At 66.1% G+C, this 53280-nt stretch carries 62 protein-coding genes and 2 tRNA genes (1 of these 64 only partly in view); 30 read left to right on the forward strand and 34 right to left on the reverse strand.

Annotated features, from left to right (window positions below; genetic code table 11):
• The coding region (locus ACK4HL_RS13905) for a sodium/proton-translocating pyrophosphatase (protein ID WP_409761318.1) at positions 1-578 on the forward strand (578 nt) is incomplete at its 5' end.
• A 58-nt stretch (positions 579-636) separates the two neighbouring features.
• Here ACK4HL_RS13905 and ACK4HL_RS13910 read toward each other — a convergent pair.
• From ACK4HL_RS13910 to ACK4HL_RS13925, 4 genes are all read right to left on the reverse strand, one after another.
• Entirely contained in the window at positions 637-972 is a 336-nt protein-coding gene (locus tag ACK4HL_RS13910) for a c-type cytochrome (protein WP_409761320.1), read from the reverse strand.
• 11 nt (positions 973-983) lie between these two features.
• Complete coding sequence (locus ACK4HL_RS13915) at positions 984-2219, reverse strand: hypothetical protein (protein ID WP_409761322.1); 1236 nt, start codon at positions 2217-2219, stop codon at positions 984-986.
• 74 nt (positions 2220-2293) lie between these two features.
• Positions 2294-3424 carry an amidohydrolase/deacetylase family metallohydrolase gene (locus tag ACK4HL_RS13920; protein WP_409761324.1) on the reverse strand — a complete coding sequence of 377 codons (1131 nt, stop codon included), beginning with the start codon at positions 3422-3424 and terminating at the stop codon, positions 2294-2296.
• A gap of 18 nt (positions 3425-3442) precedes the next feature.
• The gene (locus ACK4HL_RS13925; RefSeq protein ID WP_409761326.1) at positions 3443-3913 is read right to left on the reverse strand and encodes an outer membrane protein assembly factor BamE; all 471 of its coding nucleotides are present in this window, start codon (positions 3911-3913) and stop codon (positions 3443-3445) included.
• Between the two features lie 141 nt (positions 3914-4054).
• Between ACK4HL_RS13925 and ACK4HL_RS13930 the strand changes: the two genes are divergently transcribed.
• The 7 genes from ACK4HL_RS13930 (at position 4055) to ACK4HL_RS13960 (ending at position 8300) form a co-directional block, all read left to right on the forward strand.
• Positions 4055-4513, forward strand: a complete 459-nt coding sequence (locus ACK4HL_RS13930; RefSeq protein ID WP_409761328.1) for a ubiquinol-cytochrome C chaperone family protein — start codon at positions 4055-4057, stop codon at positions 4511-4513.
• Positions 4510-5025, forward strand: coding sequence for a YceD family protein (locus ACK4HL_RS13935; protein ID WP_409761330.1), 516 nt, complete (start codon positions 4510-4512; stop codon positions 5023-5025). Before ACK4HL_RS13930 ends, ACK4HL_RS13935 begins: the two co-directional genes overlap by 4 nt.
• A gap of 163 nt (positions 5026-5188) precedes the next feature.
• Positions 5189-6226 carry a phosphate acyltransferase PlsX gene (plsX, locus tag ACK4HL_RS13940; protein ID WP_409761436.1) on the forward strand — a complete coding sequence of 346 codons (1038 nt, stop codon included), beginning with the start codon at positions 5189-5191 and terminating at the stop codon, positions 6224-6226.
• Between the two features lie 17 nt (positions 6227-6243).
• Positions 6244-7215, forward strand: coding sequence for a beta-ketoacyl-ACP synthase III (locus tag ACK4HL_RS13945; RefSeq protein WP_409761438.1), 972 nt, complete (start codon positions 6244-6246; stop codon positions 7213-7215).
• A gap of 92 nt (positions 7216-7307) precedes the next feature.
• Complete coding sequence (locus tag ACK4HL_RS13950; protein ID WP_409761332.1) at positions 7308-7622, forward strand: integration host factor subunit alpha; 315 nt, start codon at positions 7308-7310, stop codon at positions 7620-7622.
• 11 nt (positions 7623-7633) lie between these two features.
• Positions 7634-8146 carry a MerR family transcriptional regulator gene (locus ACK4HL_RS13955; RefSeq protein WP_409761334.1) on the forward strand — a complete coding sequence of 171 codons (513 nt, stop codon included), beginning with the start codon at positions 7634-7636 and terminating at the stop codon, positions 8144-8146.
• A gap of 77 nt (positions 8147-8223) precedes the next feature.
• Positions 8224-8300 (forward strand) — tRNA-Pro (locus ACK4HL_RS13960).
• A gap of 32 nt (positions 8301-8332) precedes the next feature.
• On the opposite strand, the gene ACK4HL_RS13965 is transcribed toward ACK4HL_RS13960, so the two are convergent.
• Entirely contained in the window at positions 8333-8488 is a 156-nt protein-coding gene (locus tag ACK4HL_RS13965; RefSeq protein WP_409761336.1) for a Flp family type IVb pilin, read from the reverse strand.
• Positions 8489-8871: 383 nt separating this feature from the next.
• Between ACK4HL_RS13965 and ACK4HL_RS13970 the strand changes: the two genes are divergently transcribed.
• On the forward strand, positions 8872-9207 hold the full coding sequence (locus ACK4HL_RS13970) for a hypothetical protein (RefSeq protein WP_409761338.1): 336 nt from the start codon (positions 8872-8874) through the stop codon (positions 9205-9207).
• 44 nt (positions 9208-9251) lie between these two features.
• On the opposite strand, the gene ACK4HL_RS13975 is transcribed toward ACK4HL_RS13970, so the two are convergent.
• Complete coding sequence (locus ACK4HL_RS13975; RefSeq protein WP_409761340.1) at positions 9252-9959, reverse strand: SH3 domain-containing protein; 708 nt, start codon at positions 9957-9959, stop codon at positions 9252-9254.
• A 118-nt stretch (positions 9960-10077) separates the two neighbouring features.
• On the opposite strand from ACK4HL_RS13975, the gene ACK4HL_RS13980 reads away from it, so the two are divergent.
• Positions 10078-10482 (forward strand): response regulator, encoded by a 405-nt coding sequence (locus ACK4HL_RS13980; protein ID WP_409761342.1) that lies wholly within the window; start codon positions 10078-10080, stop codon positions 10480-10482.
• Here ACK4HL_RS13980 and ACK4HL_RS13985 read toward each other — a convergent pair.
• The 4 genes from ACK4HL_RS13985 to ACK4HL_RS14000 form a co-directional block, all read right to left on the reverse strand.
• Positions 10440-11684 carry an O-antigen ligase family protein gene (locus ACK4HL_RS13985; RefSeq protein ID WP_409761344.1) on the reverse strand — a complete coding sequence of 415 codons (1245 nt, stop codon included), beginning with the start codon at positions 11682-11684 and terminating at the stop codon, positions 10440-10442. The two genes, ACK4HL_RS13980 and ACK4HL_RS13985, sit on opposite strands and share 43 nt — an antisense overlap.
• On the reverse strand, positions 11681-13183 hold the full coding sequence (locus tag ACK4HL_RS13990) for an undecaprenyl-phosphate glucose phosphotransferase (protein ID WP_409761346.1): 1503 nt from the start codon (positions 13181-13183) through the stop codon (positions 11681-11683). The genes ACK4HL_RS13985 and ACK4HL_RS13990 overlap by 4 nt, the downstream gene beginning before the upstream one ends.
• Positions 13184-13267: 84 nt before the next feature.
• Positions 13268-14344, reverse strand: a complete 1077-nt coding sequence (locus ACK4HL_RS13995; RefSeq protein WP_409761348.1) for a glycosyltransferase family 4 protein — start codon at positions 14342-14344, stop codon at positions 13268-13270.
• A 28-nt stretch (positions 14345-14372) separates the two neighbouring features.
• Positions 14373-15119, reverse strand: coding sequence for a polysaccharide biosynthesis/export family protein (locus ACK4HL_RS14000; protein ID WP_409761350.1), 747 nt, complete (start codon positions 15117-15119; stop codon positions 14373-14375).
• Between the two features lie 123 nt (positions 15120-15242).
• On the opposite strand from ACK4HL_RS14000, the gene ACK4HL_RS14005 reads away from it, so the two are divergent.
• The gene (locus ACK4HL_RS14005) at positions 15243-17459 is read left to right on the forward strand and encodes a GumC family protein (RefSeq protein WP_409761352.1); all 2217 of its coding nucleotides are present in this window, start codon (positions 15243-15245) and stop codon (positions 17457-17459) included.
• On the opposite strand, the gene ACK4HL_RS14010 is transcribed toward ACK4HL_RS14005, so the two are convergent.
• On the reverse strand, positions 17392-18675 hold the full coding sequence (locus ACK4HL_RS14010) for a GNAT family N-acetyltransferase (RefSeq protein WP_409761354.1): 1284 nt from the start codon (positions 18673-18675) through the stop codon (positions 17392-17394). The two genes, ACK4HL_RS14005 and ACK4HL_RS14010, sit on opposite strands and share 68 nt — an antisense overlap.
• On the opposite strand from ACK4HL_RS14010, the gene ACK4HL_RS14015 reads away from it, so the two are divergent.
• Positions 18653-19708, forward strand: a complete 1056-nt coding sequence (locus tag ACK4HL_RS14015) for a polysaccharide deacetylase family protein (protein ID WP_409761356.1) — start codon at positions 18653-18655, stop codon at positions 19706-19708. The two genes, ACK4HL_RS14010 and ACK4HL_RS14015, sit on opposite strands and share 23 nt — an antisense overlap.
• Here ACK4HL_RS14015 and ACK4HL_RS14020 read toward each other — a convergent pair.
• On the reverse strand, positions 19705-19815 hold the full coding sequence (locus ACK4HL_RS14020; RefSeq protein ID WP_409761358.1) for a DUF2842 domain-containing protein: 111 nt from the start codon (positions 19813-19815) through the stop codon (positions 19705-19707). The two genes, ACK4HL_RS14015 and ACK4HL_RS14020, sit on opposite strands and share 4 nt — an antisense overlap.
• Before the next feature lie 197 nt (positions 19816-20012).
• Between ACK4HL_RS14020 and ACK4HL_RS14025 the strand changes: the two genes are divergently transcribed.
• Positions 20013-21056 (forward strand): COX15/CtaA family protein, encoded by a 1044-nt coding sequence (locus tag ACK4HL_RS14025; protein ID WP_409761360.1) that lies wholly within the window; start codon positions 20013-20015, stop codon positions 21054-21056.
• A 65-nt stretch (positions 21057-21121) separates the two neighbouring features.
• Here ACK4HL_RS14025 and ACK4HL_RS14030 read toward each other — a convergent pair whose 3' ends face one another.
• The 6 genes from ACK4HL_RS14030 to ACK4HL_RS14055 form a co-directional block, all read right to left on the reverse strand.
• A complete protein-coding gene (locus ACK4HL_RS14030; protein ID WP_409761362.1) occupies positions 21122-22399 on the reverse strand; it encodes an O-acetylhomoserine aminocarboxypropyltransferase in 1278 nt (425 codons plus the stop codon).
• Positions 22400-22469: 70 nt separating this feature from the next.
• The gene (locus tag ACK4HL_RS14035; protein WP_409761364.1) at positions 22470-23036 is read right to left on the reverse strand and encodes a cytochrome b; all 567 of its coding nucleotides are present in this window, start codon (positions 23034-23036) and stop codon (positions 22470-22472) included.
• A 63-nt stretch (positions 23037-23099) separates the two neighbouring features.
• Positions 23100-23636 (reverse strand): CoA-binding protein, encoded by a 537-nt coding sequence (locus ACK4HL_RS14040; RefSeq protein ID WP_409761440.1) that lies wholly within the window; start codon positions 23634-23636, stop codon positions 23100-23102.
• A gap of 8 nt (positions 23637-23644) precedes the next feature.
• Positions 23645-24070, reverse strand: a complete 426-nt coding sequence (locus ACK4HL_RS14045) for a VOC family protein (protein WP_409761366.1) — start codon at positions 24068-24070, stop codon at positions 23645-23647.
• Positions 24067-24861, reverse strand: coding sequence for an enoyl-CoA hydratase (locus ACK4HL_RS14050; protein WP_409761368.1), 795 nt, complete (start codon positions 24859-24861; stop codon positions 24067-24069). The genes ACK4HL_RS14045 and ACK4HL_RS14050 overlap by 4 nt, the downstream gene beginning before the upstream one ends.
• A complete protein-coding gene (locus ACK4HL_RS14055) occupies positions 24858-25568 on the reverse strand; it encodes a hypothetical protein (RefSeq protein WP_409761370.1) in 711 nt (236 codons plus the stop codon). Before ACK4HL_RS14055 ends, ACK4HL_RS14050 begins: the two co-directional genes overlap by 4 nt.
• Before the next feature lie 234 nt (positions 25569-25802).
• Here ACK4HL_RS14055 and rplM point away from each other — a divergent pair, with 234 nt between their 5' ends.
• From rplM to ACK4HL_RS14075, 4 genes are all read left to right on the forward strand, one after another.
• Positions 25803-26267 (forward strand): 50S ribosomal protein L13, encoded by a 465-nt coding sequence (rplM, locus tag ACK4HL_RS14060; RefSeq protein WP_409761372.1) that lies wholly within the window; start codon positions 25803-25805, stop codon positions 26265-26267.
• 2 nt (positions 26268-26269) lie between these two features.
• On the forward strand, positions 26270-26767 hold the full coding sequence (gene rpsI, locus ACK4HL_RS14065; protein WP_409761374.1) for a 30S ribosomal protein S9: 498 nt from the start codon (positions 26270-26272) through the stop codon (positions 26765-26767).
• Positions 26768-26921: 154 nt separating this feature from the next.
• Positions 26922-27227 (forward strand): hypothetical protein, encoded by a 306-nt coding sequence (locus ACK4HL_RS14070; RefSeq protein ID WP_409761376.1) that lies wholly within the window; start codon positions 26922-26924, stop codon positions 27225-27227.
• 74 nt (positions 27228-27301) lie between these two features.
• Entirely contained in the window at positions 27302-28447 is a 1146-nt protein-coding gene (locus tag ACK4HL_RS14075; protein WP_409761378.1) for an acyltransferase family protein, read from the forward strand.
• Here ACK4HL_RS14075 and ACK4HL_RS14080 read toward each other — a convergent pair.
• Both ACK4HL_RS14080 and ACK4HL_RS14085 read right to left on the reverse strand, forming a co-directional pair.
• Positions 28420-29013 carry a c-type cytochrome gene (locus ACK4HL_RS14080; protein WP_409761380.1) on the reverse strand — a complete coding sequence of 198 codons (594 nt, stop codon included), beginning with the start codon at positions 29011-29013 and terminating at the stop codon, positions 28420-28422. The two genes, ACK4HL_RS14075 and ACK4HL_RS14080, sit on opposite strands and share 28 nt — an antisense overlap.
• On the reverse strand, positions 29010-30818 hold the full coding sequence (locus ACK4HL_RS14085; RefSeq protein ID WP_409761382.1) for a PHA/PHB synthase family protein: 1809 nt from the start codon (positions 30816-30818) through the stop codon (positions 29010-29012). The genes ACK4HL_RS14080 and ACK4HL_RS14085 overlap by 4 nt, the downstream gene beginning before the upstream one ends.
• Before the next feature lie 242 nt (positions 30819-31060).
• On the opposite strand from ACK4HL_RS14085, the gene ACK4HL_RS14090 reads away from it, so the two are divergent.
• The 4 genes from ACK4HL_RS14090 to ACK4HL_RS14105 all read left to right on the forward strand — a co-directional run bounded on the left by ACK4HL_RS14090 (position 31061) and on the right by ACK4HL_RS14105 (position 35155).
• Positions 31061-31816 carry a class I SAM-dependent methyltransferase gene (locus ACK4HL_RS14090; RefSeq protein WP_409761384.1) on the forward strand — a complete coding sequence of 252 codons (756 nt, stop codon included), beginning with the start codon at positions 31061-31063 and terminating at the stop codon, positions 31814-31816.
• A 114-nt stretch (positions 31817-31930) separates the two neighbouring features.
• Positions 31931-33235, forward strand: coding sequence for a homoserine dehydrogenase (locus ACK4HL_RS14095; protein WP_409761386.1), 1305 nt, complete (start codon positions 31931-31933; stop codon positions 33233-33235).
• Positions 33232-35028, forward strand: coding sequence for a single-stranded-DNA-specific exonuclease RecJ (gene recJ / locus ACK4HL_RS14100; RefSeq protein WP_409761388.1), 1797 nt, complete (start codon positions 33232-33234; stop codon positions 35026-35028). Before ACK4HL_RS14095 ends, recJ begins: the two co-directional genes overlap by 4 nt.
• Before the next feature lie 52 nt (positions 35029-35080).
• Positions 35081-35155, forward strand: a tRNA-Glu gene (locus tag ACK4HL_RS14105).
• A gap of 160 nt (positions 35156-35315) precedes the next feature.
• On the opposite strand, the gene ACK4HL_RS14110 is transcribed toward ACK4HL_RS14105, so the two are convergent.
• Positions 35316-35939 (reverse strand): FMN-binding negative transcriptional regulator, encoded by a 624-nt coding sequence (locus ACK4HL_RS14110; RefSeq protein WP_409761390.1) that lies wholly within the window; start codon positions 35937-35939, stop codon positions 35316-35318.
• 7 nt (positions 35940-35946) lie between these two features.
• Positions 35947-36570, reverse strand: a complete 624-nt coding sequence (locus ACK4HL_RS14115; RefSeq protein ID WP_409761392.1) for a helix-turn-helix domain-containing protein — start codon at positions 36568-36570, stop codon at positions 35947-35949.
• Between the two features lie 133 nt (positions 36571-36703).
• Between ACK4HL_RS14115 and ACK4HL_RS14120 the strand changes: the two genes are divergently transcribed.
• Positions 36704-37411 carry a B3/4 domain-containing protein gene (locus ACK4HL_RS14120; RefSeq protein ID WP_409761394.1) on the forward strand — a complete coding sequence of 236 codons (708 nt, stop codon included), beginning with the start codon at positions 36704-36706 and terminating at the stop codon, positions 37409-37411.
• A 211-nt stretch (positions 37412-37622) separates the two neighbouring features.
• Here ACK4HL_RS14120 and ACK4HL_RS14125 read toward each other — a convergent pair whose 3' ends face one another.
• Positions 37623-38147 carry a GNAT family N-acetyltransferase gene (locus ACK4HL_RS14125; RefSeq protein WP_409761396.1) on the reverse strand — a complete coding sequence of 175 codons (525 nt, stop codon included), beginning with the start codon at positions 38145-38147 and terminating at the stop codon, positions 37623-37625.
• 192 nt (positions 38148-38339) lie between these two features.
• Here ACK4HL_RS14125 and ACK4HL_RS14130 point away from each other — a divergent pair, with 192 nt between their 5' ends.
• Entirely contained in the window at positions 38340-38942 is a 603-nt protein-coding gene (locus ACK4HL_RS14130; RefSeq protein WP_409761398.1) for a TetR family transcriptional regulator C-terminal domain-containing protein, read from the forward strand.
• A 309-nt stretch (positions 38943-39251) separates the two neighbouring features.
• On the opposite strand, the gene ACK4HL_RS14135 is transcribed toward ACK4HL_RS14130, so the two are convergent.
• Genes ACK4HL_RS14135 through ACK4HL_RS14150 form a run of 4 tightly spaced genes read right to left on the reverse strand, consistent with a single transcriptional unit; the run spans position 39252 to position 41873 of the window.
• Positions 39252-39656: an OsmC family protein gene (locus tag ACK4HL_RS14135; RefSeq protein ID WP_409761400.1), complete on the reverse strand. Its 405-nt coding sequence runs from the start codon at positions 39654-39656 to the stop codon at positions 39252-39254.
• Entirely contained in the window at positions 39649-40677 is a 1029-nt protein-coding gene (gene arsB / locus ACK4HL_RS14140; protein ID WP_409761402.1) for an ACR3 family arsenite efflux transporter, read from the reverse strand. The genes ACK4HL_RS14135 and arsB overlap by 8 nt, the downstream gene beginning before the upstream one ends.
• A gap of 1 nt (position 40678) precedes the next feature.
• On the reverse strand, positions 40679-41518 hold the full coding sequence (gene arsN2, locus ACK4HL_RS14145) for an arsenic resistance N-acetyltransferase ArsN2 (RefSeq protein WP_409761404.1): 840 nt from the start codon (positions 41516-41518) through the stop codon (positions 40679-40681).
• Positions 41511-41873, reverse strand: a complete 363-nt coding sequence (locus ACK4HL_RS14150; protein WP_409761442.1) for an ArsR/SmtB family transcription factor — start codon at positions 41871-41873, stop codon at positions 41511-41513. The genes arsN2 and ACK4HL_RS14150 overlap by 8 nt, the downstream gene beginning before the upstream one ends.
• 46 nt (positions 41874-41919) lie before the next feature.
• On the opposite strand from ACK4HL_RS14150, the gene ACK4HL_RS14155 reads away from it, so the two are divergent.
• On the forward strand, positions 41920-42444 hold the full coding sequence (locus ACK4HL_RS14155) for a DUF6428 family protein (protein WP_409761406.1): 525 nt from the start codon (positions 41920-41922) through the stop codon (positions 42442-42444).
• A gap of 145 nt (positions 42445-42589) precedes the next feature.
• Here the strand turns inward: ACK4HL_RS14155 and ACK4HL_RS14160 are convergent, their stop codons facing one another.
• The gene (locus tag ACK4HL_RS14160; protein WP_409761408.1) at positions 42590-42952 is read right to left on the reverse strand and encodes a YMGG-like glycine zipper-containing protein; all 363 of its coding nucleotides are present in this window, start codon (positions 42950-42952) and stop codon (positions 42590-42592) included.
• 171 nt (positions 42953-43123) lie between these two features.
• Between ACK4HL_RS14160 and ACK4HL_RS14165 the strand changes: the two genes are divergently transcribed.
• The 5 genes from ACK4HL_RS14165 (at position 43124) to ACK4HL_RS14185 (ending at position 46868) form a co-directional block, all read left to right on the forward strand.
• A complete protein-coding gene (locus ACK4HL_RS14165; protein ID WP_409761410.1) occupies positions 43124-43813 on the forward strand; it encodes a Crp/Fnr family transcriptional regulator in 690 nt (229 codons plus the stop codon).
• A gap of 112 nt (positions 43814-43925) precedes the next feature.
• Positions 43926-44219, forward strand: coding sequence for a ribbon-helix-helix domain-containing protein (locus ACK4HL_RS14170; RefSeq protein ID WP_409761412.1), 294 nt, complete (start codon positions 43926-43928; stop codon positions 44217-44219).
• Positions 44220-44322: 103 nt separating this feature from the next.
• Positions 44323-44718 carry a VOC family protein gene (locus tag ACK4HL_RS14175; RefSeq protein WP_409761414.1) on the forward strand — a complete coding sequence of 132 codons (396 nt, stop codon included), beginning with the start codon at positions 44323-44325 and terminating at the stop codon, positions 44716-44718.
• 43 nt (positions 44719-44761) lie between these two features.
• Positions 44762-45283, forward strand: coding sequence for a Twin-arginine translocation pathway signal (locus ACK4HL_RS14180; protein ID WP_409761416.1), 522 nt, complete (start codon positions 44762-44764; stop codon positions 45281-45283).
• A gap of 16 nt (positions 45284-45299) precedes the next feature.
• Positions 45300-46868: a GMC family oxidoreductase gene (locus tag ACK4HL_RS14185; RefSeq protein ID WP_409761418.1), complete on the forward strand. Its 1569-nt coding sequence runs from the start codon at positions 45300-45302 to the stop codon at positions 46866-46868.
• A 74-nt stretch (positions 46869-46942) separates the two neighbouring features.
• On the opposite strand, the gene ACK4HL_RS14190 is transcribed toward ACK4HL_RS14185, so the two are convergent.
• Positions 46943-47989 (reverse strand): ABC transporter substrate-binding protein, encoded by a 1047-nt coding sequence (locus ACK4HL_RS14190; RefSeq protein WP_409761420.1) that lies wholly within the window; start codon positions 47987-47989, stop codon positions 46943-46945.
• Positions 47990-48274: 285 nt separating this feature from the next.
• On the opposite strand from ACK4HL_RS14190, the gene ACK4HL_RS14195 reads away from it, so the two are divergent.
• Positions 48275-49849: a sensor histidine kinase gene (locus ACK4HL_RS14195; RefSeq protein WP_409761422.1), complete on the forward strand. Its 1575-nt coding sequence runs from the start codon at positions 48275-48277 to the stop codon at positions 49847-49849.
• A 6-nt stretch (positions 49850-49855) separates the two neighbouring features.
• On the opposite strand, the gene rpsU is transcribed toward ACK4HL_RS14195, so the two are convergent.
• The 5 genes from rpsU to ACK4HL_RS14220 all read right to left on the reverse strand — a co-directional run.
• Positions 49856-50128 (reverse strand): 30S ribosomal protein S21, encoded by a 273-nt coding sequence (gene rpsU / locus ACK4HL_RS14200; RefSeq protein ID WP_409761424.1) that lies wholly within the window; start codon positions 50126-50128, stop codon positions 49856-49858.
• Between the two features lie 7 nt (positions 50129-50135).
• Positions 50136-50396, reverse strand: coding sequence for a hypothetical protein (locus ACK4HL_RS14205; protein WP_409761426.1), 261 nt, complete (start codon positions 50394-50396; stop codon positions 50136-50138).
• A gap of 142 nt (positions 50397-50538) precedes the next feature.
• Entirely contained in the window at positions 50539-50748 is a 210-nt protein-coding gene (locus tag ACK4HL_RS14210) for a cold-shock protein (RefSeq protein WP_409761428.1), read from the reverse strand.
• Between the two features lie 230 nt (positions 50749-50978).
• Positions 50979-52055 (reverse strand): HD domain-containing phosphohydrolase, encoded by a 1077-nt coding sequence (locus ACK4HL_RS14215; protein ID WP_409761430.1) that lies wholly within the window; start codon positions 52053-52055, stop codon positions 50979-50981.
• Positions 52052-53280, reverse strand: partial view of an ATP-binding protein gene (locus tag ACK4HL_RS14220; RefSeq protein ID WP_409761432.1) — the 3' portion only. It continues 955 nt past the right edge of the window; only the last 1229 of its 2184 coding nucleotides appear in the window; its start codon lies off the right edge, out of view — the gene reads right to left on this strand; the stop codon is at positions 52052-52054. Before ACK4HL_RS14220 ends, ACK4HL_RS14215 begins: the two co-directional genes overlap by 4 nt.

Below are 53280 nucleotides of genomic sequence, written 5' to 3' on the forward strand. Positions count from 1 at the left end.
GGGTGTTGGTCTTTCTTTTTGGCTGCTTTCTCCCTTATCTTTTTGGGGGCGGGTGGGTGGTGGTGGTTTGCCGCTCCCCCCAGGCCGTGGTGGTCGAGGTGCGCCGCCAGTTCAAGGAGAAGCCCGGCATCATGCAGGGCACGGAGAAGCCCGACTACGGCCGCGCGGTGGACATGCTGACAAAGGCCGCGATCAAGGAAATGATCGTGCCGTCGCTGCTGCCGGTGCTCTCGCCCATCGTGGTGTACATCGTGATCAACCTCATCGCCGGCCAGGCCGCGGCGTTCTCCGCCGTGGGTGCCATGCTGATGGGCGTGATCGTGACCGGCCTCTTCGTCGCCATCTCCATGACGGCGGGCGGCGGCGCCTGGGACAACGCGAAGAAGTCCTTCGAGGACGGCTTCGTGGATTCCAAGGGCGTGAAGCACTTCAAGGGCTCTGACGCGCACAAGGCCTCGGTCACGGGCGACACCGTGGGCGATCCCTACAAGGACACGGCCGGCCCCGCCGTGAACCCGATGATCAAGATCACCAACATCGTGGCGCTCCTGCTGCTGGCGGTCCTCGCCACGCACTGAGACGCTCAGTGATCTGACGATCTCGCCCCGCCCGGCGCACTCCGGGCGGGGCTTCGTTTTACTGCGGCAGGCTCACCGGCGTGTCGAGCGAGAGGATGTAGGCCAGCACGTCCTGCACCTGTTCCGAGGTCAGCGTCCAGGTCATGTCCGGCATCGCGGCGTGGGGCGAGGGCGCGATGATGCGGGCCCAGATGTCCGGCTTGGTGCGGTAGATGGCGATGGACTGGAACGAGGGCGGCATCTTCTTGAAGGCGCCGCCCTTCGTCACGTCGTGGCAGCGCGCGCATTGCGCCTGGGCGATCTCCTGTCCCTTCGCGGCATCGCCCTCCTGGGCGAGTGCCGCGCCCGGAAGGCAGAGAATGAGGGAAAGTGCAATCAGGTAGCGCCGTCGCATGATGTACTCCGTCAGTTGAACCAGAGGGCGTAGTTGAGGAAATTGCCGCTGAACATTTCCATGATGCGGTTCCAGGTCTGGGCGTCGGTCATCGGCCCGTCCTCGAGATAGGGTAGCGCGGCGGACCCTTGCGCCCACAGGATGGGGTCGAAGGGCCGGGGCTCGAGGAAGACGCGCCTGAGATTGATGCCCTTCGCCAGCCGCCAGTGAGGAACCAGCTTCTCGCCCTTCAGCAGCGCCTCGAACTCGGAGAGGAAAACCATCCAGCCGTCGAGCGTCTCCTCAGTCACGGGAACGCCGGTGACGCCCTTCGTCTGCCGCGGCGAGGGGATCCACTCCGCCTCGTCGTCCGTCTCGGCGAGGATGAAGCGCCAGCTCTCGCGGCTGAGGCTCGCCGTCTGCTCGAGATGGGCGAGGGCGGAGGCCATGCGCTTGGGCTCCGTCACCGGCCAGTGCATGAGATGGACGGCGGCGAGAAGATCCGCCGCCGCCGCCATGCCATACTGGTCGGCGGGCGCTCCGGGCTGCCTGTCCAGCACCGCGTTGGGGAGCCCGGCATCGGGGAAAAGCATGTGGGCGCTTGCCTCGAAGCTCAGCTTTCCGTCATGTGCCAGCATGAACTCGATCAGTGCACTGAGAAGATTGGCATAGCCCCTGAGCCACGCCGCATCGCCCCGGTCGAAACTGATGATGAAGCGCTCCGCGGCCTCGGGCGGCAGGTTGCCGCCGCCCAGCGTGGCGTTGAATACCGCGAAAAGGCTTTCCTGCTCGTCGGCCTTGCCATTTCCGTCGAGGTCGAGCCGGGCGAGGCCGACGGCGACGGGAAGCTTCACCTCCGCGTTCCCGAGCCCGGCGAGCGTGGCATCCGCCTTGCCGAGGCCCTCGAGCGCCCGCTTGAACACCGCGCGCATCTTCTCGTAGTCGAGCGGCTCGGCCCTGGGGTTGGGCGGCAGGGGGAAGCGGAAGAAGGGAAGCAGCATCGCGGCGTCGCGCGGCGGCTGGAGGCCGTGGCGGTACATGTCCTGCGCCAGGCCCTCGACCGCGCGGATGAACTGCGTGGCGCCCAGGGCGAAGCGCGCCTGATCGTCTCCCGGAGATTCGGCGAGGCGGGCGGCAAGCTCGCCCTCGAGCAGGCGGAGCTCGCCCGCCCGCAGGCGGTCTCCCATCTGCTGCGGCACCGGCTGCTGGGCCGGGGCGGCGGTGGCCGTCAGTAGGAGAAGCACGGCGGCGGCGAGGGAGCGCAGCATCGGAAACCTCCGTTGGCGGAAGTCCATCATGCGCCATATGGGGCGCGAAATCTTGACCTCGGTCAAGCCCCGCCTCAGGCGGGGTGCCACCACTTGCCGCCGATGACCACGCCCCGCGAAAGGATCCGCTGCCGGCCTGCCAGGTGCTCGCCCACCACGTCGACGTAGTCGAACTGGCCCTCCTCGACGGAGAGCAGCGTGGCGTCCCCCACGCTCCCCGGCTTCAGGCTGCCGAGCTCCGGCCGCTTCAGCGCGAAGGCGGCGTTCTCGGTGGAGGCCCGGATCACCTCGGGGAGGCTCATGCCGAGGCACAGGAATTTCGACATGGTCGTGACCTGGTCGAAGGCGGGGCCGTTGATGCACAGCGCATGAACGTCGGAGGAGATGGTGTCGGGCTCGAAGCCGTTGGCCAGCATGGCGCGCGCCGTCCTGAAGGCGAAGGAGCCCATGCCGTGGCCGATGTCGAAGAGCACGCCACGCTTGCGCGCCGCCAGAACGGCGGGCTTCACCGTGCCCTGCGCGGTCGCGGGCGAATTGGGGAAGGGGCGGAAGGCGTGGGTCAGCACATCCCCCGGGCGGAGCCTCGCGATCACCTCCTCGTAGGAGGGCGGCGGCTCGTCGATGTGGGCCATCAGCGACAGGCCGGTTTCCTCCGCCACCTGAAGCGCGATGTCGAGCGGCGCGACACCCTGGTCGCCCGAGGCATGGCGCCCGACCCGCACCTTGATGCCCACGATCACGTCCCGGTTTGCATCCGCCACTTCGGCCGCCGTCACCGGGTCCATCAGGCGGATGTCCTCGCTCTCGCCCACCATCACGGTGTTCGAGAAGCCGTAGATGCCGGCATGGCTCACATGCAGATAGGCGAGGATGCGCACCGCCGAGCGCTCGATCACGTGCTTGCGGAAGCCCATGAAATTGCCGGGCCCGGCGGAGCCCGTGTCCACCGCCGTGGTGACGCCCGAGGTGCGGCAGAACGCTTCCGCGTCGATGCCGAGCGAGGTGCCGCCCCAATAGACATGGGTGTGGAGGTCGATCAGCCCCGGCGCCACGATCAGCCCCGAAACGTCGCGCACCTCCGCGCCCTGGCCTTCGAGCTTCCCGGCGATGGCCGCGACCTTGCCGTTCTTGAAGCCCACGTCCCTGACGCCGTCGAGCCCCTGCGAGGGATCGATGACGCGCCCGCCCCTGAGAATCAGATCCATGCCGTGAGCTTACGCCAGCTAGATCTTGCCGCCGAGCATCGGCCCCGGCTTCGTGCCCTTGGCGCCGCGCAGCAGGTTGGTGATGAGCGAGTTGTCCTCGCCCACGACGACGCTCTGCCTCGTGTTCACGTCGATGACGCGGCCGTCCTCGAGGCCGTACTGGGCGAAGCTCCGCACCTGGCCTTCCTCGTCGAAGCGGATGGCGATCACCTCACGGTCGGTCTCTTCCCGGAGGAAGGCGCGGCCCGTGGTGACGGAGGTGATGTAGTAATAGCTGTCGCCCTTGTACTGCACCGATGCGGTTGTCGAGGGAGAGCCGAGGATGCCCTCGACCTCCAGCTTTGACATGCCGGTGGTGATCTGGTTGAAGGCGCCGGGCTTGGCGACGTAGCCGCGATGTTCGACGGTGGGGCTGCAGCCGGCGAGAACGATGGCGAGGCCGGCGGCGGCCAACCACGGGGAGGTGAGCAATCTGGTCGTTTTCTGCATCGGCGGCAATCTGTGTCCCATTCTCGGCGTAACCGTTTAAGAAACCGTTCACCCTAATATTCCGTTAGCGGCAATGCGATGATCCTGAAGCGACTTTTCCACCGGTCCCCATCACCCGAACGCAGCTGTTATGAGGCAATTGTGGCTGCCGCGCGGCACCCCGTCTTCTATGCCGACTGGGGCGTTCCGGACACGCTCGACGGGCGTTTCGACATGATCTCCCTTCACACCTTCCTTGTGCTGGACCGGCTGAAGGGTGCGGAGGCGGAGTTCCGCCAGGACCTGGTGGACGAACTCTTCCGCGACATGGACCGTTCGCTGCGGGAGATGGGTGTGGGCGATCTCTCGGTTGGCAAGAAGGTGCGCAAGATGGCGGAGGTCTTCTATGGCCGCGTCGCCGCCTATGACCGGGCGCTGGCCGGGGGGGAGGAGGGCGCGCTTGACGCCGCCATCGCACGCAACATATTTCCCGATGGCGCGCCCGGCGCCGGGCCCCGGCTTCTCGCCGCGCACGTGCTGGCGCAGCGCGCCCATCTCGCGGCCCAGGAGGCCGCCGCCATCGCCCGGGGCAGCATCGGTTTCAAGGAGCCCACGCCATGAAGCAGCATACGCCCGTTCCGGAATTCTCCCGGCCCCTCCAGGTCGACCGGGTGCCCAAGGCCGGCTCCGTCGAGAAGCTCAGCGCCGAACCGCAGGAATTGAAGGCCCTGGCGAAGCGCATGAAGATCCCCGCGCTCCATTCCCTCTCCGCAGAAATCCGGGCAACGCCCTGGCGCGGCGGCGGATTGAAGCTAGAGGGACACTTGACGGCGGAGGTGGAGCAGATCTCGGTCATCAGCCTCGAGGCTTTCCGCGAGACGGTCTCGGTTCCGGTCTCGCGCTATTTCCTTCCCGCCGGTGCGGTGGCCGAGAACGAGGAGGAGGACGACGCCGACCCGATCGAGAATGGCTGGGTGGACCTCGGCGAGGTCGCGGCGGAGACGCTGGCCCTCGACCTCGATCCTTATCCGAGGAAGCCCGGGGAGACTTTCGCCGAGCACATCGAGGACGATGGCCGGGAGGCCGAACGCCAGTCTCCCTTCGCCGTGCTCAGCCGCCGGACCAAGGAATAGCGGGGGGCGAAACCCTCACCTTTTTGCCATGACTTTTTCCGGCCAATCTCCTATGGCTTCCGGTGACGTTTCGACGGGCTCCCCGGGGCCGGCCGGGGCGGGTGGGGCGATTAGCGGCAAGAGCTTGAATACGAAGAAACATTTGACCATCGTTCTGGATGCGATGGGAGGCGACTTGGGCCCCGAGATGGTGATTCCGGGAGCAGCTCTCGCCTCCACGCGCCACCCTGAGGTGCGATTCCTGCTGGTGGGCGACCGCAGCCGCATCGCGCCCTTGCTCGAGCGCCACGCCAGGCTCAGGGACCGCGCCGAGATCCTCCACACCGAGGTGTTCGTCACCATGGACGCGAAGCCGAGCCAGGCGCTGCGCCAGGGCCGCGGCAAGAGCAGCATGTGGCTGGCGATCGACGCCGTGCGGACGGGCGAGGCGGATGCCGCCGTTTCCGCCGGCAACACCGGCGCCCTGATGGCCATGGCCCGCTTCATCCTGAAGACGCTGCCCGGCATTTCCCGGCCCGCCATCGCCGCGGTCTGGCCGACGCTCCGCAGCGAGAGCGTGGTGCTCGACGTCGGCGCCACGATCGGCGCCGACGCCTCCCAGCTCGTCGAGTTCGCCGTGATGGGCGAGGCGATGGCGCGCTGCCTCTTCGGCCTCGAGAAGCCGAGCGTCGGCCTGCTCAACGTCGGCGTCGAGGAGATCAAGGGCGCGGAGCAGGTGAAGGAGGCGGGGCGCATCCTGCGCGATTCGAAGCTGCCGATCGAATATGCGGGCTTCGTCGAGGGCGACGACATCGGCAAGGGCACGGTGGACGTGGTCGTCACCGAGGGCTTCACCGGCAACATCGCGCTCAAGGCCGCGGAGGGCACGGCCAAGCAGCTCTCGACCTATCTGCGGCTCTGCCTCTCGCGCACCTGGGTGTCGAAGCTGGGCGCGCTGCTGGCCTCCGGCGCCTTCGCCGCCCTGAAGGACCGGATGGATCCCCGCAAGCACAATGGCGGCCTGTTCCTCGGCCTGAACGGCGTCGTGGTGAAGAGCCACGGCGGCACCGACGCCCTGGGCTTCGCCACCGCCATCGACGTTGCCGTCGAGATGGCGCGGAACGATCTCGTCAGCAAGATCAAGGCCGACGTCGAGATCATGACGGCGCTCCTCAGACAGCCGGGCAACGCGCCGGACAAGCAACCGGAACCCAGCCTATGACCGAACCGAGCAAGGGCATCGTGAGATCCGTCATCAAGGGATGCGGGTCGGCCCTCCCGCACCGGGTGATGACCAACGCCGACATGAGCAAGGTCGTCGACACCAGCGACGAGTGGATCGTCGAGCGGACCGGCATCAAGGCCCGGCACATCGCGGGCGAAGGCGAGACGACGCGCACGCTCGGCACCGAGGCCGCCCGGCGGGCACTCGATCACGCGGGGATCGCAGCTTCCGAGGTGGATCTCCTCATCGTCGCCACCGCCACGCCGGACCAGACCTTCCCGGCGACGGCGACGCTGATCCAGGCCGATCTCGGCATCACGAAAGGCGCCGCCTTCGACGTTCAGGCCGTCTGCTCCGGCTTCGTCTATGGCCTCGGCTTGGCCGACGCCATGATCAAGGCAGGCCAGTCCCGCTGTGCCCTGGTGATCGGCTCCGAGACCTTCTCGCGCATCCTCGACTGGACCGACCGCACCACCTGCGTTCTCTTCGGCGACGGGGCAGGGGCCGTGGTGCTGAGGGGCGAGACCGTTCCTGATTCGCCCGACAGCCCCGGCATCCTCGTCTCCAGGCTGCGCTCCGACGGTCGCTATCACGACAAGCTCTATGTCGACGGCGGGCCCTCGACGACGAAGACCGTGGGCCACCTGCGCATGGAAGGCCGCGAGGTGTTCAAGCACGCCGTGGTCAACATCGCCTCGGTGATGGAGGAGGCGATGGCCGAGGCGGGGGTGAAGGCCGGCGCGGTCGACTGGTTCGTGCCCCACCAGGCCAACCGCCGCATTCTCGAGGGCACGGCGCGCAAGCTCGGCATCCCGGAGGAGCGGATCGTGATGACGCTCGACCGCCACGGCAACACCTCGGCGGCCTCCATACCGCTCGCCTTTGACGTCGCGGTGAAGGACGGCCGGATCAGGAAGGGCGATCTCGTGCTGTTCGAGGCGATGGGTGGCGGCTTCACCTGGGGCGCGGTCCTCGCGCGCTATTGAAAATTCTGCCCTAAGCCCTTGAGTTCCCCAAGATTTCGGTTGACCGCCCGGCGGATGCCCCGTAGTTTCTTGACGATTGCAGGGGGCTCAGAATGGCTGGCAAGACCCTTACCCGCGCCGATCTCAGCGAGGCAGTCCACCGCCAGATCGGACTGTCGCGCAGCGAATCGGCTGATCTCGTGAAGAGCATGCTCGACATGATGGCCGACCACCTCGTCCACGGCGAGACGGTCAAGCTCTCGTCCTTCGGCACCTTCATGGTCCGCAGCAAGAATGGCCGGATCGGCCGCAATCCCAAGACCGGCGAAGAGGTGCCGATCACCCCCCGCCGCGTGCTCGTCTTCCGGCCCAGCCAGGTGATGAAGAACGTGATCAACGGCCTGGAACGCGGCACCGAGGAAGACTGAGGAATTTGCCGATGGCCGAGAAATCCCCCGACGCCTTCCGCACCATCAGCGAGGCAGCCGAGGAACTCGACGTTCCCCAGCACGTGCTGCGATTCTGGGAAACGCGCTTTACCCAAATAAAGCCGATGAAGCGGGCGGGAGGGAGGCGCTACTATCGCCCGGCCGACGTCGAGCTGCTGAAGGGCATCAGGGGCCTCCTCTACAAGGAAGGCTACACGATCCGGGGCGTGCAGAAGATCCTCAAGGAGGATGGCGCAGGCTATGTTGCGGCCGTCGGGCGTGGCGAGATCGAGCCAAGGAAGCGCGAGGGCGAAATGGCCTCGGCGCCGCCGCCGGGCCTCGCCCGCGCCGCACCGCGACTCGGCCGCGGGAGGCCAGCCGACCAGCCCGCTCCCGTGGCGCCGCCCACGGCCGATGTGCGGGTGGTGAACCGCCTTTCGGACAGCCAGGCAGACATGCTGCGCGCCGCGCTGCGCGACCTCGGGGACGCCCGCAAGATCCTGGATCCGACGCTGCCGCGCTGAGCTTTGGAGCGTTGCCCGAATCGCGGTGGAAAGGGCTTTCGCTTCCCGGAGAAGAGTGCTACAGGCTGCCCCCGTGTCGGAGCGTAGCGCAGCCCGGTAGCGCACTATTCTGGGGGGATAGGGGTCGCTGGTTCGAATCCAGTCGCTCCGACCATTTCCTTCCCCCTGCAGCCCGCGGCCCGGGCTCTAAAAGGTGCTGATCGCCGAAAATTTCTGCTGAATGGAACTCGCGAGCTGCGGCAGGGTGGCGGCGATGGCAATGAACATTGCGCCAGCGATCAGGCTGTATTCGATTGCAGTGGCGCCGCTGTCCTCGCGGGCAAATCGAACCAGAGCTTTCACGCCGCATACTCCCGAGGCATCCTTCCTCCGAGGATTACCGGCGTCCAATGTAGAATTGCCAAACACGACGGTTCGAATTGGACTGGTACGGGTAACACCCGGTTAATCTTGCCGGATGTAGCCATGGCGGCCATAGGGGCGGCGCAGTGTTCCAAGCTGTTGAAAACGTTTGTGAATAAGGTGTTCGAACCGCCCGGCCGGGGGCGACATTGTCGTTGCCGTCACGGAAAGATGAGCGAGATTAACGACTTGCGCTTACCAGAAGATGCAGATTTTGCGGTTATGGTGCACGAATTCAGGTGATTTCGGAGAACTACTTAGGTAAAATTTCTCCAAATGCGAGTGGAGAGGGGCTCATGCCCGGAGAAGTCGAACCACGCTTGATGAACGTGCTTCAGGGCTCCATGGGGCTTGCCGATGCTCTCCGGGACGTCGGCGCCACGGGAGACTTGATCGTCCGTCTCGGTCGGCAGGATGGCCTGCTGCTTCTGGAAATCGTCACCGGCCTGCGCGATCCCAGCGCCGAAGTCTGGTCGCAGCGCGGCCGGGCGTTGAAGCCAGGCGTCCACAGCCTGAAGGTGGCCGGAATCACCTTCGAGTGGCCGGCCGAAGCTGAGGCAGGAATCCCTGCCGGAGACGAGGCAGCGAACGACAACAGCCCAAGGCCCTTGCGCGTGGGAATGCGCGGAAGCGACGGGGAAACCCCCGCCCTGCGGTGAAGGAACACCGCCGGGCCGTGCCCGGCGGTGTCTAGCGTCATGAGTTAGTTGTTGTCGCCATCGTTGTCGCCGGGACCCGTGTTGTTGTCGTTCTCGCGGTCCGGGCCGCCACCGGCGCAGTTCGGGTCGGGGTTCGGCCCGTCGCAGCGTCCGGCCACCGAGCCACGGCGGATCTCGTCGTCATCGCCGTCGCGGTCGCGGTCGCCCATGCGGACGCGGTTGCGGTCCCGATCGCCATCGCGGTCGCCGTCACGCTCCCAGTCGCGGTCGCCATCGCGGTCCCGGTCGCCGTCGCGATCCCAGTCGCGGTCACGGTCGCGGTCACGGTCCCAGTCGCGATCGCGGTCGCGGTCACCCAGGCGCACGTGCCAGTGATCCCAGTCGTCGAACCAGGGCCGGTTGCGATAGTAGCGGTCCCAGTAGCCGAAGCCGAACGACACGACCGGGAGATCGACATAGCCGCGGTAGTCGTAAAAGCCCACACGGCGGTTGCGGTAGATGCCCTCGAGATAATCGCTGAACACCCAGCCGCGGTTGCGCCGCCAGCTCACGTCGCACCAGTCCCAGTTGGCAAGGCAGCCATGGATGAACACTTCCCGGTCCTCGGGGATGGTGGTCACCACGGGATAGCGCGAGCCCGGGCCCGCGCGCATGTTGACGTCACTGGTTGTGAAAGCTTCCTGGGCTGACGCCCAGGTGGAAGATGCCATCATCGCGGTGGCAGCGAGGGCCAGAACGCGCAGTGTCTTCATCGCTATTTACTCCTCTGTCTTGCCGCACCCCCCGAAATTCCCGGATCAGGCAAGCTGTTCCTCATCCTCGTCATTTTCTGCGGCCAGAAGAGGCATTCGCCGCCGTCAGAGGAAAACCGTGCCGACACCGATCCTGAAACTGCCGACCCACATCCTCGGGCGCTCCGTGCTGCTGGTCGAAGACGAACTTCTCGTGGCGCTGGACATCCAGCAGGTGCTTATGGCGGCTGGGCTTCATGTGCTGGGCCCCGCGGCAACGGTGGCCGGCGCACTGGCGCTGCTCGAGCGCGCCAGACCCGATGCCGCGATACTGGACCTCAACCTGCGCGGCGAACTGGTGACGCCGGTGGCGCGCCGGCTGCGCGAGATCAACGTGCCCTTCGTGCTCGCAACCGCCTACAATCACCTGCGCAGCGAAGGGGGAGAGACGTTCTCGGGCGTCGCCAACCTCGGCAAGCCGCTGGTGTCCGAACGCTGCGTTCAGATGCTCGCCGAGATTCTGCCCGAACGTCCGGCGGCGTAAGCCGCGGGGGCGGCGGCAAGACCCCACACCAGCCCGAGGATCCAGTAGAAATGGCGCCAGTGATCGGTGTCGATCTGGAGGCCCTGCAGGGCCGTGGCGGCGAACACCGCGAAGAGCGCGATGGCCTGCGGCCGCCACGGAACGGAGCGCAGCACGCTCCTGAAGCCCACGGCGAGCGTCGCCGCGATGAGCGCCGCGTAGGAGATGCCGCCGAGCCAGCCATAAGCGGAGAAGGCATTGAGATAGACGTTGTGCAGGTCGAGGCCGAAGATGGCGCCGTACTGCAGCGGGCCGAAGCCCAGCGGCCTCTCGAGCAGCAGGGGAATTGCGTTGAGCTGGTTTCCGAAGCGGCCGAACTCGCCGTCGTCATAGGTCTGGAGCAGCGTCGCGCGGTCGGCGAACATCTGCCCCACGCCGTCAATGCTGATCAGGGCCGTGAGCCCCGCCGCGAGCAGCGCGAAGCCCGAGAGCGCCAGCATCAGGATGCGCATGCGCATCGCCGGCGAGGTGGCGAGCAGGAAGGTGAGCGACGCCATGAGTGAAGCCGAGACGGCGAAGTTCATCCACGCTCCGCGCGAGAATGCGAGGAAGAGGCAGGCGAGCAGCAGGCCGAGCCCAGCGAGCCGCAGCAGCAGAAAGCGCCGCGCGCCCGCGATCACGTCCTGCATCAGCAGGATTGCCGGCAGCACGAGGTAGCTTGCGAGCACGTTGGGATCCTTGAAGGTGCCCTGCGCACGCCACGTCTGCGGAACCCAGGCGGAGAAACCCTCGAGCCCTGCATAGGCCCCGATCGCGATGGCGGCGCCCAGCACCGCGCCGACGATGTAGCCGTTCTTCAGCACCGCGAAACGGCGCTCGGTGTCCTGCTGCAGATAGAGGCAGAAGAACACCGCCGTAACGGCGACATAGCAGGAGACGAGCACGAACAGCCCCGTCTCCGGCTCGTGCCTCACCGGCAGGTAGCTCAGGAAGCCGCCGAAATTGTAGAGAGCGAGGAGAAGGATGAGCGGGGCGGCAAGAGCGGTGACGGCGAGCCCCCGCGCCACGAAGGCAAGGGCGGCGACGCTGAAGATGAGATCGACCGGCGCCGGCTCGCGCGTGACGAAGAAGGAGGACGCCATCATCAGCCAGACTGCGGCGAGCTGCAATCCATCGAGGCTGATGCGGCGCGGGGAGGGTGCGGCGATCCCGGCGGCGCTCAATAGGAATTCTCCGTCTTGAGGAGCGAGACCGGCGTGCGCAGCAGGATGTAGAGATCGAAGGCGATCGACCAGTTCTCGATGTAGTGAAGATCGTGCTCGACGCGGCGCTGCAGTTTCTCGACCGTGTCGGTCTCGCCGCGCCAGCCGTTGACCTGGGCCCAGCCGGTGATGCCCGGCTTCACCTTGTGGCGCGCGAAATAGCCGTCGATCACCTCGGTGTAGAGCCGGTCCGCGGCCCTGGCGCCGGTCGGGTGGGGCCGGGGGCCCACGAGCGAGAGCTCGCCGCGCAACACGTTGAAGAGCTGCGGCAGCTCGTCGAGCGAGGTCTTGCGGATGAAGCGGCCGACCCGCGTCACGCGCGGATCGCCCCGCGTCACCAGCTTCGTGGCATCGGCGTCCTGCATCTCGTGATACATGGAGCGGAACTTGTAGACGCCGATCAGCTCGTTGTTGAAGCCGAAGCGCTTCTGGCGGAACAGGATCGGCCCCTTGCTGTCGAGCCGCACGGCGAGCGCCACCAGCAGCATGACGGGTGACAGCAGGATCAGCGCCACCAGCGCGATGACCTTGTCCTCCGCCGACTTGAGGATGGCGCCCCATTCGCCGAGCGGCTTGTCGAACACGTCGAGGAAGGGCACGTTGCCGATCCAGGAGTAGCTGCGCGGGCAATAGTGGATCTTCTGCGCATAGGCGCTGAGGCGGATGTCCACCGGCAGCACGGAGAGGCGCTTCAGGATCTGGAGCAGGCGCTCCTCGGCATGGAGCGGCAGCGCCACCAGCACGACGTCGATCCGCGCGCGGCGCACGAAATCGACCAGGGCCGCCACGTCTCCGAGCTTCGGCGTCAGGCCGAGCTGCGAGGGCGAGCGCTCGTCGCCGCGGTCGTCGAAGACGCCGACGAGCCGGATGTCGCTGTGTGCCGCCGCGGCGAGTGCCGAAGCGAGTTCTGCGGCCGGCCCGCCGCCGCCCAGGATCACGGCGTTGCGCGACAGCCGCCCGTCGCGGTTCCAGCGCCGCGTGAGCGCCGCCATGCCGACGCGGAGCACCACGTTGAGGAGGAGTCCCGAGGCGAACCATCCCGCCAGCCACAGGCGCGAATAGGTCTCGCCCGTCTTGCTCATCAGCGCCATGACGGCGATCGCCGCGAAGGCGCCGGTCCAGCTCAGCGCGAGGCGCGGCAGGCTGCGGAGCGGGTTCATCAGCGACTGCATGGAATAGAGCCGCATGGCCTGGGCAAGAGCCGGAACCGCCAGCGCGGCGCCGGTTGCAACGATCGCATAGTGGAAGAAGGCCTCCCCGAGGCCCGGATAGATCCAGGCCGTGATCGCCGCCGTCGCCAGCACCAGCAGGCCTTCGGCGGCGCGGCTCCCGGCTGCGGCGATCCGTGGCGAGATCGAAGGAGCCGCGCTGGCGCGGCGGATCGCCTCCTGGCAGAGGCGGTGGCGGTGGGCCGTTTCGGATGGGGCGGGGGCCAGGGGCCGGTCAACGAGAGAGTGCATCGTCTTCCCAAATGTTCTGGATTGGCACGATCAGGTTCGATGCCGGAAACGGTAGCAATATGCACGCCAGGCGCGTACCGGGCTTCAGGCGAGCCGGCGGTAGAGGGCGAGAACCTGCTCCACCATCCGGGCGGCGGAGAATTCCAGGCGCAGGCGCTGGCGGGCGGCCTCGGCCGCCTCGCGCTGGCGATCCGCCGCCGCAAGGCTCGCGGCGAGCCGCAGAGCCAGCGCTTCCGCATCGCCCGGCGGCACCAGTGCCGGAGGGTCGAGCACTTCGGGAATGCCGCCGACGGCGCTGGCGACGATCGGCACCCCCGCTGCGGCGGCTTCGAGGACCACATAGGGAAAGCTCTCGGCGCGCGATGGCATGACGAGCAGGCGGCCGCGGGTGAAGGCCTCCTGCGCCGGAAGACGGCCGGGAAATGAAACGGCGTCGGCAAGCCCCAGCGCCTCCGCCATGTTGCGGAAGCGCGGGAGGTCGGGCCCGTCGCCGACGAGACAGGCAGTAATCCGGCCAGCCTGGCGGAGCCGGGCGAGGGCGCCGAGCAGCACGTCCACGCCCTTGAGATCGCGCATGTCGCCGATGAACAGGATGTCGGCCGCATCGGCGGCGGGTTTCGCGGGGGCGAAATCCTCCGGCCACAATCCGTTGTGGATCACCGCCTGCGGCCGCCGGACTAGCCCCACCTTGGCGGCGAAGGCATCGCGCTCGAAGCGGCACACGAAGTGAAGCCCGGCACCGGCCCGCGCCAGCGCCGCCTCCGCGGCGAGAAAGGCAGCGCCCGCCGGCGAGGACCAGCGGTAATGCAGGCTGCCGCCGTGCGGGGCGTAGAGCGATGGAACGCCGAGCCGCCGTGCCGCGAGCCTGCCGTAGAGCCCGCCCTTGGCGCCGTGGCAGTGTATGACGTGCGGCCGGAGCGCCGCGCAATGGGTGATCGTCTGGGCGAGGGCGGAGACATCGCCCAAGCCGGGCAGACGCGGAATGGCGATGCGGCGGATCCCCAGCACGCAATGCGCCGCCGCCCCTTCGAGCAGCGCTTCGGCCATGCTGCCCCCGGTCGAGCCGTCGCAGACGAGGCCCACTTCATGTCCGAGGGCGGACTCGCCCCGTGCGAGGTCCCGCACATGCCGGAACAGCCCCCCGACGGGGGTGCGAAACACGTGGAGGATTCGCATGCGGGAGCCTGGCTCAGAACCAGCGTTCGCGGACGTAGACGATGTCGCCCGGATAGAGCTGCGTGGTGACGGGCACCTGGTGGGTGCTCGTGCCGTAGGCGAGCTTGCGGGTGAGCAGCACGGCGCCACGGTCGCCCCGGGGCGAATAGCCGCCGGCGATGGCGATGGCGTTCTGCACCGTCATTCCCGGCTGGTAGGAGAAGCTGCCGGCGCTGTTGACTTCGCCCAGGATGTAGAAGGGGCGCGTGGCCGCCACCTGGACGGATACCTGCGGGTCGACCAGGTAGCCGGCGCGGAGCTTCTGCGCGATGAGGCCCTCGATCTTGGGGGTGGTGAGCCCGGCGACCGCCAGGCTCTGCACATAGGGCATCGAGATGAGGCCCGATCCGTCGACGATGTATTCGCCCGTCAGATCGGCTTCGCCCGCCACGCGGATGGCGAGGCGGTCTCCCGCCCCGACGCGGTAGCCGCCCGCATATTCATAAGCGGCCGCCTTGCCGCGGGAGCCATAGGGTTCGAGGGCGCCGTGCCGGTTCCTGACGGGAAGCCGGGTGACGCTCGCGGCGGCGAGCGTGCCCTCTTCCACCTGTCCGGCGAGCGTGATGCCGGTGCCGCCGGGAGGGGCCGAGACATCTTCCCAGCCCGATGCGCAGCCCGCGAGCAGGAGCGAGGAAATGAGCAGGGAGGCGAAGGGCAGGCGCAATGGGATTTCCTTTCTGCAGCCCGGCTCGACGCGCGCCAGGCGGGCAGAATGTGCCATTTCATGGTTAGCGCTTGCTTAAAACGGTGAATCATGCGCGCACTGCGGGAATGTTAAGGAGATGATTACCATGACCGGAGATGGTGACTTCGTCGGAAAATTCTCTTGAAACGTGCAAACGCGATGTCCCGCACCGGTCTTCATGGCTCTTCCTCGATGCCGCCCGCCATCGAGGTGACGGACGTGTTCCGCAACATGCTGCGGCGGCGGCTGCTGGTGTTCGGCTGCGGCCTGCTTGCCATGGCGGCCGGGCTGGCCATCGTCACCCTGTCGGCGCCGGTCTACACCGCACTCTCGCAGGTGCTGATCCAGGACCAGGAGACCCGCTTCGACCGGGTGCAGGCACAGGACGGCGACGGCGGCGGCGCGGTGGACGACCGGGTGGTGGCGAGCCAGATCAACGTCATGCGCTCGGACGATCTCGGCCGCCGCGTGGTGGCGGCACTCGCGCTGGAGGAGAAGGAAGGCTTCGGCAAGCTGCCGGAAAGACTGTCGCCCGCATCCCGGCTCAAGGTGGCACTGGGCTTCGCCGCGGACCCGTCCCGCAAGACTCCGGCGCAGCGCGCGCTCGAGGCCTTCGGGGCTTCGCTGAACGTCTACCAGTTCCCGCAGTCGAACGTGATCGGCATCGAGGTCCAGGCCGCCGACCCGCGAACCGCCGCATCGATCGCCAACACCCTGGCCGACACCTACGTGACCTGGACGCGCGAGGCGCAGGTGCAGCCGACAGAGCGCGCCCGCCAGTGGCTGTCCGACCAGATCGAACTCCTGCGGCGGAAACTCGCGCAGACGGAGCAGGAGGTCGAAACATTCCGCGCCGCGGCGGGGCTTCTCAAGGGGCAGGGCGCGAGGCTGGGCGAGCAGGAGATCTCCGAGCTCAATTCGCAGATCACCGTGGCCCGGGCGGCAAGCCTCGAGGCGCGTGCCCGGGCAGAGGCGCTTCGCGCCATGCTGGAGCAGCGCGGCGCCATCGACGAGGCCACCGACGTGCTGAACTCCCCCGCCGTGCAGCGCCTCAAGGAACAGCGCAGCGATGCGACCCGCCGCGCCTCGGAACTTTCCGTCACCTATCTTCCGAACCACCCCAAGATGATCGCGGTGCGAAACGAGATCGCCGGTATCGACCGTCAGATCCGCGCCGAGGCGCAGAACATCGCGGCGAGCCTCGACGAGCAGGTGCAGGTGGCCGAGGCCCGGCAGCTCTCGCTCGAGCAAAGGCTCGATTCGCTGAAGCGCGAGGAAACCGACGCCAATCTCGACGACGTGAAGCTGAAGGCGTTGGAGCGCGAGGCCGCCGCCGACCGGGCGCTGCTCGAAGCCATGCTGAGCCGCTATGCCGAGGCAAGCGCCAGGCAGGACCTTACGGCCCAGCCCGGGATGGGCGTCGTCATCCAGAAGGCGAGCCCGCCCGCCGTGCCCTCCTTCCCGCAGCCGGGCCCCATGGTGCTGCTCATGACGCTCGCCGGGTTTACCCTCGGCATCTGCCTCGCCTTCGCGCTTGAACTGATGGCCGCTGCGACGCGCCAGCCGCCCCGCGCGGACCTTGCCGGAGGAACGGGCGCCGAGCCGGTGCTTTTCCGGGAACCGGAGCGCGCGGCCGCGGCTCACGTGCCGGGCAGGCAACCGCCGGCTTCCTTTCCGCGCCTGCCCGCGGAGGCGGCGCTCGAGGGCGTCTTCGAGCTGCCGGAGGTGGCCGCACCGGCAGGCCTCGCCGCCGCATGGGCGGAAGACCTGCGCCGCGACGCAGGCGTGGGCCGCCTCGGCGTGATGCCGCTCGGCAGCGCCGGGCGCGAGAGCGCTGTCGCCGCCCTGGCGATCGCGCGACAGCTGACCCGCAGCGCGCGGCGCGTCATCCTCGTCGACCTGTCGGCGGAGGATGACGTCATCGGGGAGCTGTGCGGCGCCGCCGCGGCGCGCGGCATCAGCGATCTGGTGACGGGAGCCGCCGATTTCACCGGCGTGATCCGGCGCGATGCGAAATCGTCCCTCCATCTCCTGAGCCATGGCGCGGATCACTCTCCGCGCGCCCGCACGCTGCTGTTCGAGAGGCTGGAGGGTGTGTTCTCCTCCCTCACGAAGACCTACGAGCACGTGGTTGTCCATCTCGGCCCGGCCACCGAGGAAAGCCCCTACGCCCTCACCGTCTGCGAAGCGGTGCTGCTGATCGCCGCCCCGGAGCGGGCGCGCGAGGCGGAAGCGGTCGTCGCCACGCTGCGCGAGGGCGGTGTCATCGCAGCGGACCCGGTGATCGTCGGCGCTCCCCCCCGGGCGCTCAAGGGCGCCGGAACAGCCACAGCCGCAGCCGCTGCGCAGCCCGGTACAGAACGGGTGTCCGCTTGATCCGCCGCTTGGCCTGAAGGGCGAGAAGCATCGCCGATGCCCACAGCAGCCCGCGCAGATTGGCAGCGGCGAGGATGGCGAAGCTCTCCGTCGCCTCGTTCGCCCAGCGGCGCTTGTAGGAAAAGTCGCCCGGCGAGAAATCGTACCTGGCGATGCCGCGCTCGCAGCAGGCTTCGATCGTCCGCCGCAGCACCATGTCTCCGGGCGAGAAGCGTCGCATGTGCCCTGGAGCCAGCGACGTCATCAGCGCCCAGAAGGTGCCCGCCTGCACGCCGCCCGCCAACATGGCGACCACCGCTCCGTCGAGCGTCAGCCGATAGAGGTGGAGCAGGGGCGCTGCCTCGTCCTGCAGGTCCAGGATGCGGTGGAAGAAGCGCTTCTCGTCCGGCCCGAAGGCGGGCGGCACGCCGCGCTCGGACAGCCGCTGCGCGTGCTGGGCGAACAGCGTGTCGAGCAGGGTGTGCGCTTCTTCGCGGTTGGCTGGAAGACCGAACGAGGTGTCGACGAGCTGGGCCAGGCGAGCCTCCTTGCGCCGCCTCTGCCTGCTGAGGCTGTTGCCGAACTTGCGGTGCAGCAGCGTTTCGAACTCCGGCTCCAGGGCCAGCGCGAAGGAGGGGTCGGCGCCCGAGAGCGTCCGCCAGCCTGCGAGTGGGTGCGGCCTGCCGAACATCTCTGCCGGGTTGGCGGTGAGGGCGACGGCGTCGAACCCGCCGGCGGCATCGAGGAGGAGGTGCCAATGCGCGGCGAACCATTCGCCCGCCTGGGCAGCGAAGCCGTGCGCGAGAAGAGGGTAGCCGTAATTGTGGTTGGGGCTCCCCAGCCATTCGAGAACGCGCAGGCCCTGCCGCGGCCTGGTCTGCAGCGGCAGGAGGAAGCAGAGCCGGCCTGCCGCCCGGCCCGCCACGATAACCGGCCGCGCCCCGAGCCGGGCGCCCGCCGTCTCGAGCCAGGCCCGGCACCAGAGGCTGTTCTGGAACAGCGTGGCGTGCGCCTCCTGCTCGAAGCCCTGCCAGATGGGAAGGAGCGTCTCCAGATCGCGGTGGATCTCGAGCGTGAGGACGGGGAAGGCCTCGCCATCCGGCACCGCAATGGTTTGCGGCGCCGCAGCCGCACCCCCGCCTTCCGCCGCAACCGTTCGTTTAGGGTGAGCGGCGTAGTCTGCGGCCTTGTCGCCAACTCTTCGGGTGAGCGCCGTGGCGAGCGTAGCGGTTTTCAAGACGGGTCTCGATCTTCTGTACTATTCCGGAACGGCGGCGGCCTTGCGGCCGCTTTACGCCGGCTGCGGAGCAATTTTCATGCTGCATCATGTGCGGCCCTGGAGCCCTCGCCCGGGCGGCTTCACGCCCAATGCCGGGCTCGAGGTGACGCCCGAGTTCCTCGACGCGGCGATCTCCCGGGTGAGGGCGCTCGGCTGGGACCTCGTGAGCCTCGATGAGGCAGCCCGCCGCCTGGAGGAAGGGGAGGAGGGGCGGCCCTTCGCCTGCTTCACGCTGGACGATGGCTACCGCGACAATCTCGAGCACGCGCGGCCGGTCTTCGCGCGACACGGCTGCCCCTTCGCGATCTACGTTGCGCCCGCCATCGCCGACGGCAATTGCGAGCTCTGGTGGCTGGGCCTGGAACAGGCGATCGCGCGCAGCGAGACGGTGGAGGGCGAGATCGCCGGGCAGGGCTTCCGCCTTTCCTGCACCGGGCTTGCGGGAAAGCTGCAGGCCTGGAAGCAGCTCTACTGGCCGGTGCGCGCCATGGAGCATCACGCCCAGCGCCGCTGGATCCGCGCATTCTGCGAGGCTCACGGCGTGGACCTCGACGCCGTCTGCCGCGCGGTGGCCATGGGCTGGGACGAGATCCGCGTCATCGCGGCAGACCCTCTCTGCACCATCGGCGCCCACACCATCCACCACGTCAACCTCAAGTCGCTGCCGGCCGACGAGGCAGTCGACGAGATCGTCGGGTCGGCGGACCGCATCGAGGCCGAGACCGGAAGGAGGCCGCGGCATTTCGCCTTTCCCTACGGCGAGGAGACCTCGGCGGGCCCGCGCGACTTCGAGCTGGCGCGGGCCGCCGGCTTCACCACTGCCGTCACCACCCGAAAGGGCCTGCTGTATCCCGCCCACAGGGAGCACCTGACGGCGCTGCCGCGCTTCTCGCTCGCCGGCGACTACCAGAAGCTCCGCTACCTCGACACGCTGCTGACGGGTGTTCCCTTCGCGCTTTTCAACGGCTTCAGGGCCCTGAACGTGGCCTAGGCGGCGTCCGGCCGCACCATCCAGCGGATGATGGCCATCACCGCGGGGAGCCAGAGCAGGCCCGCCACGGCGTAGAAGCCGAGTTCCACCGCGATGCCGCGGCCCACGGCCAGCTCGCCCCCACCGCCATCATGACGAGGGCATAGGCGATGATGAACGCGATCACGGCCAGGGTGCCGACCGCCTTGCGGGTGCGCTGCCTCATGGGGCCTGATTAGGGTGGCTGGAGGGCCCCCGCAAGGCCCGCCCGCTGCGGCGCTTCATCACTTGAACCGGCAAGGCTCCGGACCGTATTCCGCTGGCCATGACAGCCGAAACCCTGAACCCCCGGCAGGCCTCCACGCTGCCCTATGTGAAGGCGTGGCTCTATGCCGTCGCCGCCCTCGTCTTCCTCATGGTGATCGTCGGCGGCGCCACGCGGCTCACTGACAGCGGCCTTTCGATCACCGAATGGCAGCCGCTGCTCGGCGCCATCCCGCCCTTCACCGAGGCGCACTGGCTCGAGGCCTTCGAGAAGTACCGGCAGATTCCGGAATACCAGCTCGTCAACAAGGGCATGAGCCTCGCGGAGTTCAAGTTCATCTATTGGTGGGAATGGGCGCACCGCTTCCTTGGCCGCCTCATCGGCCTCGCCTTCTTCCTGCCCTTCGCCTATTTCGCCGCGACCGGGGCCCTGACGGTGAAGACGGCACTGCGCTGCGGCGCGCTCTTCGTGCTGGGCGGGCTTCAGGGTGCGCTCGGCTGGTACATGGTGGCCTCCGGCCTCGTCGACCGGGTGGATGTGAGCCAATATCGCCTCGCCGCCCACCTGACGCTCGCCACCGCGATCTTCGGTGCCATACTGTGGGTGGCCTATGGCCTGGGCCGCAGCCGATCCGCGCCCGCCACGGGGCGGCAATGGATGGCGCTGCTCCTCGTGGCGCTGGTCGTGCTCCAGGTGGCGGCGGGCGGCTTCGTCGCGGGCCTCGACGCCGGCTTCGGCTACAACACCTGGCCGCTGATGGATGGCGCGCTGGTGCCGGACGGCCTCCTCGCCGTTGAGCCGTGGTGGCGCAACGCCTTCGAGAACGCCATGACGGTGCAGTTCAACCACCGTCTGCTTGCCTATGTGATCGCCGTGCTCGCGGCCGCCTATGCCTATGTGGTCCAGAGCCGTGCCGGCCTTCGTCTGCTGGCCGCCGTGCTCCTGCAGGTGGCCCTCGGAATCTGGACGCTGCTGTGGGCGGTGCCGCTGTGGCTGGGCCTCGCGCACCAGGCCGGCGCGCTGCTCGTCCTGGCGGCGGCGGTGTGGAACCTCCATGGCGAACTCTTCACCGCGCGGGTCGCGCTGAAGCCCGTCCGCGCCTGACTCTTCAGTGGAAAACAGAAATGGCCGGGATCGCTCCCGGCCATGTCCGATGACGTTGCGGTTCCTCAGGAGATCGCCTGGTCGAGATCGGCGATGATGTCCTCGACGTCCTCGATGCCGATCGACAGGCGCACCACGTCCGGCGTGGCGCCCGCGAGCTTCAACTGGTCCGCCGTGAGCTGGCTGTGCGTGGTCGAGGCCGGGTGGATAATGAGCGAGCGCGTGTCGCCGAGATTGGCGAGATGCGACAGGAGCTTCACCGAGGACACCGCCTTCACGCCCGCGTCGTAGCCCCCCTTGAGGCCGAAGGTGAAGACCGATCCCGCACCCTTCGGGCAGTATTTCTGGTGGAGCGAATGATACTTGTCGTCCGGGAGGCCCGCATAGTTCACCCAGGAGACGTTCGGGTGCTTCTTCAGCCACTGCGCCACCTTGAGCGCATTGTCGCAATGGCGCTGCATGCGAAGCCCCAGCGTTTCCATGCCGGTGAGGATGAGGAAGGCGTTGAGGGGCGCGATGGCGGGACCGAGGTCGCGAAGGCCCAGCACGCGCGCCGCGATGGCGAAGGCGATGTTGCCGAAGGTCTCGTGCAGCCTGAGCCCGTGATAGGAGGCGTTGGGCTCCGAGAGGAGGGGATAGCGGCCGGACTTCGACCAGTCGAAATTGCCAGCATCCACGATCACGCCGCCCATCGAATTGCCGTGACCGCCCATGAACTTGGTCAGCGAGTGGATGACGATGTTGGCGCCGTGCTCGATCGGCCGGCAGAGATAGGGCGTGGCCAGCGTGTTGTCGACGATCAGCGGCACGCCGGCGCTCTGCGCGATCTTGGCGACCGCGGCGAGATCGGTGATGCGGCCGCCGGGGTTGGCGATCGATTCGACGAAGATCGCCTTGGTCTTGGGCGAGAGCGCCTTCTCGATGGTGGATGGCTCATCGGAATCCGCCCACACCACGTGCCAGCCGAAGGACTTGAAGGAGTGGGCGAACTGGTTGATCGAGCCGCCATAGAGCTGGCGCGAGGCCACGAACTCGTCGCCCGGCTGCATGATGGTATGGAAGGCGAGCATCTGTGCCGCATGGCCCGAGGCCACGGCGAGCGACGCGGTTCCGCCCTCGAGCGCGGTGACCTTTCCCTCGAGCGCCCCCTGCGTGGGGTTCATGATGCGTGTGTAGATGTTGCCGAAGGCCCGGAGCGCGAAGAGGTCGGCCGCGTGCTGCACGTCGTTGAAGACATAGGCGGTGGTCTGGTAGATGGGCGTGATCCGCGCCCCGGTGGAGGGGTCGGGCGCAGTCCCCGCGTGCAGCGCCAGCGTATCGAAGCCCGGTGTTCTCTCGGCCATTGTCGTCTCCCGTTTTCTTGCCGGAGCGGGACCTTATCCCGCTCCGCCGGAAACGACAATCGAGCGTTTCTCAGCCGGGCAGCATGCGGCCCATGATGCCGTCGCGGTCGATGAACTGGTGCTTGAGCGCGGCAAGGACATGGAGCCCGATCAGCAGCATGGCGAGGTTGCTGCCGATTTCATGCACCTCCTTCGCCCATTCCCCGGTGGCCGGGGAAGCGGGCAGGGGAACCGCGCCGAACACGCGTATCGCAGCCATCGCGGGCTCCTCCCTCGCGAACTCCCCGAAGGCGAGCCAGCCCGCCAGCGGGACGCCGATCAGCAGCAGGTAGAACAGGCCGTGCACCGCGTGGGACAGGCCCACCTCCCAGCGCTTCATGCCGGCAGGATGGGGCGGCGCCCGATGGCCGAGCCGCCACAGGATGCGGAGAAGCGTGAGGGCGAGGACCGCCGCGCCGAGGCTCACATGCAGCGACGGCCCGAAGGCGCCCGCCAGCGCCTCGCCGGCTTCTTCCGCCTCTTCGCCCGCCTCCATCAATTCCTCGCCGAAGAGGACCATGAAGATCATCAGTGCCGCCGTCACCCAGTGGATGATCATCGCGACACCGTCGTAACGCGAACGTTCATTGGCGCCCATGCCTGACACTCCTGAATGATGCCTCAGCATGTAGCCGGCGTGCGGGCCGCACATTGCGCTGTGTCAATAACCCTTGCGCGGCCCCAGCCCCAGGCTCTGCATCTTGCCGCTTTCGTGCATCGCCTGCTTCCTGGACGAGATGATGCCGGAATTGCCGCCCACCCACGCCCATTCGCCGGAAAGCTTGCCATACTCCATCTTCGGGCAGCGGTTCATCACCACGCGCAGGCCTTGCGCCTCCGCCTTTGCCGCGGCCTCGTCGTTGCGCACCGAGAGCTGCATCCAGATCACCCCGGGCTTCGGATCGAGCGACAGCGCCTCATCCGTGACCGGGCCCGCAGCCTCGGAATTGCGGAAGACGTCCACCATGTCGATGGGTTTCGGAATGTCCTTCAGGGAGGCATAGACCGTCTGCCCCAGGAGCTGCTGGCCGGCGAGCCCGGGGTTGACCGGGATCACCTCGTAGCCCTTGTCGAGCAGGTATTTCATGACGAAGTAGGACGGGCGCACGGAGTTGGCCGAGGCGCCGACGAGCGCAATCGTCTTCACCGATTGCAGGATGTCGCGGATATAGTCGGCGGAATAGGAGTCGTGATTCATGGCAGCAGTCATGGCAGCGCGATGCGGCCCTCCGGGGAGAGCGGAAAGAACGGGTTGAAGGCCACCTCCCAGAGATGGCCGTCGAGGTCGGCGAAGTAGCCCGAATAACCGCCCCAGAACACTTTCTGTGGCGGTTTCACGAGGCTTGCGCCGCAGGCCACCGCATGCGCCATGATCTCGTCGACCTCCACCTCGGAGGCGACGTTCCACGCCAGGCTCACGCCTCGGAAGGAGGGCTGCGCGTGGTGCCCGGCATGCGCGTCCTCCGCCAGCGCGTCATGGCCGAAGATCGCCAGCACGGCGCCATTGGCATCGAAGAAGGCGACTTCATCGCTTCCCGCCGGCGAGGCCACGAAGCCGAGGCGCTGGTAGAAGGCGCGCGAGGCGGCGACGTCAGCAACGCCCAGCGTCACGAGGTTGATGCGCGGCTTCACGGCTCGTCGCTCCACTGTGGCGGGCGCTTGCCGATGAAGGCGGCGATCCCTTCCTCGGCGTCGCGTTGCAGCAGGTTTTCCGTCATCACGCGCGCCGTGTGGGCGTAGGCCTCATCGAGCGGCAGGTCGAGCTGGCGGTAGAAGGCCTCCTTGCCGGTCCTGAGCGTCACCATGGACTTCGATGCGATCTTCGCCGCGAGCTGAGAGACGGTTTCGGAAAGCGCGTTCTCCGCCACCACGCGGTTGACGAGGCCCATGCGCAGCGCTTCCTCCGCACTGAACACGTCGCCGGTGAGCAGCATCTCCATCGCATGCTTGGGTGCCACGTTGCGCGACAGCGCCACCATGGGCGTCGAGCAGAAGAGCCCGATGTTGACGCCCGGCGTGCAGAAGCGCGCGCCCGCGGCGGCGACGGCGAGATCGCAGCTGGCGACGAGCTGGCAGCCCGCCGCGCTGGCGAGCCCCGCCACCTCGGCGATGACGGGCTTCGGGTGCTTCACGATCGACAGCATCAGCCGCGCGCAGCTGTCGAACAGCCCGGCGAAATAGGCTGCTCCCCTGTCGGGATCGGCACGGCGCGCGGAGATCTCCTTGAGGTTATGGCCGGAACAGAAGGCGGGGCCGAGCGCCGCGATGACGATCACCCGCACGGCGCGGTCGCCCGCCGCGCCGTCGAGCGCTTCCTGCAATGCGGCCATCATCGCCTCGGAAAGGCTGTTCCGCGAGCCGGGATCGTTGAGGGTGAGGCGCAATACGCCGCCCTCGAGCGAGGGGAGGAGGGGCGGGCTCATTCTTCCTCGATGTCGAGCTGCTTGAGCTTCTCGCCATAGACCGGATCGGCCATCAGCCCTTCGATGACCGCCTTGTTGTTCTCGGAGGGGATCAGCGCCTTCAGCGCCTTCACCATGCGGTCCTTGATGTCCTGCGCGAGCTCGGTGTCCTCCTCGACCTCCTTGATCTGCTGCTGGAGGTCGGCGGTCTGGTCGTCGATGATGCTGCCATAGGTGAGGCCCAGCGTGGTGACGGCGAGGTTCCAGTCCGACACGTTGGCAAAGCCCGCGGCCCTGACATCGGCCTCGAACGCCTTGCCATCCTCGGTCTGGTCGACGAAGTCCTGCAGGTTCTCGTACTGGTCGAGGTCCGAGTTGGCGTATTTGTCCTTGGCGGCGATGTAGCTGTCGAGCGCGCGCTTGGCGAGGTCGGGCGTCAGCTCGATCGTCTCGATGGCGGGAATTTCGCCCAGGCTCAGTTCCTCGTCGGGGGGAACATCGCCCGGTTCTTCCTGCATCTCGCCGTCCTCGCCGGCGGGTGCCGCGGGCGTGGCGAAGGGTGTGGGTGCCGGGGGCGTGGCCTGCGGCGTGGGGCTCGCAGCACCGGGCGCCGCCGGGATCTCGAGCGGCGTGGCCCCCTGCGCCAGGCGCTGGGAGGCCTCGGCACCGGCGGGCGCCCAAAGCGCTGCCGAAAGTGCCAGGAAGGTCAGTGTGCTGCGAGCTGTCATGGCTGTTCCCTGCTCAGGCGAGTCTAGGCCATGGCATGGTGCGGGAAAAGGACCAATTGATGCCCACCGTCCGGGCTGCGGTATCATGTTACCACGGCGAAGAACGCCGCGATTCAGGCGGGTTTCTCTTGACATGCGGTGGCCCGGCACGTAAACGGCCCGACATTGAGCGGGGTGCGGGGCATGAGCTTCTGCACCCTTTGATCTTTGACCCGTAACACCAGAGACAAGCGGATGACAACCTATTCGGCGAAAGCCAAGGACATCGTGAAGGGCTGGGTGCTGATCGATGCGGAGGGCCTCGTCGTCGGCCGTGCCGCCGCCATCATCGCCAACCGCCTGCGCGGCAAGCACAAGCCGACCTTCACGCCCCACATGGACTGCGGCGACCACGTCGTCGTCATCAATGCCGAGAAGATCCACTTCACCGGCAGGAAGCGCGAGCAGAAGAGCTACTTCCACCACACGGGCTATCCGGGCGGCATCAAGGAGCGCAATGCCGGCAAGATCCTCGACGGCAAGCACCCCGAGCGCGTTCTCGAGCTCGCCGTCAAGCGCATGCTGCCGGGCGGACCGCTGAAGCGCCAGCAGATGACGCACCTGCGCATCTACAAGGGCTCCGAGCATCCGCACGAGGCCCAGAACCCCCAGAAGCTCGACGTCAAATCCCTGAATCCCAAGAATGCGGTGAGAGGCTGATCATGGCTGAACGCAAATCCCTCGCAGATCTCGGCCAGGCCATGGGAATGGCCTCCGCCACGGGGAACGCGGCCGCCGAACAGGCCGCTCCCGTCAAGCCCCGGCTCGACGCCCAGGGCCGCGCCTATGCCACGGGCCGCCGCAAGGACGCCACCTCGCGCGTCTGGGTGAAGCGCGGCAAGGGCAAGATCACGGTCAACGGCAAGCCGATCGAGACCTATTTCGCCCGCTCCGTGCTGCGCATGCTGGTGCAGCAGCCGCTGGTGACGGCGAACCGCGCCACCGAGCTCGACATCGAGTGCACGGTGGCCGGCGGCGGCCTCTCCGGCCAGGCCGGTGCCGTCCGCCACGGCCTCGCCCGCGCCCTCACCTTTTTCGAGCCCGAGCTGCGCGCGGCCCTGAAGAAGGCCGGCTTCCTCACCCGCGACCCCCGCATGGTGGAGCGCAAGAAGTACGGCCACCCGAAGGCGCGCCGCAGCTTCCAGTTCTCGAAGCGCTAATCCCGACGCCAGCGACTTTCATGAAGGGCCCCCGAAGCGGGGCCCTTTTTCATGGGCGGAGCGGCAGATCGCCACGCGGCCCGTCGAGGAACCGGCGTGGCCTTTCACCCGTCTCTGCATTGCACCGCGGAGGTGCAGGGGATATCGAGAAGCCATGCCGCCGCTCATCCGTTTCCTGATCAAGTGGTCGCTCATCGGCATGGCATCCGGCTGGCTGTTCATGGTGCTGTTGCTCCTCACCGACACCGGCGGCCTCGGCGGACTGCTGATGCGCTCCGACAGCAAGCTGGTGGCGCTTCTCGTCATGGCTCTGAGCTTCGGCATCTCATTTGCCCAGGTGACGGTGCTCGCCGCCGTCCTGCTGCGCGACGACTTCGGCGGGGCGCGCGGCGGCCGGGGAGACCGGCTGGAGCGCTGGAAGGCTGGCGGCAGCGCCGAACTCGACCGCGACCAGCCCTGAGCGCCTCGCCCTTCACCGAAAATTCGGAAAATCACTCTATCAGAGGATGTGCAATGCGCTGAACCGGGCGGGCGATGACCACGAAGAAGAACCACCTCGAATCGCTCCGCGGCATCGCGGCCCTTTCGGTGGCCGTCTATCATTTCGAGATCGGCTCCTTGCTGGACGTTCCCTTCACCGGCGAAGCCTGGTTGATGGTGGACTTCTTCTTCGTCCTGTCCGGCTACGTGATCAGCCTCTCCTATGCCGACCGGCTGCATGGGTGGAGCTCGGCCGTGAGCTTCCAGAAGAAGCGGTTCTTCCGGCTCTATCCGCTGCACGTCGTGATGCTGCTGGTGTTTGTCGGCCTCGAGATCGCGAAGTTCATGTTCGTCGGGCGGACCGGCGCCCAGACCCAGCCGGCATTCGTTACGAATGATCTCTCTTCCTTCGTCCAGAACCTGTTCCTGGCCCAGGCGCTGTTCAACGAGCAACTGACCTGGAACCAGGTGTCCTGGTCGCTCTCTGCCGAGTTCTACACCTATATCCTGTTTGCCGCTCTGCTCGTGTCGTTCGGGCGGAGGTCGCCGTGGCGCCATTTCGTCATCCTGATGCTGGTGGCATGGTCCGCCACGGTGCTCCTCGAGCATCGCATGTCGACGACGAGCTTCGGCATCTACCGCTGCATCTACGCGTTCTTCATCGGCGCCATCGCGCAGGAGTTCGAGGCGCGCTTCCTCGCGCGGCACAGCAAGGGCGGCAGCCTCCTTCCGGTGTTGCTCGCTTTATTGCTGGTCGTCTTCGTGTCGCACGCCGCAGAGGCCTCGAACGCGCTGCTTCTCTTCTTCCCGGTGCTTGCCGCGGCGCTGATCCTGAGCCTCAACCGCTGCCACGGCGATGCCGTGATGCTCCGCATGCTCGAGCACCCATGGCTCGTGTTTCTCGGCACGGTGAGCTACGGCATCTACATGATCCACACGACGGTGTGGTGGGTGTTCCGGCAGGTGCTGCGCTTCGTGTTCCACGTTGAGGTCACGGTCGATGCCGAGGGGCGCACCGACTTCCAGCTCGACAGCATCGCGGTTGCGACGGGTCTGCATCTCGCCGGCCTGGCGCTTACCGTGCTGCTGGCCTATGCGAGCTACCGCTTTCTCGAGGAGCCGATCCTCAGGCGCTTCGCTCCGGCGGGAGAGCGGCGGCCCGATGCCTCCGCTCAGGGCGTCTTGAGCGTGTCCAGATAGGCGATGATCGCCGCCACCTGCTCGGGCTCGAAGGAAAGGTCGGGCATTTCCTCATGGCCCGTCACGATGCCCTCGGCGAGTGCCTCTTCCAGCGCCTCGGGCGCGTAGCGTTTCACCACGTCGCGGAAGGCTGGAGCCTTCGCTTCGGCAGAGAGGCTGGCCTCGTCGATGGCATGGCAGCGCGCGCAGTTGGCCCGCAGCAGCTGGAAACCCTGGATCGCCGCATCGCTCGCGGCCTTGGCGCCGGGACCGAGGCTCATCACGAAGGCGGCGAGCGCCTCGGCCTGTGGCTCCGTCACCTCCCAGTCGGGCATCAGCGGGTGGCGCACCGCAAGCCCTTCCATAAAGCCGTCCACCAGTTCCATCTCGTCGTAATTGAGGGCGATGTCGCGGAAGGGCGTGGCATCGGTGAGCGGGCTCTCGCCCTCCGCCTCGATGCTGTGGCAGCGCGCGCAGTTGATCTCGGCCAGGCGCCTTCCCTCGGCGATCTTCTCCGCCTCGCTCTGGGCGAAGGCGGGACCGGCCAGGATGAAAAGCGCGAGCAGTGCGGGAATCGGTCTCATCATTCCGCCTTTACCCGCACATAGGAGCCCGGCGCATCCTCGATCACCTTGAGCTTGCCGCTGCCGGGCGTCGGCGCGGGCACCTTCTGGCCCGACTTGTCGGCAATCCACTTCGCCCAGTCCGGCCACCATGAGCCGGGATGCTCGGTGGCGCCGCTCAGCCATTCCTCGAGCGTGGGGGCCCATTTCTCGTTGGTCCAGTACTGGTACTTGTTGGCGTCCGGCGGATTGACCACGCCCGCGATGTGGCCCGAGCCCGAGACGACGAGCCGCGTCGGCCCGCCGAAATAGCGCCCGACGCGAAAGACCGAGGCCAGCGGCGCGATGTGATCCTCCCGTGCGGCGAGGTTATAGACGGGCATCTTCACCTTCTTGAGGTCGATCCGCACGTTGTCGAGCACCATCTTGCCCTGCGAAAGCTTGTTCGCCATGTAGCATTCGCGGAGATAGAAGGAGTGCACGCCCGCCGGCATGCGCGTCGAATCGGCATTCCAGTACAGGAGATCGAAGGGCATCGGCTCCTTGCCGAGCATGTAGTTGTTGACGACGTAGGACCAGATCAGGTCGTTCGAGCGCAGCAGGTTGAAGGCGTCCGCCATGCGCGTTCCGGGAAGGTAGCCCTTGTCCTTCATGCGGCCTTCGATCCACTTCACCTGTTCCTCGTCGACATAGACGAGCAGGTCTCCCGCCTTCTCAAAATCGACCTGGGTGGTGAAGAATGTGGCGGAATTGACGCGGTCGTCATTGCGCGCCGCCATCCAGCCGAGCGAGGCGGCGGTCAAGGTGCCGCCGATGCAGTAGCCGATGACGTTCACCTTCTCCGCTCCCGTCGCGTCCTGCGCCGCCTGGATCGCCTCGAGGAAGCCCTCGCGCATGTAGTCCGAGAAGCTCTTGCGCGCCTGCTTCTCGTCGGCGTTCACCCAGGAGACGATGAACACGGTGAGGCCCTGGTCCACCGCCCATTTCACGAAGGATTTCTTCGCATTGAGGTCGAGGATGTAGAACTTGTTGATCCACGGCGGGAAGATGACGAGGGGATAGGCGTAGGTCTCGGCCTGGGTGGGCGAATACTGGATGAGTTCGAAGGTCTCGTTCCGGAATACCACCTTGCCCGGCGTGGTGGCGATGTTGCGGCCGATCTCGAAGGCCGTCATGTCCGTCTGCTTGATGCGAAGGCGCCCGTCCGGCGTGCGCATGTCTTCCTGCAGGTGCTTCAGCCCCTCGATCAGGTTGGCGCCGTTGGTGGCGAGCGTGGTGCGCAGCACCTCCGGATTGGTGAGCGCGAAATTGGAGGGCGAGAGCGCGTTGGCGATCTGCTCCACGTAGAATTTCGCCTTGTGCCGCGTGTGCTCGTCCACGCCCTCGGCGTTCTTCACCATGTCCTGCGCCCAGTTGGCGGAGATGAGGTAGAACTGTTTCAGGAAATCGAAGACGGTGTGTTCCTGCCAGTCCTTGTCCTTGAAGCGCTTGTCGGAGCGGGCGGGCTCGGCCACCGGCGCCGTCTGCTGGCCCAGAACCTTGGCCCAGGCGTTCTGCCAGAGCTGGGTGTAGGAATTCCACAGCTGCATCTGGGCGTCCATGAGCTTCTGCGGATCGCTCATGTAGGACTGCGCCACCGCACCCAGCGTCTTCGACACCTGCTCCATGGGGGTGAGCTGCGTTTCCGCCTCCTGCAGCACCGGCTGCGGCCGCTCCGCCACCATCCGGGCGATCTCGGCGGCCTGCTCGAAGACCTTCGCCATGTTCTGCGCGAACTGCACCGGGTCGGCGAGCGTGTACTGGGCGGGAACCTGCGGCTTCTCGGACATGGCCTGCTCTTGAACGGCGAATATGGCGGAACTGTAAATGTCCCGCAACGAAAGGCAAATTGGTAATGAGGAGGGGGTGGTTGCGGCGGTTCGGCCTTGGCTCAGGCCCGTCTGTGAGCGATGTAGGCTGGAGCGTTCTCCGCCCCTCAGGCGCTGGGCGGGGCAGGTGCGGAAGCATCGATGGACAGTGTCACCGAGGGTTGTATGATCCGCAGACCACGGATTGCGCATGAGAGATTCGAATGAGTGAGGCTTACAAGACGTTCCGGGAGGCAGCCCGGCCGGTCGAGGGTTGGTTCACCGACGAGGCGGCGGCGATCTGGGACTGTTTGCTGACTTACCAGAGGTCGGCCGGCGTTTCCGGCAACCTGCTGGAGATCGGTGTCTGGAAGGGCAAGTCCGCCCTCCTTTCGGTTATCCACGCGCAACCGAACGACATCCAGCTGCTGGTCGATCCCCTCGACTTGAAGGAAGCCCTCTCCCACATCCGCAGGACCCGGCCAAATGCGAAGGTAGACGTTTTCCGCGGCATTTCGCGGCACCTCCGCAAGCACTCCGAATACCGCAACATGCTCTCGAGCTTCCGCTGGATTCACATCGACGGCCGGCACTCCGCACAGGACGTGGACGTGGACTTGCGACTGGCGGACGACTTGCTCAGCGATGACGGGATCGTCGTGCTCGACGACTTCTTCACGCCAAATTACCCGCAGGTGACGCAGGCTGTCTTCCACTACATGTTCCTGAACCCGAGCTCTTTCCGGCTGCTCCTTTGTGGATTCCAGAAGGGCTATCTCACCCGTCCGCTGGCGAACGCAGGTTATGTGGACTACGTGAAGACGAGCCTCTACCGGGACATGTGCCAGAGGGGGATCGATCGGATCACCATATGGAAATCCACGGAGGCTGCCGATTCGAACGCGTTCGGGGTGACCGATCGCTTCCTCGACTTCGACTATCGCGGCCCCGACTGGATGCAGAAATCCGTGCCTGTGTAGAAGACCCTCCGCAAGCCGCAGTGGACTGAGCTTCGCTTGCCGTCAGCGGCGGCGGGCCGCCTTGCCATCCCGCCCGTCTCCCGCCATAAGACGCCGCAATCGAGGATGTGAGACATGAAACAGGCGTTGCGGCTGGGGATTGCGGGGCTGGGAACGGTGGGCGGCGGGGTGCTGGACATCATGGCGCGGCATGCGGAGCTCATCGCGGCGCGGGCCGGGCGGCCCGTCGAGGTTACCTCGGTCTCCGCGCGGAGCAGGGGCAAGGACCGGGGCCATGATCTTTCCCGCTTCGCCTGGCACGAGGACCCGGTGAAGCTCGCTGCCGATCCGAACGTCGACGTCTTCGTGGAACTCATGGGCGGGGAGGGGGATCCGGCGAAATCCGCCGTCGAGACGGCTCTCAGGGCCGGAAAGCACGTGATCACCGCCAACAAGGCGCTGCTGGCGCACCATGGCTCGGCGCTCGCCCGGCTGGCGGAGGAGAAGGGCGTCGCCCTCAATTTCGAAGCTGCCGTGGCGGGTGGCATCCCCATCGTCAAGACGATTCGCGAAGGCCTCGCCGGCAACCGCCTCGGCAAGCTGTTCGGCATCATGAACGGCACCTGCAACTACATCCTGACCAAGATGGCGAACGAAGGCCGGAGCTTCGCCGACATTCTGAAGGAGGCCCAGCAGCTTGGCTATGCCGAGGCGGACCCCACCTTCGACGTGGGCGGCTTCGACACGGCGCACAAGCTTGCGGTTCTGACTTCGCTCGCCTTCGGCACCGAGGTGAACCTCAAGGCCATCGACATCGAGGGCATCGAGCAGATCACCCTCGACGACATCCGCCAGGCGGGGGAGATGGGCTACAAGATCAAGCTTCTCGGCGTGGCGGTCTCGACGGAGCACGGAATCGAGCAGCGCGTGCACCCCACGCTCATTCCCAAGGGCTCGCCGGCGGCGGATACGGATGGCGTTTTCAACGCCGTCGTCGTGAAGGGCGATTTCGTGGGCGATCTCATGCTCGAAGGCCGCGGCGCCGGCGCCCACCCGACCGCATCGGCCGTGCTCTCGGATGTCGTGGACATCGCCCGCGGCAACTTCCGCCCCGCCTTCGGCATTCCCGCGAAGAGCCTTCGGCCCTATATGCCGGCCCCGCCGAAGGCGCATGAAGGCGGCTTCTACGTGTCGCTCACGCTCCTCGACAAGCCCGGCGCCGTGGCGGCGGTGGCCAGCATCCTGGCGGAGGAGAAGATCTCGATCGAGAGCATCTTCCAGCGCGGCAAGACGGAAAAGGACGCCCCCCGCGCCACCGCGCCCTTCATCCTCATCACCCATGACACGGTGGAGACCCGGATGCGCGCCGCACTCGAGCGCATCGAGAAGGACGGCCACGTGGCCGGCCGCCCGCGCATGATCCGGATCGAGAGGCTTTGACCACGGAGACGAGACCTCGCGCCTTCCTCGACGTCGAGCGCTCGGTGCTCGGCCGACGCTGGAAGGCGCGCCTCGAGGACCAGCGCGTCGCCGAGGCAATTTCCCAGCGCCACGAACTGCCGGAGATCGTGGGCCGCGTCCTGGCGGCGCGCGGCGTGGGGCTCGAGGAGGCGGAGGCCTTCCTCAACCCGACGATCCGAACGCTGATGCCGCAGCCCTCCGCGCTGAGGGACATGGAGAAGGGCGCAGCACGGCTGGCGGAGGCCATCGTCGGGGGCGAGAAGATCGGCGTCATCGCGGATTACGACGTGGACGGCGTCTCCTCCGCCGCGATGCTGAGCCTGTTCCTGCGCGCCGTGGGCTCCTCCTGCAGCGTTCACATCCCCGACCGCCTGACCGAAGGCTATGGCCCTTCCGAGCGCGCCGTGGAGCAGCTGAAGGCGCAGGGTTCCCAGATCCTGGTGACGCTCGATTGCGGCGTCATGGCTCATGACCCGCTGGCGCGCGCCGCCGAACTCGGCCTCGCCACCATCATCGTCGACCATCACCAGGCGGGCGAGATCCTCCCCGAGGCACACGCGGTGATCAACCCGAACCGCCAGGACGACGTCTCGGGCCTCGGCTATCTCTGTGCGGCCGGCGTGACCATGATCTTCATCGCGGCGGTGAACCGCATGCTGCGGCAGAAGGGCTGGTACGGACCCGCGCGGCCCGAGCCCAACATGCTGCAGTGGCTGGAGCTCGTGAGCCTCGCCACGGTGTGCGACGTGGTGCCGCTGAAGGGGTTGAACCGGGCCTATGTCACGCAGGGGCTCAAGATCATGGCGCGGCGAGAGAACGTGGGCCTCGCCTGCCTCGCCGACGTGGCGCGGCTGAAGCGCCGGCCTGATCCTTACGCGCTGGGCTATCTCCTGGGCCCGCGCATCAACGCGGCAGGCCGCATCGGCAATGCGGCGCTGGCGCTCCGGCTTCTCACCACCGAGGACAAGGGCGAGGCCGCGCAGATCGCGCAGGAGCTCGAGAGGCTGAACCGCGAGCGCCAGGAGATCGAGCTCGCCGTCGTCGACCAGGCCATGGTTCAGGCCGAGAACATGGTGGGCCGGGAGCGGCGCGCCACGGTGCTCGTCGTCTCTGCCCGGGGCTGGCATCCCGGGGTGGTGGGGCTCGCGGCGGCGCGGCTCAAGGAGCGCTTCAACCTTCCGAGCTTCGTCCTGGCGGAGGACAGGGAGGGCCGCCTCGCCTCGGGCTCCGGCCGTTCCATTGCGGGCGTGGACCTCGGCTCTGCGGTGCGGGAGGCCTTCGAATCGGGGCTGATCGAAAAGGGCGGCGGCCATGCCATGGCTGCTGGCCTGACCGTGCTGAGGGAGCGGCTCGGCGATCTCCGCGGCTTTTTGGAGGAAAGGCTTTCCCACCAGGTGCTGGCCGCGCAGGATCGATCCCTGCCGATCGACGCCGCTCTTTCGGCGGGGGGCGCCACGCTGGAGCTGATCGAACTCCTGGAGCAGGCAGGCCCCTATGGCACGGCCCATCCATCGCCCGTCTTCGCTTTTCCGGCGCACCGCGTGCTCTATGCCGACCCGGCGGGTGGCGACCACGTGCGCGTGACGCTCGCCGCCTCCGACGGCAAGCGCCTCAAGGGCGTTGCCTTCCGGGCGATGGGCACGGAGCTGGGCGAATTGCTGCTCTCGGAGAGGCAGATGCCGCTCCACATCGCGGGCCGGCTGACGATCGACGACTGGTCCGGCGCCCGTGTCCCCTGCCTTCACATCGAGGACGCCGCCCGCCCCGCGTGAGGCTTGCCAAGCCGCCCGAACCCCCCTATAGAGCGCCCACCCCAAGGCGCGGGCGCCCTTCGTCTATCGGTTAGGACGGCAGCCTTTCACGTTGCAAAGACGGGTTCGACTCCCGTAGGGCGCGCCAACTCGCTGAGCCTCTGACTCAAATCGAATCTGCCGTCTACCGTGCGGGACAAAGCTGATAACACTCATTCGACCGAGGGGGCAGTGTACTTCGGGGTGTAAGCAGGTGTCGGCGCAGATGGCAGACGGTCATCTCATGACTGGCTATTATTGCTAAGAGGTCAGAGCTTTCCGAACTCGCGCACTAAGCCTGCCATGGCAGGATTGACCTCTTCCAGCCCCTGCACCACGCCGCGCCTGTCGGCTTCGGGCCGGTTTTGGCTGACCTTCCATTTGCCTTCAATGGCGTCGATCGGGATTTCGATGCCGATGATTCCGCGGAGTTGCGACTGGATATAACGCTCAGGAGCATCGTCGACGCCCCATGGATGCGCGCGCTCTGCTTCCTGGTGGTCCGTGATTTCGTTGATCTGGGTGTGGAGCCACGAGGGGTCGTCATTGACCCGCGCAATGCCGCGCGCCTGGACCATGACATAGTTCCAAGTCGGCACGACCTTGCCGGTCTCTTTCTTCGTCTCGTAGAAGGACGGGCTCACATAGGAGAGCGGGCCCTGGAAGACGACAAGCACCTGCTGCCTGTCGAGGCTCTGCCACTGGGTGTTGGCCCGGGCGATATGAGCCTTCAGCAAACCGAACTGGCCTTGATCGCGCTTGAGAATGAACGGCAGGCCATTGGCGAGAAGCCCTTCCGGACCTGTCGAGATGAGAAGGCCGAACGGGTGGTCTTCAATAAGGGCTTGCTGAACCTCGATGCGGTCTTCGCGATGAAGCGGCGGCTGATACATGATGGACCTAATTGCTGGCCGGGGGTTCGTGGACGACCATGGTGAAGCGCACCGGGACAGTGCCGGGATTACGGTAGGCGTGAGGGCGGTCGGTCAGCGCGATCGCGGTCGATCCGGCAGCGACGACACTGCTCTGCCCGTCGACCTCGAGGGCAACACTTCCTTCCGTTACGTGGATAAGTTCGCGGGTTCCGCGGCCATGAACACTGGCCTCAAAACACTCGCCCGGCATCAGCACCCATGTCCAGATCTCGAGCATGTCGGGTCCAGGTGTGCCGGCGAGCAGAAGTGCCGATCCACCGGAGGGACCGGCCCACAGGATTCGGACCTCACTTGGCCCCACCACCGTCAGCGATCTCTCGGGCACCTCGATCGGAGCAACCAGATCAGAGACGGACACGCCGATGGCGCCTGCAAGGCGGCACAGCGTCGAGATGCTGGGATTGGCTCCTCCCTGTTCGATCTGGACGAGTGTACCCTTGCTCACCCCGGCCTTGTGGGCGAGGGCGTCGAAACTCAGGCCGTGTCCCTTCCGCAGGGCGCTGATCCGCCGTCCGAGGGCGGCGCTGAGTACAGCCTCCTGGTCGCTGGCAGGGGTAGATTCCGTGCTTCTGGCCTTCGCTTTGGTCATTTTAATTGCCTAATTCCGACTACCTCGAGCTGCAAGACCACAATTCTCTGCATATCACAGACCACTTTGGTCATCTTATTGACTGTCTTAACCGGGAGTGCAAGGAAACGCGGGAGACCCAAAGAGGTAAGACATGGAATTTCGCCCCCACATTGCACCCGAGATTTTTGCACTTCGGCCGGATTTCATGGCCCTGAGCATCTTCGTGGAAGGGGTGACAAACACAGCCAGCACTGACTTTAGCGGTGCCCTTCTGGCCCAAGCCTGTGGCGATCTTGCTTCCGCGCCTTGGCATGATGCTCACCTTGCTGCTTGGCGTGATGCATACCGGACCTTCGGTGCCAAGCCCCAGCGTACGCCCTGTTCTGCGGAGGCCCTGCGGAAGCGCTGCGAACGCGATGGCCGAGTGCCCGAGACCAATGCCGTTGTCGATCTCTACAATGCGATCAGCATTCGGTATGCCATCCCGGTCGGCGGTGAGGACGCTTCGGCATATGTGGGGCAGCCGCAGTTGGTGCGCGCCACCGGTGATGAGAGCTTCGACACGACGGCCGACGGTCAGCCGAAGATGGAGACGGTAGACAAGGGCGAGGTAGTCTGGCGCGACAAGCGCGGTGTAACCTGCCGACGCTGGAACTGGCGCCAGGGCACGCGGACCCGCATCACAGAGGCATCGACCTCACTTTGGTTCGTGCTAGAGCGTCTCGAGCCGATGCCGGTCGAGGCCCTTTTGAATGCTGGTAAGAATTTGGTCGAAGGGCTCGAAGCAATGGGACCGGCCAAGGGTGCCGGCTTTGTTTTGCTTGATGCAGACAATCCTGACGGTCGATTGCACTTCTAAGCTGACGTTCTCCGGTCGGACCTCTGGACTCGCAATCAATGAAATCAGCGATTTAGAATGATCTGCCAGTTATCAGTTTTGTCCCACAGGGCGCGCCAAATCATTTAAGCACTTGATCTGATTGCTCTGCAGCATTCACCGTAGGGGATAAAAACGCAGAACCTCTGCAGGTTGGATATCTGCGACGTCGGCGTCTCTACGCCAGTCGGAGCTACCGAGGCTCACGGAGCATCGGAAACATCGGCGGTGAATCGCCCGAACGGATTTCCCCCAGCACCCGAAAGCCAAGGCGCTCATACAGCGAACGGTTCACTGGGCTAGTTGCTTCCAAGTACGCGAGCTGGCGATGACGATCACAGGCGGCAAGGCCTTCCTCCATGAGGAGGGTTCCGTAACCGCGGCCCTGGAACCGCGGATCAACGCCGATGAGGGGAAGATACCAGTGCGGCTCACTCGGATGAAATGCGGCCATTTGTTCGAACAGGAAGAGAACTTCCGCAAGCCGCGGATGGGACATGTGCGTTTCGAAGAGGTCACCAATCGCCTCGTCATCAGGGTGAACGGCGGGTGGCAGCCACTGCGCAACGCCACAGAAATCACCAATGATATAGGCGGAGCCGTGGTCAAGAGATTTGCCACCGAAGAGCGTCACGAGCGGTATGAATATTGTGATGAACTGCAGCGGGTCGGGCCAGGCCCACCGGGCCGCCGGATCGGTGCTAAATGCCATCGCCATGGCAGCTTCGAAGCGAGGCTGATCCGATCTCGTGGCCCTCCGAATCTCAGGGGCGTTTGAGGCCGGGGGAGGCGGTGCTCGTAAAGGAGCTGCTTGAGGCTGTATCGCAGTGGGAGTGGCGGTCATGGTGGCCTCTTGTGCTGGTGAGACTGCGATGCTAAGCGTAACGACTAGTAAACTGGTCTACTAGTAATGATTGCGAAGGATAACCCTACCCGCGACAGGCTCATCGCAATCGGCCTCAAATCATTGGTCCTGCACGGGTTCGAGGGCGTCGGCCTAAACGCCATTCTGCATGCGGCCGGGGTGCCGAAGGGCTCCTTCTACTACTTCTTCAAGAGCAAAGAGGACTTTGCACGTGCGGTCCTGGACGCCTACGAGCGTCGTGCAGACGAGCAGCAAGGGGCAATTCTCAAAGACACGTCTCGCAGTCCCATGAAGCGGCTGCACGACTATTTTGACGTGATCGGGCGCGGCCATCTTGCGGAGGCACCCCTTGGAGGATGCCTGTTTGGGGTCCTGAGCCAGACCGCCGCCGCGCGCAGCCCTGAGTTCAAGGCAAGGCTTGCGCAGGTGTTCTCAACATGGGAAGCGGAACTCGCCCAATTACTCGAAGAGGCGAAATCCGCTGGCGAAGTCGACATCGGCCTCGACACGAGGGAGGCTGCGGCTTTTCTGATCGATAGCTTTGAAGGCATGTTGGTTCGCCTGAAGGTGGATGGCGATCCGAGCGCCCTGCGCAGGTTCAAACGCATGGCGCTCGATCCGCTCGACCTGCGTAGGTCGGCGGGGTGAGCCACGCAACGTGGCAGATTCTCGCCAGCCTCGAACGCCGCGAATCTGTTCAGGTCGCGTGACCGCCAAATCGGAATCGTCGATCGGGAAAGGCTGACCTCGAGTTCCGCCGTAGCATAAGCAACGGCGTACGGCACCAACCCGCCTTGTAAAATCAAAGACTGCGGAGGAGGTACCAGTTGTCAGTTTCATCTCGCAGGGCGCGCCAACCCCCCAAGCTCTCGCTTCTCCTCTTCGCCGGCAAGCACCGTCAGTGACATGACTGACACCACTCGAGCCGATGTGCGGCTGCGGGCGCCCGGCGTGCACTCACTCGGCGCGGCGGATCGTGCCCTTGAGACTGGTGGCCCTTGCCACGGTGTTCGAGATCGTGCCGTATTTCCGAACATTCGTGTGGAGCAGGTCGAGGCGGCGTTCGTCCTCGTCCGTTTTCACGAGGATTTCGTAATTCACCTCGACCATCATCGGCGGGGCATCCTGGCGGATGCCGTGCAGCTTCACTTCCACGCCTTCGAAACGGAAGTGGATCATCGGGGCGACACGTTCGATGCCCTTGATCATGCAGGCGGCGATGGCGGCGAGGAACAGTTCCGCCGGATTGAAGGCGTCGGGTCGTCCCTGAACGTCGGTATCCAGAACGAGCCTGGCTTGTTTCGTGGCCGCTTCGCTGCCGTGGGCATCGATCCTGCGGGCCGAGACGCGATATTCAAGCATGGCTCTTCTGTCCTCGTTCATACCACTCTTTTGAACCGTTCACGATCCTCACCAGCGACAGCATGACTGGCACCTCGATCAGCACGCCGACGACGGTGGCGAGGGCCGCACCGGAATTGAGGCCGAACAGGCTGATGGCTGCAGCGACGGCAAGCTCGAAGAAGTTGCTGGCGCCGATCAGGGCCGAAGGAGCCCCGATGCAGTGCGCCTCGCCCGCGAAGCGGTTCCAGACGTAACCGATGCCGAAGATGCCATAGGTCTGAATGGCGATTGGCACGGCGAGCAGGCCGATGACGAGCGGCTGCTCCATGATCTGCTCGCCCTGAAAGGCGAAAAGCAGGATGAGCGTTGCCAGCAGCGCCGCGAGCGAGATCGGTGCAATGCCTTTCAGGAATTCGTCGAGCCGGCCGGAAGCAACAAGCGTGCGGCGGATGACCTGAGAGATCACGACCGGAACGACGATGTAGAGCACGACCGAGAGCAGCAGCGTCTCCCATGGCACCACGATCGCCGAGAGACCGAGGAGCAGTGCCACGATCGGCGCGAAGGCGACAACCATCACGGCGTCGTTGAGCGCGACCTGGCTCAGGGTGAAATGCGGTTCGCCGCGCGTGAGGTTGCTCCACACGAAGACCATGGCGGTGCATGGGGCTGCGCCCAGCAGTATGAGGCCGGCGATGTAGCTCTCGATCTCGGCTTCGGGGAGCAGCGGCCGGAAAAGCCAGCCGATGAAGAACCATCCCAGCAAGGCCATGGTGAAGGGCTTGATCGCCCAGTTCACCGCCAGCGTGATGCCGATGCCGCGCCAGTGCTTCGCCACCTGTCGGAGGGCGCCGAAGTCGATCTTCACCAGCATGGGGATGATCATCAGCCAGATCAGCACGGCTACGGGGAGGTTCACCCGGGACACTTCCATGGCGCTGATGGCGGAGAACAGGCCGGGGAGAAAGTGGCCCAGGGCGATCCCCGCCAGGATGCAGAGGAAAACCCAGAGAGTGAGATAACGTTCGAAGGTGGACATGTCAGAATCCGAGCTTGCGGGTCATGAGGGTTGCGCTGCCCGGGCACAGGGCCGCCGCCTGTCGTGTGGAAAGGATCGTTGCCGGTGCGCCAGTCCGTTCGATCTGCCTGAAGCCGAGCCTGGCGAAGAAGGGTGCGGCGGAGGTGGTGAGAAGATAGGCGCGGCGGGCCCCTGCCTCGAAGGCCCGGAACAACAGCAGCGGGACGATGTTGGAGCCGATCGCCATGTTTCGCATGCCTGGCGCGACGGCCACGGACCGGATCAGAACGTCCTCGCCATGTTGTTCGAAGCCTCCGTAGCCCACCCGTTCGCCGTCCAGCATATCGTAGGCGTAGAAGATGCGGTTCGGCTCCGCCAGGTCGGCAATCGGAAGCCCTGACCCGGCGAGTGTCGCGCGAAGGCCCGCGTCCGCGGGGGAGATAGCGGTGTCCTTCAGGAACGGCACGCCGTCCTCCTTCAGGATGCGAGCGGCAGGCTGACGGGGGAGGAGGTCGAGCACGACGTCGGACGGGCGGCAGAGCTTCGCCATTCCGCCACCGAGGACGATGGGGCGGTTCAGGAGAACGGGGTGCGCCGCAATGGCATCCAGCAGTGCATTCGTACCGATTGCCGGATCGTCGAGTGCGAGTTCTGCGTAGGGCGTTCCCTTCTTTCGCATGATCTCACGGAGAGGCAGGCCGATGCGCTGTGCGAGCATCGTTACCTCCTCACGCGATGGAGGCGCGTTGAGGTATTCGACGATCTCCGGTTCGCCACCGGCCTTCCGAATCAGCGCCAGTGTGTTGCGCGACGTGCCGCAGGCCGGATTATGGTAGATCGTGATCACCGGAGCTTCAGCCATCGGAGGCCGACTTCGGGGAGGCGCAGCAGCGATCGTACGCTGCAACGGCCGGTGCGCACACTTCCGGGTGACCCTGGCAGCAGTCGCGCATCAGGAACTCTATGACGCCCGAAAGAGAAGCATAGGCTGCGCTGTAGATGATCGAACGGCCCTCGCGACGGGAAGTCACGAGGCCCGCCTGCTCAAGGTGGTTCAGGTGAAAAGACATGCGTGAGGAGGACGACCCGTCCATGGCCTCGCCGATGGCTCCTGCAGGGAGACCCTGAGGTCCCGCCGACACCAGCAACCGAACGATCCTGAGCCGGGTTTCCTGCGAAAGGGCCGCAAATGCATCGAGGGCTTGCTTTTCGTCGATCTTCATCTCAATATCTCTTGAACAGTTAATCTGGAGATACATCAAGATGACCGTCAACACCAGCCCCATCACATTGGATTTCCACGGCGACGCATCGGTCGCGACCCTCCTCGGCGCGCTTCGCGGCACGGGTGAGAGGGCGCTGGTGATCGAGTACGGCGGTCATACGATCCGGCCGGGCTATCACGTCACCGAGGTCAAGGCGGGTACCTTCGTCACGCTGGACTGCGGCGGCAACCCGGATTCATGGAGCGAAACCATTCTGCAGGTCGAGGACCTCGGCCCGGAGGACGCGCAGGATTTCATGAGCGTTCGCAAATTCTGTGGCATTATGGAAAAGGTCGCCGAGAAGGTTGCCCTCGACCCAACTGGGCGGCTCACGCTGGAGGTGGGCCCACCCGGAGCAGCGATGCAGGTCTTCGATGTGGGCAGCCTTTCGATTGACCCTGACCGGGTGGTCCTCCGCCTCGCCGCACGAGCCGCGATCTGCAAGCCTCGCCACCGGACGACAGCGCCAGCCAGAACCGCCCAGTGCCGCAGCGGAGAGACTCTGAAATCCAAGTGCTGCTAGACGACTTCGGGACATTGGTCGATAGTCTGGAACGAGCAGGGTCCCGCGAGGATGCCGCCTTCCTTCTCTACGATGCGAGCCAATCCGGCGGTTAGTCCGGCTTTCCGGGGTTGAACGCTGCGGAATTGGTGTCGAGCGGGGCTTCTCACCAGCGGATGCAGTTGCGGTAATAGCTGTTGTAGTAGCTGTTCCAGCGAGCGTTGGAATGCACCAGGCCGCCCGCGCCGCCGATCAGCGCGCCGCGCCCGGCGTTGCGACCGGCGTTGCGGTTGCTGCCCACCATGCTTCCGACGGCGGCGCCCGTCAGCGCGCCGGCGGCCGTGGTGCGGCGCGTCTTGCGGTCGGCGTGGCGGCGGGCCTGGGCGGAACAGTAGCGACTGCGCTCGGCCTGCGACCAGTTGCGGCTGGAGTGAGCTTCCGCCTGGGGCACCGCGTTCGGCAGGGCGGTTGCCAGAAGGGCGAACAGCCCAAGGCCGATCATGGTGACGCGGGTTCCGGAGAATTGCATGGGCTTTCACCTCGTGAATCGGCCGTCTGTGGCGGCCGGATTCTAAGCCATTCGCGTTCGAGGATTGCGACGATTGAAGCAAAGCCCCGCGGGAGGCGGAGCCTTTGCCCTCGACGGGAGCGGATGAAGGCACTACCCTGAGTGGGATCCGGGCAAAGAGCAGGGCACCCGATGGAAGTGGCGACGAACGCGGGCGCGGCAATCCTGCGCAACCTGAGCAGCCTCGGCTGGCTCGCCGATCAGCCCACGCCGTTCCAGAACCGCCTGGCGAAACTCGGGCGCTGGACGAGCGTCCGCCGGGGGCAGGTGGTTTACACCGTGGGCGATGACGCCGATGCAATCTTCGGGCTGGGCGAGGGCCTGCTGGACATCGCGATCCCCGTCGACGCCGACCGCGAGGTGGTGGTCCACCGAGCGTCTCCCGGTTTCTGGATCGGCGACTCGGCGCTGCTCGCCAACTCTCTCCGCAGTGTCACGATTTCGGCGGCTGCGGATAGTCAGTTGTTCAAGCTTCCGGCCGCAGCGGTGCAGCGCAATCTCGAGGAACATCCCGAAGACTGGGTCTGCTTCTACCGGCTGAGCCACCAGAACGTGACCATGTGCCTCCGCGCCCTGGCCGAGGTGATCTCGCTGCCGCCCCGCGCCCGCTTCGCCCGGGCTTTGCTCCGCCTGGCATCGGCCGGCGGTGACGTGCGCGTTACCCAGGAAGAGCTCGGGCGCATGGTAGGCATGAGCCGCGCCGCCTTTCCGCGCTCCTTCTCCGCGTTGATCCGCGAGGGAATTGTCGAACTCGACTATGGCTGCATCAGGATTCGCGATCTGGCCGCCCTCGAGAGAGAGGCTAGCAAGGTCGACGAGTAGCGTGGATTCCGTCCGCCTTTGGGTGTAGAAGATTCCCGAGCGGTCAAAGACTGCCCCCTCGGAGGAGCGCATCAAAAAAGAGCCAGCCGCTCTCAAGACGAGGGAGGATGTCATGTGTCACGTCTTTGCGGGCCAGGCCCCCAGCCGCTATGCGCGGGAAACCCGCCGCATGCGGCTGAACGGCCAGAGCACGAGCATACGTCTGGAAAACGCGTTCTGGTCCATCATCGACGAGATCGCCGCCACGGAAGGCGTGTCGACCCCCGCCTTCATTTCCAAGCTTCACGCCGAGGTGCTCGAAATCCAGGGCGAGCCGGAGAATTTCACCTCACTCCTCCGCTGCGCCTGCCTGGTGTTCATCGAATCGGGCCGTGATCGGCGGCTGGACAGGATCGCAGCAGAATAGGGACGCCCGCGAGCGGAGCGGTAGTAAAGCGCTACTACCAGAGCTCCTCAGCCCGCGGCCACTATCCTCCTCCCAACCCTTTGCAGACGCCAGGGAGAAGAGATTGGCAAAAACGATTCATTCGATGATCCGCGTGCTCGACGAAGCACGCTCGGTTGATTTCTATTCGCGTGCCTTCGGCCTCAAGGTGGCCGACCGCCTCGATTTCGAGAGCTTCACGCTCATCTATCTCTCCAACGGCGAAAGCAGCTTCGAACTCGAGCTGACCGTCAACAAGGGTCGCACCGAGCCCTACAACCTGGGCGACGGCTATGGTCATCTCGCCGTCTCCGTCGACGACCTCGACGGCACCCACGCCAGGCTGACGGAGATGGGCTTCGCCCCCCGCAAACTCGTGGACTTCAAGAATGGCGACAAGCTCGTGGCCCGCTTCTTCTTTATCGCCGACCCGGACGGCTACCAGATCGAAGTCCTGCAACGCGGCGGCCGCTTCCTCTGAGGGCGGGGCGACGACGACCACCAGAAAACAAGGGAGAACAGGAATGGGAAAACTTGAGAAGAAGGGGCTGACGCGGCGCGAGCTACTGTCTCGCTCCGTGGCGGCCGGCGCGCTCGCCGTGGCGGGCGCGGGCTTCATCGCCGCACCCGACGCCGCATGGGCGCTCGAGGTAACGGCGGTGAAGGAGCACGAGATGGCGACACTGCTCCAGATGGCGCGCGACATCTACCCGCACGACCGCGTCGCCGACCAGTATTATGCCGTCGCCATCAAGGGCTACGACACGGAGGAGAAGAAGGTCTTCGTGGCCGAGGGTGTCGCGGCTCTCGATGCCGCCGCCAAGGCGGCGGGCTTCGCCGACTATCTCTCGGCGGGCTGGGAGGAGGAGCGCGTGAAGATCCTCCAGTCGATCGAGAACACGCCCTTCTTCCAGACGGTGCGCGGCGGGCTGGTGACCGGCCTCTACAATCAGAAGGATGTCTGGCCGATCTTCGGCTACGAGGGCGAGTCCTACTCGAAGGGCGGCTACATCAGCCGCGGCTTCAACGACATCAACTGGCTCTGAGGCAGGGAGAATAGACATGGTTGCGAAATTCGAACTGTCCGACGACAGCGTGGTTGTCGTCATCGGCACGGGCGCCGGCGGCGGCGTTCTCTCCAACGAGCTGGCGCAGAAGGGCGTCAAGGTTGTGGCTCTGGAGGCGGGCGGCCGCTACCTGCCGGAGGACTACATCAACGACGAGTGGGAAAGCTTCGGCCAGCTCGCCTGGACCGACCCCCGCACCACATCGGGCGACTGGCGCGTTGCGAAGGACTTCTCGGGCCTCCCGGCCTGGATCGTGAAGGCCGTCGGCGGCACGACGATCCACTGGGCCGGCGCCTCGATCCGCTTCCAGGACCATGAATGGAAGGCGCTGTCGACCTACGGCAAGGTGGAGGGCGCATCGCTTCTCGACTGGCCGATCGACGGGGCCGAGATGGCGCCCTGGTACGACAAGGCCGAAGCCAAGCTCGGCGTGACCCGCACCGGCGGACGGGCCGGCCTTCCCGGCAACAACAACTATCTCGTGTTCGAGAAGGGCGCCAAGGCGCTCGGCTACAAGGAAGTCCACACCGGCCGCATGGCCATCAACTCGGCCGACTATGACGAGCGCATGGCCTGCCAGCAGACGGGCTTCTGCTTCCAGGGCTGCAAGTGGGGTGCGAAGTGGTCCGCCGCCTACACCGACATCCCGCGCGGCGAGGCCACCGGCAATCTCGAGGTGCGCGACCGCTGCCACGTCGCGCGCATCCTCCATGACGATGCCGGCCAGGTGACCGGCGTGGAGTATTTCGACAAGGACGGCAAGCTGCAAATGCAGAAGGCGCGCATCGTCTGCGTCGCCGGCAATTCCTTCGAGAGCCCGAGGCTCCTCCTCAACTCGGCCTCGGCCAAGTTCCCGAAGGGGCTTGCCAACTCCTCCGACCAGGTGGGCCGCAACTACATGCGGCACATGACGGGCTCCGTCTATGCGGTGTTCGAGAAGCCCGTGAAGATGTGGCGTGGCACCACCATGGCCGGCATCGTCCAGGACGAGGCGCGCCACGACCCAACGCGCGGCTTCGTCGGCGGCTATGAGCTCGAGACGCTGGCTCTGGGCCTCCCCTTCATGGCGGCCTTCCTCAACCCCGGCGCCTGGGGACGTTCCTTCACCTCGGCCCTCGACGAGTACGAGAACATGGCGGGCCTCTGGATCGTGGGCGAGGACATGCCACAGGCCTCGAACCGCGTGACGCTGTCGGAGGTGAAGGACCAGTTCGGCCTTCCCGTCGCCAACGTGAACTTCTCGGATCACGCCAACGACGTCGCCATGAGAAACCATGCCTACAAGGCCGGCGAGTCGATCTACAAGGCGGTGGGGGCCACCCGCACCTTCCCGACGCCGCCCTATCCCTCGACCCACAATCTCGGCACCAACCGCATGTCCGAGAAGCCGGAGGATGGCGTCGTCAACAAGTGGGGCCAGACCCACGACATCGCCAACCTGTTCATCTCGGACGGCAGCCAGTTCACCACCGGCGCCGCCGAGAATCCGACGCTGACGATCGTCGCCCTGGCCATCCGCCAGGCCGATCACATCGCCCGCGAGATCTCGGCCGGCAATCTCTGAGCAGCGCCGAGGAACCACGAAGGGCCGGGCAGTTCTGCTGCCCGGCCCCTGTCTTTGCCGATGGCGAAGATGATCTACTGCGCCACCCAGGTGGCGAAACGTTCGCGCAGCTGGTCGCCGTAGTCGGACCAGAACTTCTGGTCCATGGTGAAGGCGGTGCCAAGATTGGCGGAGGAGGTGGGGAGCACGTCCTTGCGGTTCTCCGGCAGCATCGGTGCCGCGTCGGTGTTGGCGGGGCCATAGGCGATGTAGTTGGTCTGCTCCGCCATCGCCTTGGGCTGCGAGGCATGGGCGATGAACCTGTAGGCGGCATCGACGTTCTTGGCGCCCTTTGGAATGGCCCAGCCGTCTCCGTCGAGGATCTGGTGGTCCCACACGATGCGGAAGGGCTTCTTGTCGTTGTCGATCGCCGCCTGAATGCGGCCGTTCCAAGCCATGGTCATCGATACCTGGCCGTCGGCGAGAAGCTGCGGCGCCTGCGCGCCCGCCTCCCAGTAAACGAGTTCGGCCTTGATGGTGTCGAGCTTGCCAAAGGCGCGGTCCTGGCCTTCCGGTGTCGCCAGCACCTTGTAGACCTCCTCGCGGCTCACGCCGTCGGCGATCAGCGCCCATTCCAGCGCCCCCACCGGAGACTTCCACAGCCCGCGCTTGCCGGGGAACGTCTTCAGGTCGAAGAAGTCTGCCAAGGTCGTGGGACCCGGATTGACCTTCGACTCGTCATAGGCGAAGACCGTGCCATAGACGATGTTGGGCACCGTGCAGTCGCTGACGTCGTTCACGAACTTGGAGCGGTCGAGGCCGAGCTTGCCCCAGTCCAGCGTCTCGAGCACGCCCTCGGCACAGCCCAGCACGGCCGTCGGCCCGTCGACGTCCACGACGTCCCAGGTGACGCTGCCGGACTCGACCATCACGCGGATCTTGGCGATCTCGTAGCTGTACTCGTCTTCCGTGATCTTGGCGCCCGTCTCCTTGGCATAGGGCTCGAAGAAGGCCTTGCGCTGACTTTCCTGCAGCGCCCCGCCGCCGCCGGTGATGGTGAGGCTGTCTCCGGCCCAGGCACTGCCGCCGACGACGAGCGCGGCAAGTGCGGCACCGCCGAGCAATCCAAAAATGCTGTTCACGTGAACCTCCCGGGTCATGCGGGCTCCCGACGCCCGCCGTTTCGTGGATCAACTCCCGTATCTGCAAGCGCGGGGCCCCTCCGGGCTTCTTCTGGCCGGTGACAGGACGCCTTGCCGGTACGCCTGAAAGGGTGACACAGCCCGCGCGCGGCCGATAACGCGAATTTCTCGCGCGGAGCATGACGAAAACTAATCGCAGGAGAGATCGCCGCCCCGGGGCCCTCCGCGCCGCTGCGGCGGTTTATCCCTCTCATCCGGCGTTCCAAATCGTCTATGCCGGTGGACATGAGACTTTCGCGAGAGCACTCGCCGGGCACCGGCCGGCCTGGTCCGGAAGAGGTCGTGCCGCTGATCCGGCGGGGAACGGTGGCGTTCCTGGCGGTGCTCTGGCTGGTGGCCGCCGTGGCGGCGACACTCGCCGTGTGGCTGCTGATTGCCCGCTCCGAGGCAGAAACGAAGGCAACTGCTTCGGCGCTCGAGCAATATGCCCGCCGCTCGATAGAGATGGGCGATTTCGTCGCCAGCGAGTTGGCCCAGTTCCTCGACGGGCGCGGCAGCCTCGATGGCCTTGCCGAAGATGCCGCCGTCGCTGCCGAACTGCAGCGTCTCAACGCGCGGCTGCCCGCCGGCAGCGCGCTGATCTTCGTCATGCCGGACGGCGCGGTTGCCGCCTCGACCTATCCCCTGCCACCGGGCGGCCTGAATCTCAGCGACCGGCGATGGTACAAGGCCCATGCGGAGGAGGGGGCGGAAGCCTTCATCGGCCCCGCCATCCATAGCCGGGTGATCGACCGCATCATCTACACCTATACCCGCGCCTACCGCGCGCCGGACGGGGGGCTCGGAGGAATCATCAACCTCGGTATTCCATCGGATTCGGTCATCGGCGCATTGCCGGGCCTCGAGCGGATATCCGTTGCCCTCGTGCAGCACGAAGGCCCGCTCGTAGCGGCACAGCCGATCCGCGACGAGCTCCTCGGCCAGTCGCTCGGCCTTCCCGCCGAACCGCCGGAGGATGAGGTGACGGTAATCGGGCACGTGCAGGGCACCGCATCCGTCGCCACCGTCAGGAACCTCCCGGACTATCGTCTACATGCCGTCGCCTCGGTGCCGCTCCTGAGCGTCCTCCAGCCGGCGGCATGGGGTGCTGCGGCCGTCATCCTCGTGCTGTCCTTCCTCACCGGGGCGCTGTTGCATCTCTCGCGCTTGGTGCAGAGAAAGAGCCATGAGGTGGAACAGGCGCTTGCCGACAACCGCATGCTGTTCCAGGAAGTGCACCACCGCGTGAAGAACAATCTCCAGATCGTCTCGAGCCTGATCCGGTTGCAGACGGACAGGGTGCCGGAAGAACTGAGACCGTTCATGGAGCAGACGGCCGCACGGGTGCGCGCCATCGCCATGGTCCATGAGCAGATCTACACCACGGCCACCCCTTCCGTGGTGCAGCTCGACCGGTTCCTGAGTGAATTGCTGGCGCAAATGGAGCTCTCCATGCTGTCGGGGAGCAGTACGAAGCTGTCAAAGGATCTGGCGCCCGTCGCAGTGGGCCTTGACCGCGCTGTGCCGGTGGCGCTGCTCGCTGCCGAGGCGCTCACCAACGCGATGAAGCACGGTCTCGGCGCGTCAGGCGGGGAGATCGCCGTCAAGCTGCGCAACGAGAATGGTTTCAATGTCCTCGAGGTGCTGGACAGCGGCGCCGGCGGCGAGGGCGAGGCGAAGGGGGGCCTCGGCAACCGCATCATGAATGCGCTGGTGCGTCAGATCGATGGCAGCTGGAGCCTCGAGCCTGTGCCCTCGGGCGGCATGTGCTTCCGCCTCGCGTGGCCTGATGGCGCCGCGCAGGCTGCAGCCGTTCCCTGACGACCCTCAGGAGGTCCTGGGCAGGGCGAAGGGATTGGGCCTGGCGGCTGGCCGGGGCTTGGGCTTGGGCATCGGAAGCAGGCCCTCGCGCTGGGCTTTCTTGCGCGCCAGCTTCTTGGCGCGGCGGATTGCTTCGGCCTTCTCGCGGACGCGTCGCTCGGACGGCTTCTCATAGGCCGCATGGGCCTTGATCTCGCGGAACAGCCCTTCGCGCTGCATCTTCTTCTTGAGGAAGCGCAGAGCCTGGTCGACGTTGTTGTCACGTACGAATATCCGCAAGGGAACCTCAGCTGTTGGAGTGTGATGTCGTGGAGCGGTCCTTCGGCTTCTTGCGACGCCAGAGCTGGAAGCCATGCTCTCCGATGCCGGTCTCGATTTCGGTTCGCGACAGGCCGTGCGGCGGCGCTTCGCCTGGGCGCACGACCCCGAACGCCCTCCACGGCGCGAGGCTCTCGGGCAGGCCGCCGCCCTTTTCCTGCGGCGAAAAACAGAACAGCCCCCGGGTCTTCAGGGAGCGATACATGAAAAGCGTGCCGCGTGGCGCCATGGCATTCCTCCCTCTGGGTCGGCTGAAAGCCGCCGTAAAAAAACAGGAGCGCCGGCTTTGACACCGGCGCGCCATCCGGCCCGTCCGCCCGCCGCCAGTACATCCGTGGCTTGCGGGCCTGGAAGGGCCATGTGAGTCCTGATCAGGCCGCCGCGAGGCGATCGGCCGAGGCCTTGCCTGTGCGGCGGTCGCTCACAACCTCGTAGGAGACCTTGTCACCCTCGTTGAGGCTGCCCATCCCGGCGCGCTCCACGGCACTGATGTGCACGAAGATGTCCGGGCCGCCCGAAGACGGCTGGATGAAGCCATAGCCCTTCTGGGCGTTGAACCACTTGACGGTTCCAGTCTGCATAATCGTATGTCCTTTGTCGTATAGCCGAGTGCATGGCTTTGGGCGTGCTGCATGCACGCCTTGGCCAATCGATGTTCTGGAAGTGAAGGAAGAGGGCTGAAGCGCTTGCTCGCAAGCGCGGGAGCCAAGCCAACCGGCCGAAACTCGATGGGCCCAACATAGGGCTCCCCGACGTCGATTACAAGGAAATAACGCCATGTGCCCTTTTCCCCTTCTTGCAGGAAGCATCCTCATGCCGCGTCCGCCTCGGCGTCAGGCATCATCGACATGATGGCGGCGATCTCATCGCGGCCGCGCTCGAAGGCCGAGACGCAGGCGGGATCGAACTGCAGCCCAGCCTGTTCATGCAAGTAATTGAAGGCGTTGTTGAGGGTCCAGGCGGTCTTGTAGGGGCGCACGCTGGTGAGCGCGTCGAAAACGTCGGCGACGGCGGCAATGCGGCCGGAGAGCGGAATCTGCTCGCCCTTCAGGCCCTGGGGGTAGCCCGATCCGTCCCATCGCTCGTGGTGGGTCAGGGCGATCTCGGCGGCGAGCTGCAACGCGCCCGAGCGCGAGGCCGAGAGTATGCGGTGGCCGATCCGCGTATGCTCGGCCATGTGGGCGCGCTCCTCGTCGGTGAGGAAGCCGCGCTTCTGCAGCACCTCGTCTCGGACGCCCGCCTTGCCGATGTCATGCATGGGCGCGGCGAGCCTGATCTCCTGGCAGGCCTCCTCGGCAAGGCCGAGCTGATGTGCGAGAATGGCGCAGTAGCGGGCCATGCGAACGGTGTGCAGCACGGTCTCACGGTCCTTGTAGCCGGCCGCGCGCGCCAGCGTGCTGACGATCTCCTCCTCGCGCGCGCGAAGTTCGGCGGTGATGCGCGCCACCTCCGCACGTACCACCTCCTGGTGGCTGGACAGCGTCTGCTGCGCATCGCTCAGCCGCGCCAGGTTGCGGATGCGCGTCTTGAACTCGACGGGCTCGATGGGCTTGGCGATGAACTCCACCACCCCTGCCTCCAGCGCCGCGCGCTTGATTTCCGAGTCATGGTCCACCGTGACCATGACGACCGGCCTGTCGGCGAGGCGGGGCTGCGACCGCACCATGCGGGTGAGCTCGATGCCATCGAGATTGGGCATCACATAGTCGAAGATGGCGATGTCGAAGTCGGCGGTGGCGAGCGTGTGGGCGAAGGCCAGCGGGTCCGCGTAGAGCTGGGTTGTGCAGTTGGGCAGCTTCCGCACCAGCATGTCCATCAGCGCCAGGTTGGTCCTGTTGTCATCGACGATCAGGACGTTGAGTTTGCCGTTCATCTTGTGGTCCTTCATGCTGCTTTCCTGAATTGGGGAATGACGTCGATCCGCGCGATCTCGGCGGCGAGCCGGCCGGGAACGGAGGAATCGATCTCGGCGTGGCGCAGGGCCTGGGCGAGACTCGCCACGCCTGAGAGCCCGAGGTTGGCGGCCGCGCCCTTGAGGGCGTGCAGCGCCTGGTCGATCGCTTCGGCGTCCCGCCGGCAGACGGCCTGGTTCAGCTGCTCGAGAAGGATCGGCACGTCGGCCCGGAACAATCGAAGGAGGTCCTTGAGCCCGTCTTCGCCGACCGCATAGACGAGTTCGGTCAGGCGCTCCTCGTCCCACACCTCCGGCACGGCCGCATCGCCGGCGAGCGGGTGGCTGGGTAGGAACGCAGCGGGCGCTGGGCAGGCGGCGTTCATGCTGCCGATCAGGGCGGCCAGCCGCTTCAGGGTGATCGGCTTGGGTTCGAAGCCGTCCATGCCGGCCGCGATGCAGCGCCGCCGGTCGTCGTCGGAGGCGTTTGCCGTCATCGCGACGATACGCGCCCGGCTGCCCGCCTCGCGGATTGCCCGGGTGGCGGCGATCCCGTCCATCACCGGCATCTGCATGTCCATGAGGATCAGGTCGAAGCGGCCGGAGCGCGCCGCGGTCACGCCTTCCGCGCCGTCGCTGGCGAGCACCACGGACTGGCCAAGCATCAGGAGGAATTTCTCCGCCACCTGGCGGTTGATGGGATGATCCTCGACGACGAGGATGGTGAGCCTCGGCAGCGTTGCCGGTGCATCCTGGGCGGAGGAGGCGGGCACCGCCGACGGGTCGGAGCGGGTGGCGGGCACTTCGAACCAGAACTTGCTGCCGAGGCCGGGCGAACTCTCGACTCCGATGCTGCCCCCCAGCATCTCCACGATGCGTTTGCAGATGACGAGACCAAGCCCCGTTCCCCCGAAGCGGCGGCTGATCGTGCTGTCGACCTGGCTGAAGGCGTTGAACAGCCGCTGCCGCGCGTCCTCTGGAATGCCGATGCCGGTATCGGTGATTTCGAAACGCAGCATGGCGCCGCCGCGGGCCTCCTGCACGCGCACCAGCACCAAACCCTTTTCCGTGAACTTCACCGCATTGGAGAGAAGGTTGAGCAAAACCCGGCGGATCAGGGTCGGGTCGCTCAGGTACCAGCCGGGCTGCGGCAGGTCGTCGGCGAGAAGTTCGAGGCGGTTCTGCCGTTCCCGCGCGCGGCCCTCCACGATCCGCACCGCAT

Source organism: Aestuariivirga sp. (genome assembly GCF_046294715.1).
In the GTDB taxonomy this organism is placed as follows: domain Bacteria; phylum Pseudomonadota; class Alphaproteobacteria; order Rhizobiales; family Aestuariivirgaceae; genus Aestuariivirga.

Bases quoted from the DNA above. Each gene is read 5' to 3' on its own strand.
- ACK4HL_RS13910 (WP_409761320.1), bottom strand. From the start codon at position 972: ATGCGACGGCGCTACCTGATTGCACTTTCCCTCATTCTCTGCCTTCCG.
- ACK4HL_RS13915 (WP_409761322.1), bottom strand. From the start codon at position 2,219: ATGCTGCGCTCCCTCGCCGCCGCCGTGCTTCTCCTACTGACGGCCACC.
- ACK4HL_RS13920 (WP_409761324.1), bottom strand. From the start codon at position 3,424: ATGGATCTGATTCTCAGGGGCGGGCGCGTCATCGATCCCTCGCAGGGG.
- ACK4HL_RS13925 (WP_409761326.1), bottom strand. From the start codon at position 3,913: ATGCAGAAAACGACCAGATTGCTCACCTCCCCGTGGTTGGCCGCCGCC.
- ACK4HL_RS13935 (WP_409761330.1), top strand. From the start codon at position 4,510: ATGAAGCAGCATACGCCCGTTCCGGAATTCTCCCGGCCCCTCCAGGTC.
- plsX (WP_409761436.1), top strand. From the start codon at position 5,189: ATGGGAGGCGACTTGGGCCCCGAGATGGTGATTCCGGGAGCAGCTCTC.
- ACK4HL_RS13950 (WP_409761332.1), top strand. From the start codon at position 7,308: ATGGCTGGCAAGACCCTTACCCGCGCCGATCTCAGCGAGGCAGTCCAC.
- ACK4HL_RS13955 (WP_409761334.1), top strand. From the start codon at position 7,634: ATGGCCGAGAAATCCCCCGACGCCTTCCGCACCATCAGCGAGGCAGCC.
- ACK4HL_RS13970 (WP_409761338.1), top strand. From the start codon at position 8,872: ATGAACGTGCTTCAGGGCTCCATGGGGCTTGCCGATGCTCTCCGGGAC.
- ACK4HL_RS13975 (WP_409761340.1), bottom strand. From the start codon at position 9,959: ATGAAGACACTGCGCGTTCTGGCCCTCGCTGCCACCGCGATGATGGCA.
- ACK4HL_RS13990 (WP_409761346.1), bottom strand. From the start codon at position 13,183: ATGCACTCTCTCGTTGACCGGCCCCTGGCCCCCGCCCCATCCGAAACG.
- ACK4HL_RS14000 (WP_409761350.1), bottom strand. From the start codon at position 15,119: ATGGCACATTCTGCCCGCCTGGCGCGCGTCGAGCCGGGCTGCAGAAAG.
- ACK4HL_RS14005 (WP_409761352.1), top strand. From the start codon at position 15,243: ATGTCCCGCACCGGTCTTCATGGCTCTTCCTCGATGCCGCCCGCCATC.
- ACK4HL_RS14025 (WP_409761360.1), top strand. From the start codon at position 20,013: ATGACAGCCGAAACCCTGAACCCCCGGCAGGCCTCCACGCTGCCCTAT.
- ACK4HL_RS14030 (WP_409761362.1), bottom strand. From the start codon at position 22,399: ATGGCCGAGAGAACACCGGGCTTCGATACGCTGGCGCTGCACGCGGGG.
- ACK4HL_RS14035 (WP_409761364.1), bottom strand. From the start codon at position 23,036: ATGGGCGCCAATGAACGTTCGCGTTACGACGGTGTCGCGATGATCATC.
- ACK4HL_RS14040 (WP_409761440.1), bottom strand. From the start codon at position 23,636: ATGAATCACGACTCCTATTCCGCCGACTATATCCGCGACATCCTGCAA.
- ACK4HL_RS14050 (WP_409761368.1), bottom strand. From the start codon at position 24,861: ATGAGCCCGCCCCTCCTCCCCTCGCTCGAGGGCGGCGTATTGCGCCTC.
- ACK4HL_RS14055 (WP_409761370.1), bottom strand. From the start codon at position 25,568: ATGACAGCTCGCAGCACACTGACCTTCCTGGCACTTTCGGCAGCGCTT.
- rplM (WP_409761372.1), top strand. From the start codon at position 25,803: ATGACAACCTATTCGGCGAAAGCCAAGGACATCGTGAAGGGCTGGGTG.
- rpsI (WP_409761374.1), top strand. From the start codon at position 26,270: ATGGCTGAACGCAAATCCCTCGCAGATCTCGGCCAGGCCATGGGAATG.
- ACK4HL_RS14070 (WP_409761376.1), top strand. From the start codon at position 26,922: ATGCCGCCGCTCATCCGTTTCCTGATCAAGTGGTCGCTCATCGGCATG.
- ACK4HL_RS14075 (WP_409761378.1), top strand. From the start codon at position 27,302: ATGACCACGAAGAAGAACCACCTCGAATCGCTCCGCGGCATCGCGGCC.
- ACK4HL_RS14080 (WP_409761380.1), bottom strand. From the start codon at position 29,013: ATGATGAGACCGATTCCCGCACTGCTCGCGCTTTTCATCCTGGCCGGT.
- ACK4HL_RS14085 (WP_409761382.1), bottom strand. From the start codon at position 30,818: ATGTCCGAGAAGCCGCAGGTTCCCGCCCAGTACACGCTCGCCGACCCG.
- ACK4HL_RS14090 (WP_409761384.1), top strand. From the start codon at position 31,061: ATGAGTGAGGCTTACAAGACGTTCCGGGAGGCAGCCCGGCCGGTCGAG.
- ACK4HL_RS14095 (WP_409761386.1), top strand. From the start codon at position 31,931: ATGAAACAGGCGTTGCGGCTGGGGATTGCGGGGCTGGGAACGGTGGGC.
- ACK4HL_RS14110 (WP_409761390.1), bottom strand. From the start codon at position 35,939: ATGTATCAGCCGCCGCTTCATCGCGAAGACCGCATCGAGGTTCAGCAA.
- ACK4HL_RS14115 (WP_409761392.1), bottom strand. From the start codon at position 36,570: ATGACCAAAGCGAAGGCCAGAAGCACGGAATCTACCCCTGCCAGCGAC.
- ACK4HL_RS14120 (WP_409761394.1), top strand. From the start codon at position 36,704: ATGGAATTTCGCCCCCACATTGCACCCGAGATTTTTGCACTTCGGCCG.
- ACK4HL_RS14125 (WP_409761396.1), bottom strand. From the start codon at position 38,147: ATGGCGATGGCATTTAGCACCGATCCGGCGGCCCGGTGGGCCTGGCCC.
- ACK4HL_RS14130 (WP_409761398.1), top strand. From the start codon at position 38,340: ATGATTGCGAAGGATAACCCTACCCGCGACAGGCTCATCGCAATCGGC.
- ACK4HL_RS14135 (WP_409761400.1), bottom strand. From the start codon at position 39,656: ATGCTTGAATATCGCGTCTCGGCCCGCAGGATCGATGCCCACGGCAGC.
- arsB (WP_409761402.1), bottom strand. From the start codon at position 40,677: ATGTCCACCTTCGAACGTTATCTCACTCTCTGGGTTTTCCTCTGCATC.
- arsN2 (WP_409761404.1), bottom strand. From the start codon at position 41,518: ATGGCTGAAGCTCCGGTGATCACGATCTACCATAATCCGGCCTGCGGC.
- ACK4HL_RS14155 (WP_409761406.1), top strand. From the start codon at position 41,920: ATGACCGTCAACACCAGCCCCATCACATTGGATTTCCACGGCGACGCA.
- ACK4HL_RS14160 (WP_409761408.1), bottom strand. From the start codon at position 42,952: ATGCAATTCTCCGGAACCCGCGTCACCATGATCGGCCTTGGGCTGTTC.
- ACK4HL_RS14165 (WP_409761410.1), top strand. From the start codon at position 43,124: ATGGAAGTGGCGACGAACGCGGGCGCGGCAATCCTGCGCAACCTGAGC.
- ACK4HL_RS14170 (WP_409761412.1), top strand. From the start codon at position 43,926: ATGTGTCACGTCTTTGCGGGCCAGGCCCCCAGCCGCTATGCGCGGGAA.
- ACK4HL_RS14180 (WP_409761416.1), top strand. From the start codon at position 44,762: ATGGGAAAACTTGAGAAGAAGGGGCTGACGCGGCGCGAGCTACTGTCT.
- ACK4HL_RS14185 (WP_409761418.1), top strand. From the start codon at position 45,300: ATGGTTGCGAAATTCGAACTGTCCGACGACAGCGTGGTTGTCGTCATC.
- ACK4HL_RS14195 (WP_409761422.1), top strand. From the start codon at position 48,275: ATGAGACTTTCGCGAGAGCACTCGCCGGGCACCGGCCGGCCTGGTCCG.
- ACK4HL_RS14205 (WP_409761426.1), bottom strand. From the start codon at position 50,396: ATGGCGCCACGCGGCACGCTTTTCATGTATCGCTCCCTGAAGACCCGG.
- ACK4HL_RS14210 (WP_409761428.1), bottom strand. From the start codon at position 50,748: ATGCAGACTGGAACCGTCAAGTGGTTCAACGCCCAGAAGGGCTATGGC.
- ACK4HL_RS14215 (WP_409761430.1), bottom strand. From the start codon at position 52,055: ATGAAGGACCACAAGATGAACGGCAAACTCAACGTCCTGATCGTCGAT.